Origin of the sequence: Silicimonas lutimaris, assembly GCF_047314965.1 — a bacterium.
Taxonomy (GTDB): domain Bacteria; phylum Pseudomonadota; class Alphaproteobacteria; order Rhodobacterales; family Rhodobacteraceae; genus JAVJUV01.
The window spans coordinates 1-48,889 of record NZ_JBLBVK010000033.1 but is presented as its reverse complement, the minus strand read 5'-3'; the positions used below and the strand labels follow the sequence as shown (position 1 = coordinate 48,889).

49 protein-coding genes are annotated in these 48,889 nt (G+C 60.4%); 13 read left to right on the top strand and 36 right to left on the bottom strand.

Going from position 1 to position 48,889, the window contains the following annotated elements:
* The 3 genes from ACKLNI_RS03025 to bchF form a co-directional block, all read right to left on the bottom strand.
* Nucleotides 1–666, bottom strand: a 666-nt coding sequence (locus ACKLNI_RS03025; RefSeq protein WP_413717528.1) for a nitrogenase component 1, incomplete at its 3' end; no start/stop codon positions are given.
* A complete protein-coding gene (locus tag ACKLNI_RS03020; protein ID WP_413717526.1) occupies nucleotides 663–1,964 on the bottom strand; it encodes a ferredoxin:protochlorophyllide reductase (ATP-dependent) subunit N in 1,302 nt (433 codons plus the stop codon). The genes ACKLNI_RS03020 and ACKLNI_RS03025, both read right to left, overlap by 4 nt.
* Entirely contained in the window at nucleotides 1,961–2,449 is a 489-nt protein-coding gene (gene bchF / locus ACKLNI_RS03015; protein WP_413717525.1) for a 2-vinyl bacteriochlorophyllide hydratase, read from the bottom strand. The genes ACKLNI_RS03020 and bchF overlap by 4 nt, the downstream gene beginning before the upstream one ends.
* Nucleotides 2,450–2,752: 303 nt before the next feature.
* On the opposite strand from bchF, the gene ACKLNI_RS03010 reads away from it, so the two are divergent.
* From ACKLNI_RS03010 to idi, 6 genes are all read left to right on the top strand, one after another.
* The gene (locus tag ACKLNI_RS03010; RefSeq protein ID WP_413717524.1) at nucleotides 2,753–3,550 is read left to right on the top strand and encodes a cobalamin B12-binding domain-containing protein; all 798 of its coding nucleotides are present in this window, start codon (nucleotides 2,753–2,755) and stop codon (nucleotides 3,548–3,550) included.
* Nucleotides 3,551–3,633: 83 nt separating this feature from the next.
* The gene (ppsR, locus tag ACKLNI_RS03005; protein ID WP_413717523.1) at nucleotides 3,634–4,998 is read left to right on the top strand and encodes a transcriptional regulator PpsR; all 1,365 of its coding nucleotides are present in this window, start codon (nucleotides 3,634–3,636) and stop codon (nucleotides 4,996–4,998) included.
* Nucleotides 4,999–5,063: 65 nt separating this feature from the next.
* A complete protein-coding gene (gene chlG, locus ACKLNI_RS03000; RefSeq protein ID WP_413717522.1) occupies nucleotides 5,064–5,987 on the top strand; it encodes a chlorophyll synthase ChlG in 924 nt (307 codons plus the stop codon).
* Complete coding sequence (locus tag ACKLNI_RS02995; protein WP_413717521.1) at nucleotides 5,984–7,267, top strand: BCD family MFS transporter; 1,284 nt, start codon at nucleotides 5,984–5,986, stop codon at nucleotides 7,265–7,267. Before chlG ends, ACKLNI_RS02995 begins: the two co-directional genes overlap by 4 nt.
* A 2-nt stretch (nucleotides 7,268–7,269) precedes the next feature.
* Entirely contained in the window at nucleotides 7,270–8,451 is a 1,182-nt protein-coding gene (locus tag ACKLNI_RS02990) for a geranylgeranyl diphosphate reductase (RefSeq protein ID WP_413717520.1), read from the top strand.
* Nucleotides 8,448–8,978, top strand: coding sequence for an isopentenyl-diphosphate delta-isomerase (gene idi / locus ACKLNI_RS02985; protein WP_413717519.1), 531 nt, complete (start codon nucleotides 8,448–8,450; stop codon nucleotides 8,976–8,978). The genes ACKLNI_RS02990 and idi overlap by 4 nt, the downstream gene beginning before the upstream one ends.
* 42 nt (nucleotides 8,979–9,020) lie before the next feature.
* Here idi and dxs read toward each other — a convergent pair whose 3' ends face one another.
* From dxs to ACKLNI_RS02915, 14 genes are all read right to left on the bottom strand, one after another.
* Entirely contained in the window at nucleotides 9,021–10,934 is a 1,914-nt protein-coding gene (gene dxs / locus ACKLNI_RS02980; RefSeq protein ID WP_413717518.1) for a 1-deoxy-D-xylulose-5-phosphate synthase, read from the bottom strand.
* Nucleotides 10,935–11,106: 172 nt separating this feature from the next.
* Complete coding sequence (gene pufX / locus ACKLNI_RS02975; protein WP_413717517.1) at nucleotides 11,107–11,325, bottom strand: RC-LH1 core complex protein PufX; 219 nt, start codon at nucleotides 11,323–11,325, stop codon at nucleotides 11,107–11,109.
* 6 nt (nucleotides 11,326–11,331) lie between these two features.
* Nucleotides 11,332–12,312 carry a photosynthetic reaction center subunit M gene (gene pufM, locus ACKLNI_RS02970; protein ID WP_413717516.1) on the bottom strand — a complete coding sequence of 327 codons (981 nt, stop codon included), beginning with the start codon at nucleotides 12,310–12,312 and terminating at the stop codon, nucleotides 11,332–11,334.
* Entirely contained in the window at nucleotides 12,305–13,153 is an 849-nt protein-coding gene (gene pufL / locus ACKLNI_RS02965; protein ID WP_413717515.1) for a photosynthetic reaction center subunit L, read from the bottom strand. The genes pufM and pufL overlap by 8 nt, the downstream gene beginning before the upstream one ends.
* A 68-nt stretch (nucleotides 13,154–13,221) precedes the next feature.
* Nucleotides 13,222–13,389: a light-harvesting antenna LH1, alpha subunit gene (gene pufA, locus ACKLNI_RS02960; RefSeq protein WP_413717514.1), complete on the bottom strand. Its 168-nt coding sequence runs from the start codon at nucleotides 13,387–13,389 to the stop codon at nucleotides 13,222–13,224.
* Nucleotides 13,390–13,401: 12 nt separating this feature from the next.
* Complete coding sequence (pufB, locus tag ACKLNI_RS02955) at nucleotides 13,402–13,560, bottom strand: light-harvesting antenna LH1, beta subunit (protein WP_413717513.1); 159 nt, start codon at nucleotides 13,558–13,560, stop codon at nucleotides 13,402–13,404.
* Nucleotides 13,561–13,674: 114 nt separating this feature from the next.
* A complete protein-coding gene (gene pufQ, locus ACKLNI_RS02950) occupies nucleotides 13,675–13,905 on the bottom strand; it encodes a cytochrome PufQ (protein WP_413717512.1) in 231 nt (76 codons plus the stop codon).
* A complete protein-coding gene (bchZ, locus tag ACKLNI_RS02945; RefSeq protein WP_413717511.1) occupies nucleotides 13,902–15,374 on the bottom strand; it encodes a chlorophyllide a reductase subunit Z in 1,473 nt (490 codons plus the stop codon). Before bchZ ends, pufQ begins: the two co-directional genes overlap by 4 nt.
* A 130-nt stretch (nucleotides 15,375–15,504) precedes the next feature.
* Nucleotides 15,505–17,064 (bottom strand): chlorophyllide a reductase subunit Y, encoded by a 1,560-nt coding sequence (gene bchY / locus ACKLNI_RS02940; RefSeq protein ID WP_413717510.1) that lies wholly within the window; start codon nucleotides 17,062–17,064, stop codon nucleotides 15,505–15,507.
* Nucleotides 17,061–17,213, bottom strand: coding sequence for a hypothetical protein (locus ACKLNI_RS02935; protein ID WP_413717509.1), 153 nt, complete (start codon nucleotides 17,211–17,213; stop codon nucleotides 17,061–17,063). Before ACKLNI_RS02935 ends, bchY begins: the two co-directional genes overlap by 4 nt.
* Entirely contained in the window at nucleotides 17,200–18,201 is a 1,002-nt protein-coding gene (locus ACKLNI_RS02930; RefSeq protein WP_413717508.1) for a chlorophyllide a reductase iron protein subunit X, read from the bottom strand. Before ACKLNI_RS02930 ends, ACKLNI_RS02935 begins: the two co-directional genes overlap by 14 nt.
* Complete coding sequence (gene bchC, locus ACKLNI_RS02925; protein WP_413717507.1) at nucleotides 18,198–19,139, bottom strand: chlorophyll synthesis pathway protein BchC; 942 nt, start codon at nucleotides 19,137–19,139, stop codon at nucleotides 18,198–18,200. Before bchC ends, ACKLNI_RS02930 begins: the two co-directional genes overlap by 4 nt.
* 111 nt (nucleotides 19,140–19,250) lie before the next feature.
* Complete coding sequence (locus ACKLNI_RS02920; protein WP_413717506.1) at nucleotides 19,251–20,387, bottom strand: methyltransferase; 1,137 nt, start codon at nucleotides 20,385–20,387, stop codon at nucleotides 19,251–19,253.
* Nucleotides 20,380–21,267, bottom strand: a complete 888-nt coding sequence (locus ACKLNI_RS02915; protein ID WP_413717505.1) for a polyprenyl synthetase family protein — start codon at nucleotides 21,265–21,267, stop codon at nucleotides 20,380–20,382. Before ACKLNI_RS02915 ends, ACKLNI_RS02920 begins: the two co-directional genes overlap by 8 nt.
* 101 nt (nucleotides 21,268–21,368) lie before the next feature.
* On the opposite strand from ACKLNI_RS02915, the gene crtD reads away from it, so the two are divergent.
* A complete protein-coding gene (crtD, locus tag ACKLNI_RS02910) occupies nucleotides 21,369–22,949 on the top strand; it encodes a 1-hydroxycarotenoid 3,4-desaturase CrtD (RefSeq protein ID WP_413717504.1) in 1,581 nt (526 codons plus the stop codon).
* Nucleotides 22,895–23,770, top strand: a complete 876-nt coding sequence (gene crtC, locus ACKLNI_RS02905; RefSeq protein WP_413717529.1) for a carotenoid 1,2-hydratase — start codon at nucleotides 22,895–22,897, stop codon at nucleotides 23,768–23,770. The genes crtD and crtC overlap by 55 nt, the downstream gene beginning before the upstream one ends.
* A gap of 3 nt (nucleotides 23,771–23,773) precedes the next feature.
* Here crtC and tspO read toward each other — a convergent pair whose 3' ends face one another.
* The 3 genes from tspO to ACKLNI_RS02890 are packed head-to-tail and all read right to left on the bottom strand — an operon-like array spanning nucleotide 23,774 to nucleotide 26,835.
* Entirely contained in the window at nucleotides 23,774–24,238 is a 465-nt protein-coding gene (gene tspO / locus ACKLNI_RS02900; protein ID WP_413717502.1) for a tryptophan-rich sensory protein TspO, read from the bottom strand.
* 15 nt (nucleotides 24,239–24,253) lie between these two features.
* Nucleotides 24,254–25,288 (bottom strand): 15-cis-phytoene synthase, encoded by a 1,035-nt coding sequence (gene crtB, locus ACKLNI_RS02895; RefSeq protein WP_413717501.1) that lies wholly within the window; start codon nucleotides 25,286–25,288, stop codon nucleotides 24,254–24,256.
* Nucleotides 25,285–26,835 carry a phytoene desaturase gene (locus tag ACKLNI_RS02890; protein WP_413717500.1) on the bottom strand — a complete coding sequence of 517 codons (1,551 nt, stop codon included), beginning with the start codon at nucleotides 26,833–26,835 and terminating at the stop codon, nucleotides 25,285–25,287. The genes crtB and ACKLNI_RS02890 overlap by 4 nt, the downstream gene beginning before the upstream one ends.
* Nucleotides 26,836–26,945: 110 nt before the next feature.
* Here ACKLNI_RS02890 and crtA point away from each other — a divergent pair, with 110 nt between their 5' ends.
* The 4 genes from crtA to bchO are packed head-to-tail and all read left to right on the top strand — an operon-like array spanning nucleotide 26,946 to nucleotide 31,210.
* Nucleotides 26,946–27,686 carry a spheroidene monooxygenase gene (crtA, locus tag ACKLNI_RS02885; protein ID WP_413717498.1) on the top strand — a complete coding sequence of 247 codons (741 nt, stop codon included), beginning with the start codon at nucleotides 26,946–26,948 and terminating at the stop codon, nucleotides 27,684–27,686.
* The gene (gene bchI, locus ACKLNI_RS02880) at nucleotides 27,683–28,708 is read left to right on the top strand and encodes a magnesium chelatase ATPase subunit I (RefSeq protein WP_413717497.1); all 1,026 of its coding nucleotides are present in this window, start codon (nucleotides 27,683–27,685) and stop codon (nucleotides 28,706–28,708) included. Before crtA ends, bchI begins: the two co-directional genes overlap by 4 nt.
* The gene (locus tag ACKLNI_RS02875) at nucleotides 28,705–30,348 is read left to right on the top strand and encodes a VWA domain-containing protein (protein WP_413717496.1); all 1,644 of its coding nucleotides are present in this window, start codon (nucleotides 28,705–28,707) and stop codon (nucleotides 30,346–30,348) included. The genes bchI and ACKLNI_RS02875 overlap by 4 nt, the downstream gene beginning before the upstream one ends.
* A 7-nt stretch (nucleotides 30,349–30,355) precedes the next feature.
* Nucleotides 30,356–31,210, top strand: a complete 855-nt coding sequence (gene bchO / locus ACKLNI_RS02870) for an alpha/beta fold hydrolase BchO (RefSeq protein ID WP_413717495.1) — start codon at nucleotides 30,356–30,358, stop codon at nucleotides 31,208–31,210.
* Here the strand turns inward: bchO and ACKLNI_RS02865 are convergent.
* On the bottom strand, nucleotides 31,192–32,271 hold the full coding sequence (locus ACKLNI_RS02865; RefSeq protein ID WP_413717494.1) for a ParB/RepB/Spo0J family partition protein: 1,080 nt from the start codon (nucleotides 32,269–32,271) through the stop codon (nucleotides 31,192–31,194). The two genes, bchO and ACKLNI_RS02865, sit on opposite strands and share 19 nt — an antisense overlap.
* On the bottom strand, nucleotides 32,268–33,572 hold the full coding sequence (locus tag ACKLNI_RS02860; RefSeq protein WP_413717493.1) for an AAA family ATPase: 1,305 nt from the start codon (nucleotides 33,570–33,572) through the stop codon (nucleotides 32,268–32,270). The genes ACKLNI_RS02865 and ACKLNI_RS02860 overlap by 4 nt, the downstream gene beginning before the upstream one ends.
* A gap of 440 nt (nucleotides 33,573–34,012) precedes the next feature.
* Here ACKLNI_RS02860 and ACKLNI_RS02855 point away from each other — a divergent pair, with 440 nt between their 5' ends.
* Complete coding sequence (locus tag ACKLNI_RS02855) at nucleotides 34,013–34,696, top strand: hypothetical protein (protein WP_413717492.1); 684 nt, start codon at nucleotides 34,013–34,015, stop codon at nucleotides 34,694–34,696.
* Nucleotides 34,697–34,753: 57 nt separating this feature from the next.
* Here ACKLNI_RS02855 and ACKLNI_RS02850 read toward each other — a convergent pair whose 3' ends face one another.
* From ACKLNI_RS02850 to ACKLNI_RS02785, 14 genes are all read right to left on the bottom strand, one after another.
* Nucleotides 34,754–35,239, bottom strand: a complete 486-nt coding sequence (locus ACKLNI_RS02850) for a pseudoazurin (protein ID WP_413717491.1) — start codon at nucleotides 35,237–35,239, stop codon at nucleotides 34,754–34,756.
* A 114-nt stretch (nucleotides 35,240–35,353) separates the two neighbouring features.
* Nucleotides 35,354–35,794 (bottom strand): c-type cytochrome, encoded by a 441-nt coding sequence (locus ACKLNI_RS02845; RefSeq protein ID WP_413717490.1) that lies wholly within the window; start codon nucleotides 35,792–35,794, stop codon nucleotides 35,354–35,356.
* Between the two features lie 76 nt (nucleotides 35,795–35,870).
* Nucleotides 35,871–37,085 carry a 5-aminolevulinate synthase gene (gene hemA / locus ACKLNI_RS02840; RefSeq protein WP_413717489.1) on the bottom strand — a complete coding sequence of 405 codons (1,215 nt, stop codon included), beginning with the start codon at nucleotides 37,083–37,085 and terminating at the stop codon, nucleotides 35,871–35,873.
* Nucleotides 37,075–37,866: a putative photosynthetic complex assembly protein PuhE gene (gene puhE / locus ACKLNI_RS02835; RefSeq protein WP_413717488.1), complete on the bottom strand. Its 792-nt coding sequence runs from the start codon at nucleotides 37,864–37,866 to the stop codon at nucleotides 37,075–37,077. Before puhE ends, hemA begins: the two co-directional genes overlap by 11 nt.
* Nucleotides 37,867–37,897: 31 nt before the next feature.
* Entirely contained in the window at nucleotides 37,898–39,025 is a 1,128-nt protein-coding gene (acsF, locus tag ACKLNI_RS02830; RefSeq protein ID WP_413717487.1) for a magnesium-protoporphyrin IX monomethyl ester (oxidative) cyclase, read from the bottom strand.
* Nucleotides 39,022–39,318, bottom strand: a complete 297-nt coding sequence (locus ACKLNI_RS02825) for a hypothetical protein (protein ID WP_413717485.1) — start codon at nucleotides 39,316–39,318, stop codon at nucleotides 39,022–39,024. The genes acsF and ACKLNI_RS02825 overlap by 4 nt, the downstream gene beginning before the upstream one ends.
* A 3-nt stretch (nucleotides 39,319–39,321) precedes the next feature.
* Nucleotides 39,322–39,822 carry a photosynthetic complex assembly protein PuhC gene (gene puhC, locus ACKLNI_RS02820; RefSeq protein WP_413717484.1) on the bottom strand — a complete coding sequence of 167 codons (501 nt, stop codon included), beginning with the start codon at nucleotides 39,820–39,822 and terminating at the stop codon, nucleotides 39,322–39,324.
* 11 nt (nucleotides 39,823–39,833) lie between these two features.
* Entirely contained in the window at nucleotides 39,834–40,496 is a 663-nt protein-coding gene (gene puhB / locus ACKLNI_RS02815) for a photosynthetic complex putative assembly protein PuhB (RefSeq protein ID WP_413717483.1), read from the bottom strand.
* Between the two features lie 47 nt (nucleotides 40,497–40,543).
* Nucleotides 40,544–41,296, bottom strand: coding sequence for a photosynthetic reaction center subunit H (gene puhA / locus ACKLNI_RS02810; protein ID WP_413717482.1), 753 nt, complete (start codon nucleotides 41,294–41,296; stop codon nucleotides 40,544–40,546).
* Nucleotides 41,297–41,314: 18 nt separating this feature from the next.
* Nucleotides 41,315–42,757, bottom strand: coding sequence for a PucC family protein (locus tag ACKLNI_RS02805; protein WP_413717481.1), 1,443 nt, complete (start codon nucleotides 42,755–42,757; stop codon nucleotides 41,315–41,317).
* Nucleotides 42,754–43,437 carry a magnesium protoporphyrin IX methyltransferase gene (gene bchM / locus ACKLNI_RS02800; protein WP_413717480.1) on the bottom strand — a complete coding sequence of 228 codons (684 nt, stop codon included), beginning with the start codon at nucleotides 43,435–43,437 and terminating at the stop codon, nucleotides 42,754–42,756. The genes ACKLNI_RS02805 and bchM overlap by 4 nt, the downstream gene beginning before the upstream one ends.
* Entirely contained in the window at nucleotides 43,437–44,339 is a 903-nt protein-coding gene (gene bchL / locus ACKLNI_RS02795) for a ferredoxin:protochlorophyllide reductase (ATP-dependent) iron-sulfur ATP-binding protein (RefSeq protein WP_413717478.1), read from the bottom strand. The genes bchM and bchL overlap by 1 nt, the downstream gene beginning before the upstream one ends.
* A gap of 16 nt (nucleotides 44,340–44,355) precedes the next feature.
* The gene (locus ACKLNI_RS02790) at nucleotides 44,356–47,901 is read right to left on the bottom strand and encodes a magnesium chelatase subunit H (protein WP_413717477.1); all 3,546 of its coding nucleotides are present in this window, start codon (nucleotides 47,899–47,901) and stop codon (nucleotides 44,356–44,358) included.
* On the bottom strand, nucleotides 47,891–48,889 hold a 999-nt coding region (locus ACKLNI_RS02785; protein ID WP_413717476.1), incomplete at its 5' end, for a nitrogenase component 1. The genes ACKLNI_RS02790 and ACKLNI_RS02785, both read right to left, overlap by 11 nt.

Sequence of the window (48,889 nt, the reverse complement as noted above, 5' to 3'; positions counted from 1 at the left end):
CCAGCGGGCAGCCGTTTCTCCGGTCTCGGGATAGAGGAGAACATTGAAGTGGGCTGCGGGGATGCGCTGGATGTCTTCGGGAGAGGCACCCATTGGTGCCACGACGTTCAAATCGACGCCCATGTCATTCAGGAGAGCAGTGACTTCGACGACATCGTCCCGGTGGCGGAAGCCAAGACCGGTCGGACCAAGTAGATTGGCTGTTATGGTCGGGGTTCGATGCTGTTCCCTGGCCAAGTGCCGTACGATTTGGAAGAAGGTTTCGTCCGCGCCGAAGTTTTCCTTGCGCTGATAGGACGGCAATTCGAGCGGAATGACAGGAACAGGCAAGCCCATTGCCTCCGCCAGACCGCCCGGATCGTCCTGGATCAATTCCGCCGTGCATGATGACCCGACGATCATGGCTTGCGGCTGGAACCTTTCGTAGGCTTCGCGGGCGGCTTTGGAGAACAGATTGGCCGTGTCGGAGCCCAGATCGCGGGCCTGGAACGTTGTGTAGGTGACCGGCGGACGGTGGTTCCGCCGTTCGATCATGGTGAAGAGCAAGTCGGCATAGGTGTCGCCTTGGGGTGCATGCAGCACGTAGTGCAGGCCCTTCATCCCGGTGGCGACGCGCATGGCGCCGACATGGGGTGGGCCTTCGTATGTCCAGACTGTCAATTTCATTCCGCGGCCACCAATCTGTTCGGGTGGCTTGCCTGCAGCAGAGCCTTTCGGCGGAGCGGTCGGGCGAAGAGTTCGGCAAGGTCGCCGGCCTGCTCGTAGAAATGAACTGGTGTGAAAACCAGTTCGATGGCCCATTTTGTGGTCAGGCCCTCGGCTTCCAAGGGATTTGCGAGACCAAGTCCGCAAACGGTGATGTCGGCACGAGCCTTGCGTGCGCGGTCCAGTTGTCTTTCGACGTCCTGGCCTTCGGAAATGGTGGTCCGCGGCAATAGATCGAGGTCCGGTCCGGTCAGAGTCTTGTGAAGGAAGGGCGTTCCGACTTCGACGGCTTCCATCCCGCATTCGCGGGTCAGGAAACGAGCCAGGGGGACTTCAAGCTGGCTGTCCGGAAAGAAGAAAATCCTTTTGCCTCGGAGCGTTTCGGCTTGGCGGGCAAGGGCGGCGCGGGCTCGGGCGCGGGGCGCCTCCGTTACTTGTGTCACGTGTTCGTGGGATATGCCGAAGGTTTCTCCGACAGCCTGCAGCCAGAGCGTCGTTCCTTCTTCGCCGAAGGGGAAAGGGGCGGCGATGTGTTTTGCACCTGTCCTGTCGAGTGCGGCGGCCGTGTCACCAAGAAAAGGCTGGCACATTGCATAATAAGTATTGGGGCCAACGGATGGCAGGTCCCCGGCCCGCCTTGACGGAAGGCAGGACACGGCCCGGATGCCCATATCCGCAAGAAGACGCAGCGCTTGATCTTCAACGACGTCGGGCAGGGCGCCAACGAGAAGGAGTTGCCTTTCGTCGGTTGCGGACATCTGAGGAACCAATGCCGCCAGGCAAGCATCCTCGCCTTGGGTAAACGTGGTCTCGATTCCCGAACCCGAGAAATTGAGAACGCGAACATTGGGACCATGAATAGAGTTCAGACGTTCGGCTGCGCGTGCGAGATCAAGCTTGATCACTTCCGATGGGCATGACCCGACCAGGAAGAGTTGTTTGATGTCCGGGCGGCGGGAAAGGAGGCGCTCGACTTCGCGATCAAGCTCCTCGTGCGCATCCGCCATGCCGGCGAGATCCTTCTCCTCGAGAATCGCTGTGCCGAATCGGGGCTCTGCGAAAATCATGACGCCCGCGGCCGATTGCAGGAGATGTGCGCAGGTGCGAGACCCGACGACGAGGAAAAAGGCATCCTGCATCTTGCGGTGGAGCCAGATGATTCCCGTCAATCCGCAGAAGACTTCGTGCTGGCCGCGTTCCTTAAGGACAGGAGCGTCCCGACAGCCACTGTCGGCCTGATATGCTCCGGTGGCCGTCATGCGGTAACGCCGGCTTCGCGCCGGGCGAGTCGGAGTTTTCGGAGAAACTGACCGGCGTTGATCACGTATGCGACATAGGCCGCCAAGGCGATGGTCATGAGTTGTTCTGGCGACCATGTGCCATCGAAAAGAGCCCATATATATAATGTATGAAACGCAATAACGACGAAGCTGAACACGTCCTCCCAGAAGAATGGACGTGCGAAGAGCCACTTTCCGAATACGACCTTTTCCCAGATCGATCCGGTAATCATGATGGCGTAGAGGACGCCGGTTTTGAGTACGATCGAAATCGTGGCGGCCTCATAGCCGCTGCCGGTTGTCAGGTATCTGAGGACCAAGGCAAGCGAAACGATGAACACGAGGAACTGCAAAGGGGCCAAGACTCCCTGAACGATGGTCCATGGTGTCGCGTCTCTGCGGGCTCTCTCCTCTGAAGTATAAATCCGCATTGCAGGCGCTGTCGCAGCTTCCGGACCAGCCATCCGTCGCCTCCCTCGGGCTTGTGTAAGGGAAAGGTACCCGTGAGTTCCCAAAAGTGTCAATCTAAACTTACACTCTATATGTACCGATGACGTGACATCCGAAAGCAGGCTGCAAGACGAAAATTTTCTTGAAATAATTGGCTGATCTACGTGACCTACATGATCGCCTAGGGGGCGATGCGTCTCAGTATGTCAATTCACTTTGACATTTTGTCTGAACGGCGCGACAGTTGAGATAGCGAGCTTTTGAGGAGTCGCGGCCATCATGGCAGCGCGTATCTTACAGCTTGCAAGGACAGGCCTATGACGGACGGCCCAGAATCGCAGCGCAACGTGTCGAGGCTTGTTTCCGACCAGTCGGTCGAGAGCCTTGCAAGCCAGGCGCTAAATCTTTTGGCAAAGAAGCGATTTGCCAGGCCCAGAGTGCTTTCCGGAGATTATTTGCGGCGTCTCAGGAGTGCTGCGATCGATCGCGACTTAGACTCACGGTTCAGTATCGTGAAAGAGATGCGGGCGGCCGGTATTTCTCTGGAGGATATTGCGGATCACTACATTCCCGAGGTTGCCCGTCAACTTGGCGAACAGTGGTGTGAGGACCAGCTGGGTTTCGCGGATGTCACGATTGGGACCGCCAGACTTCAGTCTCTGTTAAGAGACCTTTCTACCGAGTTCCACTACCCGACAGACATGAAGAACGAGTCCGGAATCGCGGTGGTGGTTCTTGCTGACGAATACCACACCTTGGGCGCCATGGTTCTGACGACCCAATTGCGGCGTTTGGGTATTTCCGTCCGCCTGTTGCTTGGCGTTTCCGAAGCGGACGCGTTGCGAGAGTTGCAGCAGGATCGATATGACGCAGTCATGATTTCGGCCTCACATATTGAAAGCCTTGATAAACTCGCAAAATTTGTTGAAAAAATAAGGAAACAGACGAGAAGGAACACGCCGATCGTCATTGGAGGTCCGGTTGTCGGACATTCTCAGGACGTCAAGGCGTTAACAGGTGCAGATGTCGCGACTTCGGACGTTCATGAGGCTATCAGGGCATGCCGGCTGAAAACTTTTCACGCCGGAGTACCCGCAAGTCCGAAGGGTATGTGAGCGATGTGCATCCAGATGTTCAACGGAGGGGATGGCCGGTGACTTCGCGCGGGACAAAATATTGGAGCAGTGGATCGATTCCATTGATCGCTCCTGATGTCCTTGGCGATATCATCTCCAAGGCGTCTGATATTTCTATCGTCATTTCCGAGACCGGGCGAATCCTCAGCGTTCTAGTCAATCCTGATCACCCGTCTTTTGGGTCCCTGGACAGTTGGGAAGGCCGCGATGTCCGCGAAGTACTGACGGTCGAGAGCATTCCCAAGCTTGAAGCTCAACTGGAACGCTTCATGGAAGAAGGGCCGGCGGATCAGGCGATTGAACTGAACCATGCCGGAGATGTCGATCTGGAATTCCCGATCCGATACTCGTTCCATGCCATCGGCCCAGATGGCGTGATCCTGATGCTTGGACGAGATCTGCGCCCGATTGCGGAGATGCAGCAGCATCTGGTCAAGGCGCAGATGGCGCTTGAGAACGATTATGAAGTCCAGCGTGAATATCACACCAGACTTCGGGTCGTCATGGAGGCCGCTCGCGATGCGTTTCTCTTCGTCAATCAGTCCACGGGACGGATCATCGATATAAACACATCTGCCGCCGGATATCTTGGAGCTTCAGTGGAAGATCTGCAGGGATCGATCCTTGCGCACGAGCTCGATGGGCGTCGCCGGGGAGACTTGCTGGCCAATTTCGCCGCGCAGGCTCTGGCCGAGTCCAGCCAGCCGGTTGAGGTCACCGCACGGCGTTCGAAGCGAGCGTTGCGCGTGATGTCCACTGCGTTTCGTGCTGCTGGTGAGCGGATGTTGCTTTGTCGTCTTGCGACCGAGGAGGATAGTGGTTCGGAGGACGAGTTGGCCGAAAACCTCTCGGCGTTCTACCAGGAGGGCGTCGAGGGCATCGTATTTGCCGATGAGAACGGTCTCATACAGACAGCGAACGAGAGTTTCTTGGGTTTTGTCGACGCCTCTCATCTTACACGGCTGAAAAGCCGGTCTTTCGGTGATTTTCTTGCGCGCGGTGCGGTTGATCTCAAGGTTCTGATCGAGAACGCGCGGCGTGTCGGTCAAATGAGGATCTACTCGACCAAGCTTGTTTCCGAGTATGGAAGCCAGCTGCCGGTGGAGGTGTCAGCAACTTGGTTGAATGACAGGGCGCATCCTTCTGTTGTTTTTGTCATTCGCGACGCAAGTCGCGCGGAAGCAATCCGCAAGCCAGGACCTGCGATGTCTGAGGAAGGCGTGGCGAGCGTCATGGAGCTTGTTGGATCGGCATCTCTGAAAGAGATCGTGTCGGACACGACTGACGTTGTCGAGAAGATGTGTATCGAAACCGCGGTTGAACTGACCCGGAATAACAGGGTTGCAGCTGCCGAGATGTTGGGTCTCAGCAGGCAAAGCCTTTATGTCAAACTGCGGAAGTACGGTCTTCTGAACAAAGAAGACTAGGGCAGTTCAACACACACGTCAGACTCTCCTTGCCAGACTCAATGTTGTAGTGTGTAATTTACACTATGACTGTCAGCGAAAATTTACACTCATCTCATATTGGAGGCCGTCGCTGGCCGGAAGCCAAGGGATTGGTACAGCTTTTAAAGCCAATCACATGGTTCCCGCCGATGTGGGCGTATCTGTGCGGGATCGTTTCCGCGGGTGTCTGGCCTGGGGAACGATGGGGTCTTGTCGCATTGGGTGTCATTCTCGCCGGACCGTTGGTTTGTGGAATGAGCCAGGCGGCGAATGACTGGTGCGACAGGCATGTAGACGCAATCAATGAGCCCAATCGACCGATCCCGTCAGGCCGCGTTCCGGCGCCATGGGCCTTGGCAGTTGCAATTGGAATGTCAGTGCTGGCGCTATTCGTGGGCCGCTTGCTTGGCCCGTGGGGTTTTGGGGCGACGGTGGTGGCTGTCTTTGCCGCTTGGGCTTACTCACTGCCGCCGATCCGCCTGAAGCGTTCGGGTTGGTGGGGACCGGGTCTCGTGGGATTGTCCTATGAGACCTTGCCATGGTTCACGGGAGCTGCGGTTTTGAGTCTTGGAGCACCGTCGTTTCCCGTGGTCGTTGTGGCAATCCTGTATGGCATTGGCGCGCATGGCATCATGACGCTGAACGATTTCAAGGCGCTCGAAGGTGACCGAGCAACGGGCGTGCGGTCCTTGCCGGTTGTTGTCGGTCCCGAGGTTGCCGCCAAGATTGCCTGCACGGTAATGGCCTTGCCACAGATGCTGGTCATTGTGCTGCTGTTTATCTGGGGTCGGCCGTTCTTTGCCTTGGCAGTAACGGCAGCACTTCTGCTTCAGTTCGGGGCTATGCGTGTTCTCTTCCGTGACCCGAAGGGCAAGGCGCCTTGGTACAATGCGACCGGTGTATCCCTTTATGTTACCGGCATGATGATCACCGCCTTTGCCATCCGAAATCTGGAGATCGTGCCATGAATTTGGGATGGCTTTCGATTTTCCGTCTTGGCCTTGTCCAAATGGGTCTTGGCGCGATTGTTGTTATGACGACATCCACACTGAATAGGCTGATGGTCGTCGAGCTGGCTTTGCCCGCAGTCCTTCCCGGACTGCTTGTAGCGTTACACTACGGTATCCAGATCACTCGGCCGAACTGGGGCTTCCTGTCGGACCAGGGCGGTCACAGGACAAGATGGATCATTGGCGGCATAGTCATATTGGCAGTGGGAGCCATGCTGGCGGCCGCGGCGATTCCGCTCTTCGAAAGCAGTTTCTGGTTGGGTTTAGCTCTCAGCATTCTGGCCTATGCCCTGATCGGCCTAGGAGCTGGAGCGTCGGGCACTTCGCTTTTGGCTTTGCTTGCAACCGCAACCGCACCGCATCGCCGGCCGGCTGCCGCAACGATCACTTGGCTAATGATGATTTTTGGCATCGCGGTCACGGCGGCGTCGGTCGGGGCATTTCTCGACCCGTACTCTCATGCGCTGCTTCTGCGCATCGTGGGTATTGTCACGAGTGGCGCGGTCCTGATGACAGTGCTTGCTGTTTGGGGAATAGAACGCGGCGTGAAAGCAGGACCGCCGCCGGAGCCAATGCCTTTCCGTGAAGGTCTGGCAGAGATCTGGAGCGAAACAAAGGCAAGGCACTTCACAATCTTCGTGTTCCTGAGCATGAGCGCGTATTTCATGCAGGAGCTTATCCTGGAGCCTTATGCCGGACTCGTCTTCGGCTTCACACCCGGAGAATCCACATCGCTTTCGGGGGCGCAGAACGGCGGCGTCTTCGTTGGCATGCTGATCGTCGGCATCGCAGCAACGGGTTTCCGCTTTGGGTCGCTTCGAAGCTGGGTCGTTGCTGGCTGTCTTGGTTCCGCAGGTGCACTTACCATAATTTCGCTTATCGGACAGCTTTCCATCGCCGGTCTTGTGCCCGCCGTCATGCTTCTTGGTCTATTCAACGGGATGTTCGCGGTGGCTGCCATCGGCTCGATGATGGCCCTTGCGGGCGAAGGCCGCGAGGCGCGTGAAGGTACGCGCATGGGACTTTGGGGTGCAGCCCAGGCGATTGCTGCCGGCTTCGGAGGTTTGTTGGGTGCTGCCGCCGTGGATCTGTTGCGCCAGACGATCGACACACCTCAGGCGTTTGCGTCGGTCTTCATACTTGAGGCGGCGTTGTTCGTGGCGGCAGCGGTGATGGCCTCCAAAATAATTTCAAATCGTGCGTACCAAACAGGTCGCGCAATCATGCCGGGAGAATGAACATGCGCTACGATGTCGTTGTCGTGGGAGGCGGGCCGGCAGGAACGGTTGCGGCGGAAGATCTTGCCAAGGCCGGGCGCAAGGTGGCCTTCATTGACCGGGCGGGACGCATAAAGCCCTGTGGCGGCGCGATTCCACCAAGGTTGATTGCCGATTTCAACATTCCTGACAGCCAGATTGTAGCCCGCATCCAAACGGCGCGGATGATTTCGCCAACGCAAAGGCGTGTCGATATTCCCATCGAAGACGGATTCGTTGGGATGGTCGACCGCGAGCATTTTGACGAATTCCTTCGGGAGCGGGCGAATAAGGCCGGCGCGGATCGCGTTACCGGGACTTTCCTTCGCATCGAGCGCAGTGAAGGCGGGCCGACCGTAGTGTATCGCGAGAAGGCAACTGGTCAGGAAGCTCGATTGGACACGCGTCTGATAATCGGGGCGGATGGCGCCCGGTCCGATGTCGCCCGTGCCGAGGTGCCGGGAGGCGACAAGATTCCTTACGTGATCGCATATCACGAGATTATCAAGGCACCGGACAAGGTTGGCGACTATGATCCGATGAGATGCGATGTCATCTACAACGGAGCAATTTCACCGGACTTCTACGGTTGGGTCTTCCCTCACGGCGCAAGCGCCAGTGTTGGTATGGGAACTGGCGTTGACGGAGTGGATTTGAAGAAGGCGACCTCTGACCTTCGGATCGCCAGTGGCCTTGCCGAGTGCGAGACGATACGGCGTGAAGGCGCACCGATTCCGCTGCAGCCTCTGGATCGCTGGGATAATGGCCACGATGTGGTGCTGGCCGGCGATGCAGCGGGTGTCGTTGCGCCCTCTTCTGGCGAGGGAATCTACTATGCGATGGCGGGTGGCCGTGTGGCCGCAACCGCGGCACAGGCCGCCTTGGCATCTGGCCGCGCTAAGGATCTGCAGCTCGCCCGCAAACTGTTCATGAAGGAGCACAAAACGGTCTTTCGTGCGCTGCGAGCCATGCAGGATGCCTATTACAAGTCGGATGAGCGCAGGGAACGCTTTGTTTCGCTGTGTCATGATGTCGACGTGCAAAGACTGACCTTCGAGGCCTATATGAACAAGAGGCTGGTCAAGAAACGTCCTTTGGCGCATCTCAAGATCGGCATCAAGAATATCGCGCACCTGGCAAGGTTGGTTCCGGAGACCTATGCATGACTGACATGATCCCCGCCTGGGTCGACGGTGTCCTGATACCGGTAGAAAAACTTGAGGCCCACAAGAAGGGCCTGCGGCACAAGGCGGTCAGTGTCTTCATCATCGATGGCTCAAGAACCCTGATCCAGAAAAGAGCAGCGACGAAGTATCATTCGCCGGGCCTTTGGGCGAATACGTGCTGCACGCACCCTCTTTGGGGAGAGGACTCGGCCTCATGCGCTTTGCGGCGACTGAATGAGGAGCTGGGGATTTCCGGTCTTTCGGTTACGCATCGCGATACCGTGGAATATCGTGCCGATGTCGGAAACGGTCTGATTGAGCATGAGCTGGTCGATATTTTTGTTGCGGACAAGACCCCTGATATGAAGATCGCGCTGAATCCCAGTGAGGTAGAAGCCGTCGAATGGGTCGATCTATATGAGTTGGCCGCACTGACAGCTCGCAAGCCAAACCGATATTCGGCTTGGCTGAAAATCTATTTGGCCGAGCACATGGACCGGATTTTTGCCGGTCTGATGAAGGCTTAGAACTCTCTGAAACGCCGGATCAGGCAGGGATGGAAGGCCATCTCAGGCCCTGATCTGTCCGAATTCCCCATGTATTGCGCCCAAGGCTTCCAGCGAGGTGGCCACGATGTCTTTTGCCGTGAGGCCAGCGTCTGCATACATGTCCGCCGGCGATGCCTGGTCAATGAATCGGTCCGGTAGTGTCATCGTGCGGATACGCAGACCACGATCGAACGCGCCCCTCGCAGCCAGATGGTGCAGGACATGCGCACCGAAGCCGCCCTGAGCCCCCTGCTCGACTGTGATCAGCGCTGCGTGGTTCTTGGCCAATTGCTCGATCAGATTCTTGTCCAAAGGTTTGGCAAACCGGGCATCGGCCACGGTTACGGAAATTCCGCGGGCCCGCAATTCCTCTGCTGCAGCCCGGCACTCGGCCAAATGCGCTCCGAATGAAAGAAACGCTACGGTATCTCCCTCTTCCAAGATCCGGCCCTTCCCTATTTCCAGAGTTTCGCGGCTTTCGGGCATCTCGACGCCGACGCCCTCTCCTCTGGGATAACGGAATGCAATCGGGCCTCCGTCATAGTCGGCAGCGGTGCATACCATGCGTACGAGGTCTGCCTCGTCCGCCGCGGCCATCACAACGAAATTCGGAAGGTTAGCCAGATAGGCGACATCGAAGGCGCCCGCATGTGTGGCGCCGTCGGCACCAACCAGTCCGGCGCGGTCAATTGCGAAACGGACCGGCAGATTTTGAAGCGCAACATCGTGCACCACCTGATCATAGCCACGCTGAAGGAAGGTCGAGTAGATCGCGCAAAATGGCTTTAGGCCACCCGCCGCCATGCCGGCGGCGAAGGTGACGCCATGCTGCTCGGCAATACCAACGTCGAAAACCCTTGCCGGAAACCGGTCGGCCATGATGTTCAGCCCGGTTCCGGACGGCATTGCGGCGGTGACTGCGACTATCGAGGAATCCCTTGCGGCCTCCTGGGTCAGTGTCTGGCCAAATACCTTGGTATAGGCGGGTGCATTGCTGATGCCCTTTTTTTGCTCGCCGCTGATGACATCGAATTTTGCGACTCCATGGTACTTGTCCGCGGATTTCTCCGCTGGAGCGTATCCCTTGCCTTTGACTGTACAACAGTGAATCAGGATCGGGCCATCGGCGCGGGTCCGCGCGGCCCGGAGGACCGGAAGGAGTTGCGACATGTCGTGCCCATCGATCGGGCCGATGTAGGTGAAGCCCAGTTCCTCGAACAATGTCCCCTGGCCACCCGGCAAACCGGTGACCAGTTGCCGCGCGCGCCGAGCTCCGTCGCGGAGCGGTCCGGGCAGCGCAGCTTCGAAACCTTCTGCCATCTTGTGGAAGGGTGTATTTGCATAAAGCCCGGACAGATAGGTCGACATTGCACCGACGGGCGGCGCAATGGACATCTCGTTGTCGTTCAGGATGACGAACAGTCGCCTTTTTTCGTGACCCGCATTGTTCATCGCCTCGTAGGCCATTCCAGCGCTGATCGAACCATCGCCGATGACAGCAATCGCATCTCCTGTGGACTGACCCATGTCCCGCGCCGTAGCAAATCCAAGGGCAGCCGAAATCGACGTCGACGAATGGGCGGCGCCGAACGGATCGAACTCACTCTCGGAGCGCTTCGTAAACCCGGAAAGCCCGTCCTTCTGACGCAGCGTACGAATCCGATCGCGGCGACCGGTGAGAACTTTGTGCGGGTAGCATTGATGGCCTACATCCCACACAAGTTTGTCATGTGGAGTATTGAACACGGCATGTATGGCTACAGCAAGTTCGACAACACCGAGCGAGGATCCGAGGTGTCCGCCAGTCTCGGACACCGCCGAAATCACCTCTGCCCTGACTTCATCAGCGAGCGATTTCAGTTCGGCATCGGACAACACCTTGAGGTCTGCCGATCCTGCTACGCGATCGAGAAAAGGTGTATTCGGGCGGCTCATGGCGTAACCTCGCAGTTCATGCTATAAAAAAGGCGTCGCGAGGGTGATGGCCCAAGCGACGCCAGTTCCCTGTAGCCAACAGGAAGGGAACCGGGGTGTGGAGGCCCCGAATATCGGACGTGGCTAAACGCCCGAATTCGTAGAAAAGGCGGCGCTTATGCACCGCCTTTTCCTATGTGAGCGCCGTTGCGATTGCCGTTCCGGTCTCCAAGGCCGCGAAGGGATCTTCCGGCAGGATGTTCGAGATGGCAATCAGGGCGAAGATGAAAAGGATGACCCCGAAGAAGACGAGCATGGCATAGATTGCCCCCATCGCCATCTGAGAGAAAATCCACATCCTGAGCGACGGTTTGCTGTCGTCCAGATACCAGTGAGGATCTTTGTCAGACATATCGCTTTACTCCTGTGGCGGAAGGTAGGGTGTGAAGTCTTCGCTGGTGAGCGCGGGAACATAGTTTGCCTCGGCGCCATAACCATGCTCTTGCGCCCAAACGAACCAGTTATCGACGACGGTGCCCGTCAGAAGAATTCCGATACCTCCCGTAAGGGTACAAAGAACGGCGAACCACCAGGCCCAACGGTGAATGCCCTCCATCGTGGCGTTGAACCCCATGGTCCAACGCCAGAACAGACCGGCTCTTTCCGACGCAGTGCCACGGTCATAGATCTGCTCCAGTTCGCGGTCACCGCCAAGGCGGGAAACCGCAAGAATGGTCGCTCCATGCATCGCGAAGAGCAGGGTCGAGCCATAAAGGAACGCGATCGAGAGCGCGTGGAACGGATTATAGAACAGGTTACCGTAGGTCAGCGAAAACAGGTTGGTCCAGTCGAGGTGCGGGAAGATGCCATATGGTACCGCCTCCGACCACGATCCCATCAGAATTGGGCGGATGAGACCCAGCACAAGGAACAGCCAGATCGCCGAAGCGAAGGCCCAGCATACGTGCTTTCCCATGCCCAACTGGTCGGCCAGGACATAGGACCGGATCCACCAGCTGATCACGCTGATAAGGAGAAAGAAGGAAGAGATCAGCCATAGGCCTCCTTCCCAGAGAGGTGCGAAGCCAAGGCCGTATTCGGGTCCGGGCGGTTCGAGCGCCATGTAAAACAGGTCGCGGAAAAAAACGCCCGGGCTGAAACCGGCCTGAACCCAGAAGCTGATGCCGACCATGAAGAACCAGAGACTTCCTGACAACAGGGACAAGACCCCCCATGGACCAAGATAGACCGGCCCCAGCTGCGCGTTTCCCAGCCACCCGAAGAGCGGGCTGAAACTTGTGCCATTGGTGCGATCGCCAAGGTCTACATCCTCGACCATACCCATCTCGGGAGGACCCTGGACCTGAACCTGACTGAAGATGTTGTAATACTCAGCCATTGACGCCTCCCTCAAGGTCAGCCCACCAGGGCAGTTCGATGTACCAATCCCACCAGACGATCCACTGGTCGAACCAGATGGTGCCAGAAATCACGATGCAGACCGCGCTCCAGAATCCTGCATTCAGGGCCAGGAGCAGACCGAGGCGGTGAATGCCGAGGGGTCCGATCGAGTAGCCGATGAAATCGCGGAAGAACGTGTCTTCATGCTCGGGCAGCCGCGCCGAGTGGCCCTTGGCAGGGTTTGCAGCCGACAAGATCAGCGAACCGTGCAAGGCGAGTGCGAGCGTTGTCGTGAAGAACAACGACACGGCCAGCATGTGCGCAGGGTTGTAGTGGAAGTTTCCGTAGAGATATCCGGTGTAACTGACCCAATCGAGATGCGACCAGATACCGTATGGGAATGCGTGTCCCCAGGCGCCCATGAGTACAGGGCGGATCACAACGAGGGTCGTATAGGCGAAGATGGCGAAACCGAAGGCAATCGGTATATGGAAACCGATGCCGAGTTTGCGGCATATTTCGACTTCGCGGAGCGCCCAGCTGATGAATGCCCCGTGTGCGCAGATTGTTATGACCTGCCAAAGGCCGCCTTCTGCCAGAGGAGCCGCGCCCAGCCCATAGCTGATGGGCGGCGGGTTCACCGAAATCAGCCAGGGGTTCCACGTGCCCTGAAGGGCCGCAGAATAGAAAATCAGGATTGTGCCAAGAGCGGCGAAGAAGACCGTCGTGACACCGAAGAAGCCGACAAAGAAAGGTCCGACCCAGAAATCGAACATCTCGCCGCCGACAAGCGTGCCTCCTGGCACGCGATACTTCCGTTCGAAACTGAGCAAAGCCATTTTGCTTCTCCGTATTCTTTGGATTGTCGCGGGCGACCGCGCCGCCCGCGACTTTTCTTACGCAACGATCAGCCGTCCGACGCTTCAGCCGCGAATGCGCGCTGAAACCAGTTGGTGTTCGGATTGCTGAGCAGGACGAGGTGAATCATCGCTGCCAGCAGAAACAGGAAGACACCCTGAGCCACGAACACGCGACGGGGATCGAAGATCAGCCAGATCTTGTAGAACTTTGACATCTCTTCTCTTCCTTAGTTCCAGTTGAACCAGGGCAGCCAAATGTACGTGAGGATGTGGGCCACCAGCGCAATGCCGACAAAGACCCACAGACCGCTCATGTACACAGAATGGAGCTCCTGCGCCTGATCGTCAGTGAGACCTGTGAAAGACAGGTCGGTTCTATCAGCCATTAAATCCTCCGGATCTCAGACTGACGCCGCGTCCCCCGCGGCCGGGTTCCGTTGGGGTTCACCCCCTCGGGTATCTGCCTGCCTTACGGCCGACAAATTCGGTCAAACCGCTGTTCAGGCGGCAAAAATCATGGGCGTTATGATCCGAGCCTGACTCCAGGCACGGGCCATCGGGCCCTTTTGTTTCAACGAGCCGGAGCGAACGACGCTCAAAGCCCAGGTCAGTGTCGCCAGCGGCAGGGTGGCCGCGAAAATGATGGCGAAATAGACCGCGAACTCAGTGGTCGGCTTCTTGGCCGGCCGCGCTTCGACGGACATCGGCAGGTCGATGGTGTGGTCGCTCATGTGCGTCCTCCCTCAGTGAAATTCAGACCGCTCAAAGCCTCGACCGTTTCGCGAACGACGCGCTCGGCGCCGGCTTCGAGCGCCGCTTTCTCGGCGGCGTCGCGAAGGGTCTTGGCTGCGGAAATTCGGGTCAGTACCGGATGCTCGGCCACGATCCGGTCGAGCGCCGCCTGGGCGTCTTCATCCCAGGGGAAATCGCGGCGGAGCCTGGTCGGCGTGGCCTTGGCGCTGTCCATTTCGGAGCCAAGCGGCAGGATGTGGAACAGCGCGTCGAAGAGACCATTGCAGATCTCCTGAACAAGGTAAGTCGCCCCGGCGTAGCCCATGAAGGGCGTGCCGGTAGCACGCCGGATCGCAGCGCCGGGAAAGCTGGCAGGAATGAAGGACGGGCGCGGACCATGACCTGCAATCCCCTCTGCCATATACATTTTTTCGTTGATAGACCCCAAGACGACCAAAGGACGCTTTTGCTGAATCAGCGCGCGTACTTCGTCATTGTTGGTCTTCTTGCCTGCGCAACGCGCGACTGCGAAGGCGCATGGAAAACCGAGATCGTCCTCCAGGAAGAGCCGTATGCCACGGGCATAAGTCTCGTTCGCAACGATGCCGAACGACGCGGTCGCGAAGAAATCCTGCGTGACCGAGCGCCAGAGATCCCAGACCGGCTTGATCGTCGAATGCTTTTCACGCTCGATGAACGGTTCCGGATCGAGACCCAGAAGCTCGCCCAGTTTGCGGAGGAACAGGGTTGTCGATCCAATTCCGATCGGCGCCTGAAGGTAGGGTTTGCCCAGAACTTCGCAAAGGCCCCGACCGAATTCACGGTACATGCAAATATTTACGTCCGAGTTAACCAGGTTCCGCATCTCGGCGAGATGCGCACCCAGCGGCATGACCATGTTCACTTCGGCGCCGATGCCTTCGACGAGACGGCGAATTTCGTGCAGGTCACTTGGCATGTTGAACACGCCGTACATCGGGCCAAGAATGTTGACCCTCGGCCGCGCGCCGTCTTCCCGCTTCTTCTCGGGCGGCATGCGGCCCTTGGTCATTCCGAACTCGGTGAAGATCCATGTCATCGCGCGATCGGCGGCTTCCCACTGATCCTCGTCGATGGTGCGCGGTAAAAAGCGTTGAATATTCGTGCCTTGGGGCGTGACACCCCCGCCGATCATCTCGGCGATCGAGCCGGTCACCACGACCGCTGGAAGCGCCGGGTCCAACGCGCCCCATGCCCGCTTCATCGCACCTTCGGTTCCGTCCCGGCCCAGCTCTTCTTCACCAAGGCCCGTGACCACGATCGGAAGTTCGTGAGGCGGCAGGGCGTCGGTGTAATGCAGGACGGAAGTGACCGGCAGGTTTTCGCATCCGACGGGACCGTCGATGACGACCTGCAGACCTTTCACGGCGGTAAATGCGTAGACCGCCCCCCAGTAGCCCCCTGCCCTGTCATGGTCCTGGATCAGCATGGAGAAATCTCCATCCGAAGCCCTGAAAACAAGGGGCGGCACTGCGTATGCAAAGCGTCGGCAGAGCGTATGGCAAAGTGTATGGCACTTCGACCGTGCGGTGAGTTTACCCGATATGAGCAAAACCGGGTCATATCATTTGCTCCGCCGCTGCAGCCCGTGCCTGCTTTTCGAGTTTCTTCTGGTGCTGTGCGCGGAAATCGGGACGCAGGTTGGGATCGCCTTCCCAGACGCCCGCCGTGTCCTCGGCTCCGACGCCCTCGAAGAAGGCCTTCATCCGGTCCATCCGACCCTTGTTCGAGATCGCGGCATTGATCACTTCGGCGAGCGAACCCGCGCCCGCCGGCCCCATGAGGGGACGCGCAGAGATGAGGTTGGTGAAATAGAGAGACGGTATCCCCAGTTCCTTGCCCTTCTGGACGACGGGAGTCGTGCCGATGGCAAGATCCGGTTTGACGCCCTCCATGGCGGCCAGATCGTCCTCGAGCGAGGCCCGATACTTGACCGTGCAGCCATGCGCTTCGAGCCACTCGCGGTCCCATGCCGATTGTGGTGTCCTGGGACAGGCAGTCCCGACATAAGGCACATGCGCACCGGATTCGATCAGGAGACGGGCCACCAGCAGCTCGGACCCCTCGTAGCCCGAAAGCGTGACGGTGCCCTTGATCGGGGTGGCGGCCAGAGCGCCCTTGGTTGCGCCGACGAAAATGTTCTGCGCGGCGGCAACCTTGTCGGCGGCAAGCCCGAAAGCGTCGCCGATGCCGGCCAGCCAGTTGGCCACGCCATCCGCGCCCACCGGGGCGGAACCGACGATCGGGCGGCCGGCAGCAGTGAACTCGCGCATGGCAGCAGTGTAGAACGGGTGGATCGCGGCGACCGCACCGCAGTCAAGCGCAGCATAGAGCTCGCGCCATTCGCGCGCCGGAATGACAGGACCGGCGGCGAGCCCCAGAGGCTCAAGCATCCGGCCAATCACCATCGGGTCTGCGGGGAACATCTCTCCCAGCATGGTGACCGTGGGGCGATCGGACTTGCCGCCTTCGGGCGCCTGAACCGGACCGGCCTCGGCTTCCTGCCGCGCGTAGTTCAGCATCGCGCCTGCAAGGACGTCCTTGGCCTCGGCATGGGTTGGGATACCGAAACCCGGCACGTCGATGCCGACGATCCGCACGCCGTTGATCTCGTCGGGCAGCAGCCGAAGGGGCACGCCGGAGGCAGTGGGAACGCAAAGGTTGGTAACGACAACCGCGTCGTAGCGTTCCGGGTCAGCCAGGTCGTGGACGGCTTCACGGATGTCCTCGAACAGTTTGCCGGTGACAAGGGTCTCGGAGTTGAACGGGACGTATCCGACGGAGCGGCGGGCACCGTAGAAGTGCGAGACGAAGGTCAGGCCGTAGACGCAGCAGGCCGAACCGGAGAGCACGGTTGCCACACGGCGCATGCGTAACCCGACCCGAAGCGAGCCGAAGGCTGGGCACATGGATTGCGGTTTGTCGTGCGGACCTTGCGGATAGTCAGCGGCGTACCGGTCGAGAATGTCGGACTTGCCGGCCAAGCGTGCCGCCGCTTCCATCTCGGCGGCGCCCGCGTGGCACCCCATGCCGTCTCCTTCCGCAGGATCGGGTACCCGGGTCTGACCCTGGATCACGTCGGCGGTGGCCGCGTCGTCATATGTGACTTCGTCGGTCAATGCAGAGTTTCCGTCATGTCCTTGTTGACGAGATGCGAAGTGCGGATGTCCCAGAGGAGATTGCGCAGACGATCAGGTTCGGTTCTGGACAACAACTCACGCACCTGCTGGAGCACTTCCTCGCGCGGCTTCTGCTCAGGCGTCGTCATAGATGACCTCCAGCGATTCCTTCGGCGCGGCGTTCTTTCCGCGCATGTCCAGGTCGGTTGCGGGTTCGAGAACGAAATCGGCTCCTGTCTGGGACGCTGAGAAGAGATCCAGCAATCCGTCCTGCGACAGGGGCGTGGGACGAAGGGGTGGCGCGGAGGCTACGTTTTCAGCGAGCGAAGCGAACATATCACCCCACTGCCCCGCCCTCGTTCCCACGATCTGGTAGTTCGCCGACTTTCGGCGCAGGTCCTCGTCCGCCGGGATGGAGGCGAGAACCGGAATGTCGACGGCTTTGGCAAAGGCGGCCGCCTCACCGGTGCCGTCGTCCTTGTTGATGACAATGCCGGCCACACCGACATTGCCGCCGAGCTTGCGGAAGTACTCCACTGCCGAACAGACGTTGTTCGCGACATAGAGCGACTGCAGGTCGTTCGAGCCAACGATGATCACCTTCTGAGCCATGTCGCGCGCGATGGGCAGACCGAACCCTCCGCAGACCACGTCGCCGAGGAAGTCCAGAAGGACGTAGTCGAAATCCCAGTCGTGGAAGCCAAGTTTCTCGAGAAGCTCGAAACCGTGGATGATGCCTCTGCCGCCGCAGCCGCGGCCGACCTCGGGCCCGCCGAGCTCCATCGCAAAGACGCCGCCGCGCTTGAAGCAGACGTCGCCGATCTTCACTTCCTCGCCCGCAAGCTTTTTCTTGGTCGATGTCTCGATGATCGTCGGGCAGGCCTTACCGCCGAAGAGAAGCGAGGTGGTGTCCGACTTGGGATCGCAGCCGATCAAAAGGACACGCTTGCCCATCTCGGCCATCATGTGGCTGAGGTTCGCCAGCGTGAACGACTTGCCGATGCCGCCCTTCCCGTAGATCGCGATGATCTGGGTCTTCTTGGTGGGCTCGGCAATCGGGATATCATCGAGCTCCTGCGCCGCCTCGTCACGGAGGCGCTGGTCGAATTCCTTGAGGTTCGGGACTTCGTCCTTCATGCGTGGCCTTTCCATTCGAGGATCATTTTCAGGCAGTCCGGGTCGCGGAACGCCGTCGGATAGGCCTGAGCCGCTTCGGCGGCGGGGCGTGTGTGCGTGATGAGCCCATCGAGCGAGAGCATCCCCGCCTCGACCAGCTGACGTGTGGCCACCAGATCGTCCGGCGTCCACTCGGCCGCGATGCGGAACCTGGCCTCTTTCATGAATGCCGGGGGAAAGGCGAAGCTGACATCGTCGGCATAGAAACCGGCCAGGACGATCTCGCCGCCGCGGGCGATCCTGCCCATCAGCATGTTGAGAACATCGGGTGCGCCCGAGGCGTCATATATGGTGCGATAGTCTCGGCGCGGGTCGTCATCGGGATGCAGTACCTGATAACCCTTTGCGCCCGACTGCCTGTCCTTGTCGATTTCCCAAACCATCGGAGGCGGCGCGCCGGCCGCGACAGAGATACGCGCGAGCAGACGACCAAGGACGCCGTGCCCGACGATCAGTTCAGGCATCGCCTTTCCGAGACCGGCCATCGCGTGACGCGCCGTAGCGGCCAATGCAAGGAGTGCACCTTCAGCACCAAAGCCCTTATCGATTCGCACGGCCCGGGAGGCGGGAGTGACGAGGCGGGCCGAGGCTGCGCCGAAGAGACCCCGTGCACCTTCGTAGCAATTTGCCCCCGGAACGAAGACGCGATCTCCTGGAACGAGGTTGGTTGCCCGACCTGCCTCGACGACTTCTCCCGCTGCTTCGTAGCCCGGGACAAGCGGATAGCCCATGCCGGGAAACGGCGGCATGTTCCCTTGCCAGAAGAGTTTTTCGGTTCCTGTCGAAATTCCGGAGTGCGTGATCTCTACAACGATGTCTTCGTCAGATGGCTCGTTCAGACCGAGCTGTCCGACGGCAATGCGCTCGGGCCCTGACAGTATTACGGCCGTTGTTTCCACGTTCACTCCCCAGCCGCGGATTGTTTGTCCAAGAGACTCGCTCGCGGCTTTACCGATAGTGTCAGTCTAAACTGACAACTCTAACTGTCAATTCTTTTAGACATTATTTCGTCAGGGCTTCTGCGCCAGTACGACGGAAGTGATGAAGGGTCTGTGCGTCGGACGATGCCTGACACCCACGAAACCGGCCTGCTCGAGCAACTGGATTATTTGAGAAGGACTGCGTGTCCGGCCGGTCTCCATCGCCATCGTGTAAATCGCGAAATATCCGTCTCCTGCCCGAGTTGGCTGACGCTCTCCCGCCATTGGTTCGGAGATCATAACGGTGCCGCCTTCCGGAAGTGCCCGGAAAACGCTTGCCAGAAGGGCTTTCACGGTATCGTCGGCGTGGTCGTAGAGCACACGGACAAGGGATATGACATCAGCGCCGATGGGCAGCGGATCGTCCCGGAACGAACCCTGACAGATTTTGGTGCGCTCTGTGAGCCCCGCTTTCCCGAATCTCTCGCGCGCCGGCGGCACGACCCCCGGCAGATCGAACAACGTCCCCTGAAGACCCGGCGTCGCCTGAAGCGCGGCTGCCAGAAATGCGCCGGTTCCGCCCCCCACATCCATGAGTTGGGAGTGTCCAGAAAAACTGACACTCGCCAGAGTCTCGTCAGCGACCAAGGTCTGGGTCTCGGCCATCAGTCTGGAATAGCGGGCGGCTGTATCGGGATCCCGGGCCGCACCCGCCCCGAACACGTAGGGCCAAAAGTGCGCGAGTTCGGGCTGGGTCTGGCCACGGAAGAACGCGATCGGATCGGAGAGATCCCGATAGAGCACCGAGTGATGTTCGATCATGTCGGCCAACCCGGGCACACCTGTCAGCGCCGCCCCGCGACGGGTGAGGCTGTAGGTATCGCCTGCTCTGGTCATCAGACCGAGAGCCGCACCGGCATTCAGCAGAACGCGCATACGTTCCTCGGGCACACCGGCAGCGTTTGCCAGGCGGCGAAGTGTCTGAGGGCAGGTCATAAGAAGATCAAGCGTTCCAAACCCGACGAGCGCCGCGAGGCACTGGGTATGGACGAAGCCCGCAACAAGATCGAACATCTCCTCGCCTTCACGGCGTGTAATGCCACGGGTCAGCGGAAAGCGTGCGGCCCATTTCTGGAATCCGGGCGACGCTGCGAGTCTCAGGAAACGCTGGCGAAGCCCGCTTGTTGACGGCGGGTCGATGGCTGATCCGAGATCGACGTTACTCACCTGGTATGGCGGAGCGTGCCTGCGCCGCCGTCGCCTTGGGGATGATCTGGTCGGCTGTCGCACGAACCATATGGGCCAGCGCCGCCTCACCCGGGCAGGAGGGGATCGAGGCGATCGCTCCCGCCAAAATATCGCGAAGTCTTTGGGTGGCGCCCTCGACGCCGAACGCGCTCACGGCGTTTGGTCGACCGTGCAGGTCATCCTGTCCAACGGGCTTTCCGAGCGTCTCCTGATCCATCAGCGCATCGCGCAGATCGTCCGCGACCTGGAAGGCTTCGCCGATCCGCGCGCCGAGTTCGACCCAGGGTTCACTGTCGTGGCCACCTGCTATCGCACCCATTTCGGTTGCGGCGACGAACAAGGCACCGGTCTTTGCGAGGTGGTAAGCCGAGAGATCGACCTTCTCCTCGCTTTCCCAGCCCTGCCCCGCGCAGATGCCGAACGGCATGCCGGTGCGCTTTGCCAGGGCTAGCACGAGTTCCAAAGCAAGTTCCGGTGGAGCACCCTTGGCGCGCGCGATGGTCTCGAACGCGAGGATGATCAGGCTGTCGCCAGTCAGAATGGCGAGGGGTTCCGAATAGGCGCGATGCAGGGATGGTTTGCCCCGGCGGATATCGGCGTCGTCGAAGCAGGGCAGGTCATCATGAACGAGACTGGCGCAGTGGATGATCTCAAGCGCAGCCGCAGCCGCGTCTGCCAGTTGCGGATTGCGGTCTCCACAGGCCATTGCGACCGAGAGAAGGATCGTGGGACGGATCCGTGCGCCTCCCGGCGTCACGGCGTAATGAAGTGCCGATGCCAGCCGGGTCGGTGACGGCTTTGCCTGTGCACCAGAGATGGCGGCGGTCAACGCGCTGTCGATGCGGCTCTTGAGTGGCATGCCGGAAACTCCGATCTGTTGTGCCGCATTGTCCATTCAGAATGACACTGCGTGTGTAAACAATACTGGACAGTTGCGCGGCGTGAGTCAACAATCGAACCATGGGAAGACCTGATAAATCAGTAGCCGCGCATGTCGCCATTATTGGCGCAGGGATGGGCGGATTGGCTTCGGCCATACGCCTGGCAAGCGCGGGATGCCGGGTAACTTTGCTGGACTCCGCCCCTGCTGCCGGTGGGAAGATGCGGACGGTGGACAGCCCCGCCGGACCCGTGGATGCCGGACCGACGGTCTTGACCATGCGGCATCAGTTCGATGCCCTGTTCGCACTGGCTGATGCGCGGATGGAGGATTTCGTCGAGCTTGTGGAAGAGCCCCTGCTGGCGCGGCATTGGTGGCTGGATGGGTCAAGCCTCGATCTGTTCGCCGACAGGGATCGCAGCGTGGAGGAGGTTCGCCGGTTTGCCGGAACGCGCGAAGCGGAAGCGTTCCGCTCTTTCTCGGAACGGGCCCAGCGTCTTTTCACCGGCTTCGAGGCGGCGATGATGGAAAGCGCGCGTCCGACCCTGCCTGCAATGACTGCAACCGTCTTGCGATCGCCCGCCTTGATCGGGGACATGGCGCCCCTTTCAAGCCTTGCGCGCAGCCTGGTGCGAACATTCCGTGACCCACGTCTGCGGCAGCTGTTCGGCCGGTATGCCACTTATGTCGGCGGAATGCCCGGATTGAGCCCGGGAGTCCTGCAGTTGATATGGCACGCCGAGGCGTCAGGCGTCTGGCGGGTTCATGGCGGGATGCACAAACTTGCGGAAGCGCTGGAAGACCTTGCTGGCAAAATGGGCGTCGACATGCGGATGGGCGCGCATGTGACGCGTGTCGAGATCCAGGATGGTCGCGTGAGTGCAGTTCACACTGAGACCGGTCCAAAGCTTCGTGTCGACGCTGCGATTTTCAACGGCGATCCCCGTGCGCTGAGGCAAGGGCTTTTGGGTGCGCCCCTCAGAGATGCCGTACCGGAGACCGCGGTCACACCCCGAAGCCTGTCGGCGCGGGTCTGGGCCTTTGCCGCAGAAACGGCGGGGCCGGAACTTGTTCATCACAACGTCTTTTTCGGGGAGGATCCCGAGGCGGAATTCGGCCCGATCCTGGACGGAAAGCCACCATCGGATCCGACGCTGTACATCTGCGCACAGGACCGGGGCGCAGGCACGGCTCCCCCTGCCCTCGAACGCTTCGAAATCATCGAGAACGCCGCCCCAACCGATCAGGAAACTCCAGAGGAGACAGATCAATGTCGGACACGAGTCTTCAACCGGCTGACGGAGTTTGGCCTGACCTTCACGCCGCGTCCCGACGCATCGAAGGTAACGACCCCAGCCGCATTCGACCGGATGTTTCCGGCAAGCCTCGGTTCCCTTTACGGCCGCAGCCCACACGGGATGATGGCGGCTTTCCGGCGACCGACCGCGAGAACAACGATTCCGGGTCTGTACCTGGCGGGCGGTGGAGCCCATCCGGGAGCGGGGATAGCGATGGCTGCGCTCTCCGGCCGGCACGCGGCCGAGGCGATCGCGAGGGACCTTGCTTTGCCCTTGCTGTCCCGCCCAACGGATATGCCTGGTGGTACATCGACGGCGTCTCGGACGATGGGACTCAGGCCGTCTCGGTCATCGCTTTTATAGGATCGGTCTTTTCACCCTGGTACAGATGGTCGGGACGGAGGAACCCGGAAAATCATGTCTGCATCAATGTTGCTACCTATGGAAAGGGCGGGCGATTTTCGATGACGGACAGGGGAGCGTCCGCGCTGCGGCAATCTCCGGACAATTTCACGGTCGGGCCATCCTCGCTGACCTGGGACGGGGAACGGCTGATCATCGACATCGACGAGATCTCTTCCTTGCCCTTGGTGTCACGGATGCAGGGGCAGATCGTGGTCACACCTTCCGCCCTGACCGATGTCGAACTGCCTTTGACACCCCGCGGCACGCATGTATGGCGGCCCTTCGCCCCCACATCGAAGATCGAGGTCGACCTGGGCAACGGATGGCGGTGGAGCGGGCACGGCTATTTCGACGCGAACTTCGGAACCCGGGCCCTGGAGCAGGATTTCGATTATTGGACATGGGGTCGTTACCCGGTGCCCGGAGGTTCGGTCTGCTTTTATGACGCCGTTCGCAGGGATGGATCCGAGCTGGCGGTCGGAGTGAAGTTCACCGACAGCGGCGAGACGGCAACCTTCGAGTTGCCACCCAAGGCACGAGTGGCACGATCACTTTGGGGCGTGCGGCGCGAGACCCGCGCCGACCGCGGCTTTCAGCCCCGGCAGGTCAAACCAATGCTGGACGCCCCCTTCTATGCCAGATCCTTGGTCGAGACGCGGATCGACGGGCATGTCACCCAAGGCGTGCATGAGGCACTTGATCTGAACAGGTTCAGGGGACCGTGGCTGATGCCCATGTTGGCCGTTCGCGTTCCACGGCGGGCGCGCTGGCGCTTCTGACCCCTAGTTTGTCGCCTCTTCGGGATTGAGCCGCCAGACGCTCCAGTTCAAAGCGCTGGCCGTCGTGACCCAGGCGACATAAGGCACGAACAGAATGCCCGCGAGTGTATCGAGCAGGAAGAATGCGACCATCGTTCCGAAGACCGCGACCCACAGGCAGAGAATAACTATCATCCCCGCCCGCATGCGGCGAAGCCCGAAGAAGATCGGGGTCCAGAGCGTGTTGAGCGCGAGTTGAAGCGCATAGAAGGCCATGGCATGGGCATTGTCGTCCAGTTGAGCCACACGCATCGCAGCGAAGGACATGAAGAGATAGAGCGTCGTCCACGCGACCGGGAACAGCCATTTGGGCGGTGTCCACGAAGGTTTGTTCAGCCCATCGTACCATTCTCCCGGCTGGAACAATGCGCCAGTCGTGGCAGCGGCCATGCAACCTGTCAGAAACAGGAAAAACAGAAACCAGTCCATGAACACCCTTGCTGTCTAAGCCGCGCCATTTCCAAGATGCGACTCGCGATCCCGCGCTTCCAGTTCGGCAAACACAGCCAGCAACCTGCCTGCCCTGCCCTCGCCCCAGCCTTCGATGGCTGGCTTTCTGGCAGCAGCATTCACCAGAAAGGCGCATTCGTCCAGCGGCCTTGCGTGCAGGACGGCCGAACGGGGCGTGATCGTCGTGAGGCCTGCCTGCATCAGAGAGAGGCCGAGCCAGCCCAGTTTCTGTGTCTTGTAAGTGCGGGCACGGTAACTGATCGTATCATGGCCGTTGCGCCGAATTGCGCCACCGATACCGGCGTAGACGTGCCGGGCCGCAAGAATTCCGGGGCGCGCCGAGATCGGAAGGGCCGCGACACCCGCTTCGGACCTTAGATAGAGCCTGTTTGCCTCGGCTAGCAGGCGCCGGACCAGATGGCGGATACGTTCATCGGGAACGGGATCGGCGAGAAACGCATCCGGCTCGATATCCGCTTCACGCAGCCACTGGAGCGGGAGGTAGATTCTGCCCGCACGCGCATCCTCACCCACGTCACGAGCGATATTGGTCAGCTGCATGGCGACGCCCAGGTCGCAAGCGCGCGCCAGCGCATCGGCGTTGCGCACGCCCATTAGGACCGACATCATCGCACCAACCGCCGCGGCCACCCGTGCCGAATAGTCGAAGACGCCGGAGAGCGTTTCGTATCTTTGTTCAAGCGCGTCCCAGGCGAGCCCTTCGAGCAGTGCGTCGGGAAGCGCCTTCGGCATATCGTGCATTTCGACCATGGCCGCGAAGGCGCGGTCGGCAGCGGCATCTCGGGGGCGGCCCTGATAGATCAGGTCAAGCCTGTCCCGGAGACGCAGGACGGCATCGACTTTTTCTTCATGCAGATCGACCGCGTCATCGGCCAGACGGCAAAACGCGTAGAGCGCCAGGGCCGGATCCCGCACTTTCGCTGGCAGGAGGCGGGAAGCCGTATAGAACGACAGGGAGCCATGACGAATTGCGTCCCGACATACGTGAAGATCGCGCGGGTTGATCATTCTGCGGCCACCTTCCATTCATCGGCCCGCGCGGCGTCGGGGACCAGTTTCGCCAGAACCTCTGCCGAGGAGACGACACCCGGCAGACCGGCGCCGGGATGCGTACCCGCTCCGACGAGATAAAGGCCCTTTGCTTCTTCGCTGACATTATGCGGACGAAACCAGGCAGATTGCAGAATGCGGGGTTCGATCGAAAAACCGCAGCCATGAGGTGACAGGTAGCGATCACGGAAGGTCTCGGGCGTGAAGACCTCGGATGCTGCGATGTGCTGGGACAGGCCAGGCAATAGTCTCTGTTCAAGGGTTTTTTGTACTTTCCGGCGATAGCGCTCGGCCATTGCCGTCCAGTCGACCGGGTTCGCGTGCCCCAGATGCGGGACCGGTGAGAGCGCGTAGAACACGTCGTCGCCAACAGGCGCGGCGGACGGATCGGTGACCGTCGGCCGATGGACATAAAGGCTCATGTCGTCCGCGAGGGTGCCCCTGGTGAATATGTCGTCCAGCAGCCCTTCATACCTCGGACCGGACAGGATGGTATGGTGCCCGACGTCCTGCCAGAGCCCGCGCGTTCCCCTGGTTCCGAAGTACCAGACGAACAGCCCCATGGACCAGCGGGTGCGGTCGAGTCGCGCTGGTGTCCAACGCTTCCGCGGCCGATCGCGCAGAAGATGATTGTACGTGTGGCCCGAGTCGGCATTTGAAACGACGATGTCGGCAGAGATCTCTTGCCCGCTGTCGAGACGTACGCCCGCAGCGCGTTCTTCGTGGAACAGGACCCTGTCGACCGTCTGGCCGAAGCGGACGGTTCCGCCCTGCCCTTCGATGACGCCGCGCATGGCGTCGGCGATGGCCGCGACCCCGCCGATGGCATAGTGGACGCCGAACTCTTTCTCGAGATGGCTGACGAGCGCGTACATCGAAGTGACGTGGCGGGGATCGCCGCCGATGAAGAGCGGGTGAAAGCTGAGCGCCATACGAAGCCGCGGGTCACGAACCCGGGCGCTGGCCATGCCGAGGATGGAACGGTCGGCGCGCAGGACGGCGAATTCGGGAATGACCTTTGCCGTGTCCCTGAACCGATGCATGGGCTTGGCGACCATGCCTTCGAAACCGACGACGTACCGGCGATGCGCGTCCTTGAGAAACCTGAGGTATCCATCGACATCGCCGGGCGACAACCGGCGAATCTCCTTCACCATCTCGTCGGTCGACCCTCGCGCAGTGAAGACCGATCCGTCGGGCCACCGGATCTCGTAGAACGGATCGAGTGCCTTGAGCGAAACATCCCTGTCGAAATCGCGACCGCAGCTTGCCCAGAGATCTCGAAAGACCTGCGGACATGTCACGATCGTTGGCCCCAGATCGAACCTGTACCCGTCACGATGAATGGCGGAGCCGCGCCCGCCAGCGGTATCAAGCCGGTCCAAAACGGTCACGGACCAGCCCTTGGCACCCAGACGCATGGCCGCCGCAAGACCACCGAGTCCGGCGCCAATGACGACGGCAGTCTGACCTTTGAAGGCCGGATGGTTTGACAGGGCGGTCATACCCAGAACGATAGAGTGTCTAGTTTAATTTACAATCCCCCTTATCGCTTTGACTGCGACGCCTGAAACACTTTCAATATCTGTAAAGACGTGTCACACTTGGTTGACACTTGCGAAGGAGAGCTGCCATTCAAACCGTCTCTCTCAGCCTGTTCCGGTTTCAATCCGCCTGGTCCCGCGCTTGGGTACTTGGGCAGATGGGCGCGGCCCGGCTGGATTTCAGCCGAATGCCCGAAGCACGGTTCTGGAAACTGTGCGGTTCGGGCACCGGAGAGGGATTCACCCCTGTTCCGAATACAAAGGTCTGGGCGATTCTGGCGGTTTGGGATGACGAGAAAACCGCGCGGCGTCTGACCCAAGAAGGCAATGTCTACAGACGCTGGAGCCGACGCGCCGACGAGTCCTGGACCGTTTTCCTGGGTCCCACATCAGCCCGCGGACAGTGGTCGGGGCAAAGCCCCTTTGCCGCGGAATGGGCCGCATCGGTTCCGGCACCGGGAACACCGTTGGCGGCACTGACACGAGCGACGATCAAACCCACGGCTCTACCCCGTTTCTGGGGGCGTGAACCGGATGTTTCAAAGGCGATCGGATCTGATCCCAATGTCATTTTCAAGATCGGGATAGGAGAGGTTCCCTGGTTCCAGCAGGTCACCTTCTCGATCTGGCCCGACACTGGATCGATGGCCAACTTTGCCCGCAAGGACGGAGCGCACGCACAGGCGATCCGAGCCGTGCGGGACGGAAAGTGGTTTCGAGAGGAACTTTACGCCCGCTTCCAGATCCTTGGGAGCGCAGGACGTTGGGAGGGGTGTGATCCCCTTGCAAAAACCGAAAGGCATGCCGCATGACTCAACCCTATCCATTTTCGGCCATCGTCGGCCAAGAGGACATGCGACTGGCCATGGTCCTGACCGCCATCGACCCGGGGATCGGCGGCGTTCTTGTTTTCGGTGACCGGGGCACGGGGAAATCGACCGCCGTCCGTGGCCTGGCCGCCCTGCTTCCGCCGATCGACGCGGTCGAGGGATGTCCGGTCAATTCGGCGCGGATCGAAGATGTGCCGGATTGGGCCGAAAACGTCTCTAACAAGGTAAAAAGGCGCCCAACGCCGGTTGTCGATCTACCTTTGGGCGCCACCGAGGATCGGGTTCTGGGCGCACTGGACATCGAACGGGCCCTTGCACTTGGTGAAAAAGCGTTTCAGCCCGGCCTTCTTGCGAAAGCGAACCGGGGATACCTGTATATCGACGAGGTGAACCTCCTCGAGGATCACATCGTCGACCTTCTTCTGGACGTGGCGCAAACCGGCGAGAACGTGATCGAGCGCGAGGGACTTTCGATCCGCCACGCCGCCCGCTTCGTTCTGGTGGGCTCGGGCAACCCTGAGGAGGGCGAACTGCGTCCCCAACTGCTTGACCGGTTCGGACTGTCGGTTGAGGTGACGACGCCCAGGAACATCGACGACCGGGTCGAAGTAGTGCGGCGCCGGCAAGCCTATGAATCCGATACGACCGCATTCCTGAAACGTTGGCGCGCGGCGGACACCCGGCTGAGGAAAAAGATTCTCGATGCGAGAGCGAGGCTCAAGTCGGTTGAGACGCCCGAGTCTACGCTGCGGGATGCCGCGATGCTTTGTTTGGCACTCGGATCCGATGGGCTTCGGGGCGAACTGGTGCTGCTGCGCGCCGCGCGTGCCCTTGCGGCCTTTGAAGGCGCCGAAGCCGTTGAACGGCCGCACCTGAGGCGTTTGGCGGCCCCTGCCCTGTCTCATCGCCTGCGGCGCGATCCGTTGGATGATGCCGGGTCCGCAACGCGCGTGGCGCGGACGGTGGCCGAGACCTTCGGAACCTTTCAGACGGCAGCGGAATGAACGGCCTGGAAGCCCTGGCGTCGCGGATCGCAGCCTTGCTGTCGGTCGATCCGAAGGGTTTGGGCGGCGTTTGGCTCCGGGCCAGGCACGGACCCTTCCGCGAGGCCATGATCGCCCAGTTGAAGGCCATTCCAGGTGCGCACGGGCGGGTAATGCCGGAAGCGGGGGGTATCGAGCTTTTTGGCGGAATTGACCTTACACAGAGCCTTTTTTCGGGACATGTCGTGGCACGAAAGGGTGTCCTGGACGCTTCCGATGTGCTTTGGCTGACCCGAGCCGAACGGATGCAGGTAGGCATGGCTGGGCGGGTGGCCACGGCCATGGATTCCGGCCTGTGCGGGACGATCATTCTTGCCGACGAAAGCTCTGAAGTCGATGAGATGCCACCGTCTGCTTTACGGGACCGACTGGCATTCTTTTTGTCTGACCAGATGGAATGCCCGGATGGTGCCGTGCGCGTACTTGGAAGGGACGAGATCGAAGCTGCGAGGCTGCGCATCGGGGGTCTTGTCCCACCCGACGACCTGCTGGAACTCGCAGTTCGGATCACGGAAGACCTTGGATGCCGCGAAACCCGCCCTGCCCTTTTCCTTGTACGGGCCGCGCGCGCCATTGCGGCGCTTGAAGACGCGGCAGAGGTGAATGAAGGCCATCTGGGTGAAGCAACCCGGCTTGTCATGCCGCATCGTGCGCGTCTATCGGCCGAGGTTGAGGAAACCGAACCACAACCTAGGGTTGACGAAAGTGAGGAAAAGAACGACGCAGGCGGAGAGACTCGGGAAGACGCACTGAGGGATATTCTGCTCGATGCAGCCAGCGTCAGCCTCCCGGGCGATCTCCTGGCCCATATGGTTGTTCGAGATCGGCGCGCGGCAGGCTCCGGCCATGGAGCCGAACGGACATCGCATACACGCGGACGTCCTCTGCCCTCGCGCCCCGGGAAACCGGACGGACGCGCCCGTCTTGACTTGCTGGCAACCCTTCAGGCCGCTGCACCGTGGCAAAAGCTACGGAATGCGCCCCCAGGACGGCTTGCGATACGCCGGGAAGACCTGCGAGTTCGCCGCTATCGGGAACGCTCGGAACGGGTGTTGATTTTCGTTGTCGATGCCTCCGGCTCCGCGGCGATGGCCCGGCTTGCCGAAGCCAAGGGCGCCGCCGAAGCTTTGCTCTCGGAAGCCTATCGCAGCAGGGACCACGTGAGCCTGATCACCTTTCGCGGGGATGATGCGGAATGTGTACTGGAGCCGACGCGGTCGCTCGTACGCGCGAAAAGGCTGCTTGGTGGACTTCCGGGAGGTGGAACAACGCCGCTGGCCGCTGCGCTGCGTCAGAGCGCCGAGCAGGCCGGGTTGGCCCGCACGAAGGGTTTGACCCCCCAAATCATCCTTATGACGGATGGACGGGCAAATAAGGCGCTGGACGGCTCCACCGCCCGAGAAACGGCGCGCGAAGATGCTATACGGATGGCCCGTTGGCTGCGTTTGGAAGATATCCCGGCCCTGGTGGTGGATTCGGGTTTGAGACCTTCGGCTGACCTGACAGAGATCGCCCGGATCCTTGGTGCCGAAACGATCCGTCTTCCCAAGGGGCACAAGGCATCCTCGTCAGAGGCTCTTTTGGCCGCGCTGGAACACTGATTTGACTGTGACGGACGATGAGATCGAGGAGCTGACGATTGCGGCTGGTCCTCACCGCTGGCGCGTCTTGAGAGCGGGAGCCGGTCCTGTTGCGCTCTGCCTTCATGGCGCGGGAGGCTCTGCCGACAGTTTTCGCCCCTTGATACCCTTTCTGTCGTCCGACGTGACGATAGTTGCGCCCGATCTGCCCGGACATGGCCGGACCCGCCTGGGAGGCACCGGAAGATCGGGCCTTGTGGCGATGACGGAGGACGTCGCTCTATTGGTGGCGGCCTTCGAGCTTGAGCCAGAGATCCTGATCGGGCACTCCGCCGGCGCGGCAATTGCGCTGAACCTGGATGATAGGTTGTCCCCGCGGGGACAGGTTCTGATCAACGCCGCACTCAGTGAATTCGATGGTCTTGCCGGGTGGGTTTTTCCAGCGCTCGCAAAGGGCCTTTCGATCACGCCGTTCGCCGCGGATTTTTTGTCGCGCAACCTTCGCAGGCAAGGAAAACTCGAAGGTCTCCTTGCGTCTACGGGCTCCGAGGTCACGCGAGACATACTGACCAGATACCGGCTACTGGCGGCCAGCAGGGAGCACGTGGACGGAACGCTGAAGATGATGGCTGCCTGGGACCTTAAGCCTTTGCTGAGGAAAATTCCCCAAGTCCAAACGCCAACATTGCTCATCGCCGGGGATCGAGACGGTACGGTGCCAGTTTCAGTCTCTAAAAAGGCGAAACAGAGCCTAAAGCACTCGAAACTGATCGTACACGAGGGAGGTCATCTCCTGCACGAAGAGGACCCGGAAATCGTCGCGCAAGATATCAGGGCGTTCATTAATTCGCTCGACAAAGACGCTCAATCGTCGTCGGACTGAATCGCATCGAGGAACGCCGCAACCGCACGTTCGAGGGTTGCCCGGTCGACGGAAGAAAAATCCGCTTCTCCCCGTAATTCGATGCGCCCGTCCGAAGCAGTGCATTTGACCAGACCTTCCGGGCGGGCGATGCGAAGCGTTGTCTTGGCACCGGCACGTGCCTTGCGCTTTTTCGCCGTGGCTTGCGTTCCGTCGGCCTGATCAAGAAATGCGCGCAGTACATTCAACTCCTCGTCGGCAGTGTTGGGGCATGCAGACGAAAGAACCGACGACAGAGTGCGAACGGAGTCGGGGCGACTGGAGAGACGCTTCTCAAGCTCAAGCCCCAGCGCCCTTGGAATGGCCTCTGGCCACCGCAAGGCATTGCCAAGCCTTTCCATCAACGAAGCGAAGTGGGTGATGTAGCTTCGCTTCTGGCGGCCTGCGGACCCATAGAGAGCCGCAACGGCCTCGGCGGCAGACGACGCATCGGTCGCAGGGTCCGCCGCGTAGCGGTTCGCGAGGATCGCCATTTCGGCGAAAGAGATATCCCGCCGCACGAGGTTTTCGTCGACCATGCGCCGGTAAAGGCGTTCCAAGGCGTCACCCTCGGCCACCAAGCCAGCGGGAATCTTACCGTAGGACGGATCCCCGGTTTCGGCAAAAAGCTCGCGAAATGCAGTAAGCCGGCGGAATCCCTGGATCAGTTCATAACCGTCATCGACAACCTGAACCCGGATCGGATTGGACAGACCGATCGACTTGATCGAGGTTTTCAACTCGTCGATTTCCTCGTCCCGTTCGGACTTCCGGTCGCGCTGCAGTTTTGAGGTGGCAATCTGCTCCAGGGGAATAAGGTCCGTGATCAGACCTTCGCGCTTCAGACGAACATGTTCATGCGCCAGCCGATCGTTCTCCTCCCGGATGCTGCGCTCGATTTCAGCACGCTGTTGGAGGGCTCCGGCATTCTCTGAAATCGCGGTGGCCATCGGCCCCCGGCGAGACACATCCGCAGAGGGCACAGACGCTTCCGGCGCAGCCTCATCGGGAAAGTCGATGTCGAAGACGCGCTTCTTGCTCATGACCGGTCCTCCAGCTGATCCCAAACACTCAAGACGTTGCCCCGAAACTCCTCGTAGGCCCTGTCGAAGGAAGTTCTGGCCCGGCGCCATGTCTCGCGGGTCATGTCCCGGTAGTCGATCTCGTAAATCGATGACAGGAAACGCCCGGATTGTTCGACGGCGCGCGTCATTTCGATCGGGTGCTCGCAGACACGATCGCTGAAAACCTTTTCGAATGCCGACTTCATTGCGCGGTGCAACTCGTTGTTGGCCTCGAACCGGGTCAGAAGAAAGCGGACATCGTGGAAGACCTTTGGCAATGAGAGTGTCCCCGCGGGGACAAGCCCTGAGAAACGGGACAGATCCTCGAGCGCTTCGGCGAGCTGCCCAATGAAACTGGTGGTCGAGTCGTATTCCCAGTACCCGGGCCCGGATGGAATATAGAGCATATCGGCGGCAAAGACCGCGTTCATGGACTGATAGCCGATGGCAGGAGGACAATCGAAGATGATCAGGTCATAGGCATCGTCGGGCAGGGCATCGAGGAACCGGGAGACCGCGGCAAAGAACGACCACTCGGGGTTAAGGTGACGATACTGCGCGGAAGCGAACTCGACGAACGCCGCATTGGCGCAGGACGGCACAAGATCGATCGTTGGCCAGGACGTTCGCTTTATGAAATCGGTCACCCGGAGATCTGCAAGGCCCATGTCCCGGATCGAAGAGGGCAGGGACCGGCGGGGCAGGGCGGTGCCGCTTTCCGCGCCAGCGGCAGCGTTGTTCATCCGGTCGGTTTCCCGCGCCAGATCGCGCGCCATTATCCCCCAGACGGTGAACTCTTCGGACACGTCGGACAGACCCATCGAGTGGCTGAGCGTCGCTTGCGGATCGAAGTCGACGGCGAGAACACGGTACCCGTCGAGCGCGGCCGCATGGGCGAAGTGCAGAGCCACTGTGGACTTGCCGGCGCCGCCTTTGAAATTGGCAATCGCGGCGCGCACCGCACGCTTGCCAATAGGGCGGACCGGCATGAGGCTTTTCCGGTTGACCCGAATTCGTCGGCGGATCTCGTTGATCTCTTCGAGCGTGTACCAGCGTTGCCTGCCATCTTCTTCGACGAGGCCCTGGGGCAGGGTGGGATCTACCGCCAGGCGGCCGCGGAGCGTGGACTGGTTCACGCGGAAGATCAGTTCTCCGAGTTCCCACGACGAAAAGCGGCGCAGCGTCTTTTCCATCTCGGGCGAGTAGGTTTGCTGCCTGATCCAGCTTTGCATCCGCAACGACTGGGTCTGAAGGCGAGACAGGTCTTCATGGGTAAACATGGATTTTCCGAACTGCTCAGCGTAGATTTTTTATACCTTGCGATTTACGCTGAATTTGCGTGTTTTGTAAAATGCTATATTCATATGTCCAAGGTTGCCTGGATAACGGGGCATCCATGTAGGAGCCGGATTTTCTGAAGCGTACCGATTCGGTGAGATACCACGAAATATAGGGGACACAGTTGTGGACACCCCACGCTATTGGGGGACATTTCTGGCAGAATAGGGGACAGTCTACATGTCCCTCTATACCTGTATACCTCGATTTCATCGGTGATTTTAGGGCCCCAAAACCCAACAGCTTGACAGAATCGATTAACCGGACGCAAATAGTCTTCAGATTGAGAAAAAGCGTTGAGAAAAGGCGCGATCTCTATCTCGCGTGGGTTCTAACCAACGTGTTGAGGCAGAGGCGGTTCCCGCCGGAAAGGCAACATACCATGCGGCACCTTCGTCCCGCAGGACGCGGCGCATCTGCGCTCAAGTACGATCTCCTGACAGCAATGGGCGCCTTTGCTCTTGCGGCTGCGCCAAGCGAACAGAAGCGCGTTCTGAGACTGATGACACTGATAACCGCCCGGTACAATTGGGCCAGCGACAGTCTTGCCGTGGGTCAGAGGGAAATCGCACAGCTCTGGTCGTGTACGGATCGCACGGTCAAGCGGGACATGTCAGTCTTGCGGGGCAGGGGCTGGCTGGTTCTGCGGCGTCAGGGAGCCCGTGGAAGGGTGTCGGAGTACGGTCTCGATCTGGATCGGATACTCGCCGATACCCGGGACGTCTGGGATGCTGTAGGGCCGGACTTCGCAGTGCGTCTCGGGGGAGGCCTGGAAGAGAGCACGAATATCGTTCCGTTGCAGGTCAAAGGCACGGCGCCGATGCCGGATGGCGATGATGCAAGCGAATGGGGTCTGGCGCGCCATGCATTGCGGGCGCAGGACGCCGGCACATATGCGGCGTGGATCCATGCGCTGAAGCGCGACGGGAGGGTAGGGGGGTGCCTTGTTCTGAAGGCGCCGAGCAGGTTCCATGCCTCTTACGTGCAAACTCATCTGGTCGGCCGCTTGCTTGCAGCCTGCCGTGATGTCGATCCTGCGGTGGATGCTATCGACCTGCGCGTCTGACGTTCGCCAAAAAAGGGCGCCCCGGAAGGCGCCCTCGCAAATCCGATCTCGCCAGACTCAGTTGGCTGCGATCATTTCCTCGGCCATTGCGAGATATTCCTCATAGCGAGCCTTCGACTTGCCGCGGTGGCGGACCTCCTTTGCGGCATTGATCTGGTCCTGAGTGACTTCGCCAACGAGGACCAGTCCGACCATGCCCGCGGACTGATGCGGCGTGCAATGGTAGCCATAGAGGCCAGGCGCATCGAAGGTGACTTCAATGTCCTCACCGATCTTGCCTTTCCAGACCTCGACGCCATCGGGGATCATGTCCTTGTTAGCTTCGGAGTTGTGGCCGCGATCGGTGGCCTTGAACATGACCGTGGTGCCCGGCTCGACCTGCAGCACCGGCGGGTGGAATACCTGACGCTCGTTGCTTTCAGGGGCCTTGTTCAGCATTTCGACCATCGCGCCACCATGTGCGCCCGCAATGGCCTGCAGAGGGCTTGCAGCAAGTGCCGTGGCGCCCATGAGTTTCAGGCTGTTTCTACGTGTCAGTTTCATGACTACTGCTCCTTCTTACTGTTCGGCGCCTCAACAACCGCGCCAAGAAAAAATTGCGCCCATCTCGATGGGCGCAATTGTGGTGCCGGGAATGAAGTTTCCCGAATTTTGGGATTAGCTGCCTTGGCCAAATGTGGCGAGGAACGCTGCCAGATCCGCGGCCTCTTCCTCGGAGCGAACCTTGAAGGCCATGCCGCTGCGGGCTCCGTTGTCGCCAAGCGTTTCCTTCAGGAATGCCGTCGGATCCTGAAGATAGGCAGCAATTGTTGCGGCATCCCAGACGAGTCCGCCTTCGCCTGCTTCGACGATCGATTTCTTGTAACGGAAGCCATCAACCGTTCCGGCCTGCCGTCCGACGACGCCGAAGAGGTTCGGTCCGGTCTTCGCATTTCGGCCGGCCAGGACTTCGCCGGCGTCGTTCTGAACGACATGGCAGGACTGGCATTTGCTGAATGCGGCTTCGCCGGCGGCCGGGTCACCTGACCCGAGATGTGCGTCCGCGAAGGCGGGCGAGGCGAGTGCCGCAAGCGCAGCGACGGCCAGGAAGTGTTTCATTTTGGTCTCCCTTGTTTGGTTTAACCGAGATCTAGAGCGTATGGCGCGGAAGAAAAGTGGTCTCTTTCCATCTACCTTACGCGACAGCCCGAGCAATCGCGCAGCGCTGCCAGAGTGAATTCAATGCTTCGACCAGATATGCAATATCATCGTCAGAGTGAAGCGGCCCGGGCGTGATGCGAAGCCTTTCCGTGCCTTTCGGAACCGTCGGATAATTGATGGGCTGCACGTAAATGCCCCAGTCCTCCATCAGCATGTCGGAGATCATCCGGCATTTTACCGGATCGCCGATCATGACGGGGATGATGTGAGACGGATTCGGCATGTGCGGGATGCCGCGCTCGTCGAGCATGCGGCGCAGGAGAGCGACCTGCCGCTTCTGGCGGGCGCGTTCAAGCTGGCTGTTTTTCAGGTGGCGGATCGACGCCGTGGCCGCGGCTGCGACGGCGGGAGGAATGGCCGTCGTGAAGATGAAACCGGAGGAGAACGATCGGATGAAATCGACCAGGGCAGACGAGCCGGTAATGTAACCGCCGAAAGTGCCGAAGGCTTTGCCGAGGGTACCTTCGATCAGGGTAATCCGATCCATCAGGCCCATCTCCTCGGCCACGCCGCCGCCGCGGGGCCCATACATGCCTACAGCGTGCACCTCGTCGATATAGGTCATGGCGCCGTGGGCATCGGCCACGTCGCAGATCTCGGCGATGGGGGCGATGTCGCCATCCATCGAGTAGACGGATTCGAATGCTACGATCTTGGGGCGATCCGGGCCGATTGCGGCGAGCTTGCGGTTCAGATCCTCGGGGTCGTTGTGTTTCCAGATGACCTTGTCAGCGCGACTGTGGCGGATGCCCTCGATCATCGAGGCGTGGTTGAGCGCATCTGACAGGATAACCGCGCCAGGTAGGCGTGCACCGAGAGTGGAAAGCGTGGCCCAGTTCGAGACATAGCCGGTTGAGAAGACGAGCGCGGCCTCCTTGTTGTGGAGGTCGGCAAGTTCACGCTCCAGCTCGATATGCTGATGCATCGTGCCCGATATGTTGCGCGTCCCGCCCGCCCCTGTGCCGCAGGCCTGAGCCGTCTTCGTCATGGCCGCGACGACGTCGGGATGATGGCCCATGCCAAGATAGTCGTTCGAGCACCAGACGGTGACTTCACGCTTGCCCTTTGGGCCATAGTTGTCGGCCTTGGGAAAAGAACCGCAGCGCCGTTCCATCTCCGCGAAAATGCGGTAGTTGCCCTCTTCCTTCAGCTTGTTCAGCTGATCGGTAAACAGCGCGTCAAAATCCATCTTCGATCCTCACTTGGTCTTCCTTGGGCGCGGGTAGCATCCAGCGCCATAGTTTTGCGTCAGGCAGTGGCAGAACCATCAGCCAGTGTTCGAGCAGTGCGAGCGCCGTGAAGGCCGCAAGCAGAGAGAACCCGATATCTCCGGTGGCGTAGAGACGCTCGAGCCAGCAGGCGACCGCCAGCGTCAGGAGCGTCACGGAAATCGGGAACATCCAGTTAAGTTTCCGGATCCGGAAGTAGCTGGGGATGTGGGCCAGCGGCCTTGGCAGAAACTCGGTATTGATCCTTGGCACGCCCAGAAACAGGTTCAGCTTGGCCGAGACGCGGGCAAAAAACAGCACGGCGAATGTCCAGAACGTCAGCTGGTTCTCGGCGCCGTAACTGATGCCCCAAATTGCCAACAGGGCAAACACCAAGAGGCCTTCGTGATACGCGATCGCCGAGACCGCCGCACGAAACCTTTCCCAGCCATCCGCCGCCGCAGGGCAGGGGCCACGGTTGGGCCCGGTGACAAGGCCAGACAGGAACGAGAGCTCGATCCAGCCCCAGATCGCAAGGGCTGCCAGGAAGCCGATGTAAGCTCCCGCGGTTCCGTTTTGATCAAGCGACATCTTCAGGCCGACGACACCCGCGAAGAGGATCGGCATCGACAGGAGCGAGGCCCAGACGTGACCGTCCGGGCCGTCTCCGTCAGCGCGTTTCACCACAAACAGGATCGCTCCGGTGCAGAACCACCAGAGAAAGAGGGCAGCAAGCGCGGCGACCCAAGGGGACGTCAGCACGTTGCACCTGTATTGTGGTTTTCACCTGTCATCAGTAGGCGGGCTCCAGCCGGACATTTTCAGGAACCTCGTTCTTCTTCGACGGGATCGTGTAGAGGCTGAAGAATGCGAGGGCGGCCCGGGCACCGGCCGTGAACCTTCCCATGCGACCCGAAAGACCGCCCCTGCGCTTTGCGCTGTCCATGTCCTCGAAGGCGGACTGGAGCCTGTTCAGAGCCGGTTTCCAGCGCGGATGGTCGATATCCAGTTCAAGTGGAAAGACCTGCCGTGCAATGGTGGACGTCTTGCGGAAGACCTCCTGGTCGTACCAGTCGATATCCACGCCCAAAGCGTCGTGGAAGGCGTGCCGCGCGTGGTCGCGGACCCACATGGTGCCGTAAACGGCAGTGAGGAAGAACTTGATCCAGAGCTTGTTCGTGAAGGAATGAGTCAGCTTCGGGTCGGTTCGCATGAGAAGTGCGAAGGCTTCGCCGTGACTGAACTCGTCGTTGCACCACTCCTTGAACCACTTGAAGATCGGGTGGAACCGATGCTCAGGGTTTGCCTCGAGATGGCGATAGATCGTGATGTAGCGTGCGTAGCCGATCTTCTCGGAAAGGTAAGTGGCGTAGTAGATGAACTTGGGGCGGAAGTACGTGTATTTCTTCTCGCGCGTGAGGAAGCCCAGGTTCACCGCGATGCCGGCTTCGCGCAGGGCGTCGTTGATGAAACCGGCATGGCGGGCTTCGTCGCGGGACATGTAGGCAAAGAGCTTCTTGATGTCCTCGTTCGTACCGCGCCGTTTCATCTCCTTGTAGAGCACGCAGCCGGAAAACTCTGCCGTGCAGGAAGAGACGAGGAAATCGATGAACTCCGCCTTCAGTTCGGGGTCCATGCCTTCCCAGTCGATCTGATCCCAATCCTCGTTCTTCTTGAAGTGGCCCCTGTTCGGGTCGCTTTCCATCTGTGCAAGAAGCTTGTCCCAGTCTTCACGCACCGGGGTCACGTCGATGGCGTCCAGTTCATCGAAATCGGTGGTGTAAAAGCGGGGAGTCAGCAGCGTGTTCTGCATCGCAAGCGCAGTGGCATCTTCGCTGGTAAACTGGGACTGAGCCTCGACCCGGGCCAGACCCTCTTCGACGGTTGTTGCGTCTGCACTGTGGCCAGTATGGATGTTCATAGCCGGATCTCCTCGGAGAAGGAAAATTCGCAAAGTTCCATGAATTCGATGTCGCCGGTCAGCCGCGTCCAGAACCGTTCAAGAGCGGACGCCCGAGTGATCGTCGCCTCGCGCGCCTCAGAGACGGTTTCACCGAAGGGCGCCATGACAGGTGCGCCGTGGACAAGTACGGTATCGCCCGGATGAATGACGGCGCCGTTGTCGAAGCGCACATGGGCGGAGAGTTCTTCGAACCTATGACTGATCTCGACGGTGCAGGGCACCCGTTCGGTTTCCTTGGTTAGCAATCCCATGATTCAGTTCCCTGTTTTTTGTTTTTGAAGAAGGTTCATCCAGACGCCGACGTTGCCGGGTCCGAAGGACGAGATCTCCGTGCTCCATCCAGTGGTCGGATCGAGGAGAGACAGACGGCTGTTTTCGTACAGCGTCAGGGTGACGGGTGGATTCCCGGAAATCCGGTTCACCAGTCGCGCGCGCTCCAGACCGTCATTGACAACCGAAATGAAGCCGCCGTTCCCAAGGTCCAACACGGTTTCACCACTGGCGGCATCGGTGACCCGGACCGCCGTTCCGCGGGCATCAATCACGAGGCTGCGCTCGGCGATGACAGGCGCCAGTTGCGGCTGACCTACGAGAGGCCGTTCTGTCATCACCGCAAAGGCCGTGAGCATGACCGAGGCAATAGCGAGCGAAAACATCGCGATTACGAGCCTTCGCGGGATGAGTTCCCTGTCACGCTTTTCCATCACGCGGGCTTCAGCGTCGAAATAAAGGCCGGTATCGGCTCTGTGTGCCATTTCCAGCCTCCTCATTCTGCTGCGACCGCGCGGCCGAGGGTTTCGGCGCGCTGGATCGTGGGTTGGGACACGCGGGTTTCGGCCGCTTCCGCCAGTATGGCTGCCACCCTGGCCGCATCGGGAATACAGCGCAGCGCCGGCTGCGTCTGCTTCATGTACCACGGGCGAATGTGCGGCCAGAGGATCATGTAGGACAGTTTTACTGGTCCCATCGTCCTGAGAGCGATCGTGCCCGCCCCCGATTTCCGCAGGTCCAGATCGGCCGCGGCGATCTTGGGAAATGGCAGGTTAAGGGTAAGTGTCAGCGCTGCCCCGATCCGCATCGCGACGCGTTCGCTGGTGATCGTGTAGACGGTTGCGCGCGCCTGTAACCATGCGATCGCCAAGATGATGGCGGCGGCGAGCGCGGCGAGCACCAGGAAGGGCAGGGCGGTCAGCAGGGCTGGGCCGAGCGGCATCATCGTCGTCGAGACGCCGACGCGCCATACGATCAGGATCGCGAAATAGGCCAGCACCCAGTTGAGCGAGAGCGCTTCGCGCGCGAGTGGCAGGACGAGCGGGCGGCCTTGCCACAAGATTTCTTCGCCCGGCGGAAGTGTCTCGGGAAGACCCTTTACCGGCTCCACGGTTACGTCGTCATCATGTGGCATGGCAGCGCCTTTCTTCGTTCCCATTTTTTCTTTGGCGCGCCGGTCGAGCGGCGCGCCAATGTTGTCGTGGCTTACGAGTAGAGAGTGCCGCCAGTGTACCAGGCGGAAACCTTCTCTTCCTCGAGCTTGGTGATCTGGCCAGCGGTGCGGACCTGGGGCACGCCGTCGAAGCGGCTGGAGTGCAGCGAGGCGACCATGATCCAGCGGGGCTGGACCCGTACAAGCGTCATCGGGACAAGACGCTTGCCGGATCCGTGCTCGGGTTCGAGTTCGATCTCGAGATACCGAACCTCTTGCTCGGCTTCGTCGATCCACATGTCGGTGCAGTGAGCCACGACCTGATCGTCCTTGGAAAGAACCGGCATGCCGCGCGGATCGCGTCCGGCGGAGATGAAGAAGTCATCCTTGCCGGCCATCGGGCCGATCTTGGGATGACCGTGTGCGTTCATTTCCGGGACGTCCTGTCGTGGCGTCCAGGAAGCCGGACCAACACCATCGACCATCGGATCGCCGGTCGGTACCTGAGGGAAGCCCTCACCGACGGCGACTTTTTCAAGCGCAAGATTGTCACGGCGGTGGGCAGCCTCGTTCTCGGCCGAGGGGACAGTCACTTCACGACCATCCGGCGTCTTGAACGTTTTTGGCTTGGGAAGCGGGAACGGGCCCTGGTTGGGCGATTCCGACCCGTCTTCCATTTCGAGCGGATAGCCTTCACGCATATTCTCGGTCTGGAGATAGTAGACCAGCGCGGCGAAGAAGAGCCAGAAGCCCCATATGGCGAGGCTCGCCAGATCGAAGTTTCCGAAAAATGTGACACCGACCATGTGCGTGTCCTCCGTGGGTTAGGTCGGAAAGTCGGCAAGTCCGATCCTGCCGGTTCCCTGGTTGGTCTTTTGCGGTTTCAGAAATGCGAGACGCACGAGCGGACCCAGAACGACAAGGGTTGCAAAGAGAAGCGCGATCTCGGTGTGATAGACGACGGAATACCCTGTGCCGGGTGTATTGAGCGTCTCGCCGAATGCTCCGGATGCGGCCAGCGCACCGACTCCATCCCGGATCGTGCCGCCAAGCGCTATGGCGAGGCCAGCGGCGGTGGCTTGCGCTGCCCCCCAGGCGCCAAGGGCAAGGCCTTGTCCTGCTTTTTCGCCCATTGGCAAGGTCATGGCGGCGGTCAGCGTTGCGACGGCGAACAATCCACCACCAAGCCCGATGCCGAAGGCACCGGCGTAAAACAGGGGCGGCGAGTTCATGGGGTCGGCGAAGATAACGGCCGAAAAGGCCGCGAGGCCGATGAGAATGCCTCGAACGCACATCCGGTAGGGGCTGAAGTCCTGTTTCAGCCAGCGGGCGGCGAGGGCAAAGCCAATCAGGGCACCCGATGCCCAAAGCGCGGTCAGAAGTGTCGTCGCGGACACGGACAGGCCCAGGATTTCCCCGCCGTAGGGTTCAAGCAGGACATCCTGCATATTGAACGCCATGGTTCCGAGGAAAACCACGACCAGAAGCCGCCCCGCATCGCCGCCCTCGGTAAAGTCCGCCCAGGCATCCGCAAACTTGGGTCTTGGCGCTGTGCGCTCCTCGCGCGACATCGGACGGACGCTTTCCTGTTTCCAGAGCGCAACCAGGTTCAGCAGGAGGGTCACCACGGCGGTACCCTGCACCACCTGGATCAACCGAAGATGCGAGAAGTCGCGCAGGAGCCAGCCCACGATGACCGCGGAGATACCCATGCCAATCAGGAACATGACGTAGAGAAGAGCGACGACTCTTGGTCGGGTTTCCTCGGTCGCGCGATCGGAGGCAAGAGCAAGTCCGGCAGTCTGAGTCATGTGAAGGCCGAGGCCGGTCAGCAGGAAGGCCAGGCCTGCTCCCAACTCGCCTGCCCATCCGGGCCCGAGCGTCTGGGTTCCACCGAGGATGATCAGTGCGAACGGCATGATGGCGAGCCCACCGAACTGCCAGAGCGAACCGAACCAGAGGTACGGCACGCGCTTCCACCCGATGGCGCTTTTGTGGGTGTCCGACCGGAACCCGAGAAGTGCCCGGAACGGGGCGACGAGAACCGGGAGGGCGATCATCGTGGCGACGATCATTGCAGGGACGTCAAGTTCCACGATCATGACACGGTTGAGCGTGCCAAGCAGCATCACTGTCGCCATACCAACGGAAATCTGGAAGAGCGACAGCCGCAGGAGTTGGCCCAGCGGCAGGTTCTCGGATGCCGCATCTGCGAATGGCAGGAAGCGGGTACCCAGACGCTTGATGATGGACCGCGTCGCGATCATCCGCGCGCCTCCAGAGCCTGAGAGATGTAAAAGCCACGGGACACGCGGGCATGTTCCGTCAGTTCCGTTTTGAAGCCTTTGTTTTTCAGGGATTTTTGTATCGTTTTGGCGCGATGAGGCTGGATTGCGGGTGAGCGGTCCCCCCGAGGGAAGGCCTTGCCCGCCCACCACATCGCAACCAGCAGGGAGGTTCTGGGAGCAACGGTGAAGGCAAGCGGACCGCTCGATAGGCGCGCAGTCAGGCCCCCCACGGCGCGGGCGATGTCGGCCGCGTCGTAGTGAATGAGGCTGTCCATGGCGACAGCCGCGTCGAATGTTCCGAATGTGGGATCCAGCATGTCGCCGGCGCGGTATTCGATGCGATCGAGCAGGTGTTCGGGCGTTCTGCGGCGCGCAACATCGAGAAGCGAGGGCGAGATGTCGATAGCGACGACATTCGCACCGCGTTCCGCAAGCTCGATCGCCATCTGTCCAGCACCGCATCCAGCATCGAGCACCCGGGCATCGGTCAGATCGCTTGGCAGGATGGAGAGGAGTTCCGCGCGCATGGTATCGCGGCCTTCCCGAACCGTCTGGCGAATGCGCGAGACAGGAGCATCGGACGTAAGAGCCTCCCAGGTCCGGGAGGCGGTTTTGTCGAAATAGGTCTCCAACCTTTCGCGTGTGGCTTCGTAGGTCATCAGTCGAACCCCAGGAGTTCAAAGATCTCGCGATCGGGGAGAGGGGAGGGAAGAACGGGATCCTCCGACACCGAGTTCCAGAGCTTTTCGGCAAGGGCGACATATTCCGCGCGGGCCAACAGGATGTCGTCCTCGTCAGGCATCTCGAAGAGTGTCTTTTTCTTAAGGCGCGACCTACGAATGGCGTCGTAGTCGGGCATGTGTGCGAGACGCTTGAAGCCGACAGTATCGCAATAGCGGTCGACCTCGTCGGTCGCTTTCGAACGGTTGGCTATACAGCCAGCGAGGCGAACTCCGTAGTTTTTCGACTTGGCCTCAACGGCCGCTATGATGCGGTTCATGGCGTAGATGGAGTCGAAATCGTTCGCGGTGACGATAACCGCGCGATCTGCGTGCTGGAGGGGAGCGGCGAAGCCGCCGCAGACCACGTCGCCGAGAACGTCGAAGATGACGACATCGGTGTCTTCCAGCATGTGATGCTGTTTCAGGAGTTTGACTGTCTGCCCGACGACATAGCCGCCGCAGCCGGTACCGGCCGGAGGTCCGCCGGCCTCGACGCACATGACCCCGCCCCAGCCTTCGAACATAAAGTCTTCAGGCCGCAACTCTTCGGCATGGAAATCCACCTCCTTCAGGATGTCGATGACCGTCGGTACCAGCGAACCGGTCAGGGTGAAGGTCGAGTCATGCTTGGGATCACACCCGATTTGCAGGACGCGCTTCCCCAGTGTGGAGAAAGCGGCCGAGAGGTTCGACGATGTCGTCGATTTGCCAATCCCACCCTTGCCGTAAACCGAGAACACCTTGGCGCCTTCGATCTTCAATGTCGGGTCCTGGTGAACCTGGACGGAGCCTTCGCCGTCCTCGCCTCTCAGTGTCGGTATCTCGTCTCTTGGGCTCATTCTTCCTCCACGCCGCCTATTCGGCGGCAATCCCTTCCATCCGGTCTTCCAGGTCATCCGCCGCGTTCTGAAGCGCGGCCAGAGTTGCCTCGTCCGGTTGCCAATAGTTTCTGTCGCTTGCTTCCAGCAGGCGGTTGGCCATGCGAACGCTGGCCTGGGGGTTCAACGCCGCGAGGCGTTTGCGCATTTCGTCGTCGAGTACGAAAGTTTCGCTGATCCGCTGATAGACCCACGGGTCCACCTGGCCGGTGGTGGCCGACCAGCCCATCGTGTTGGTCACGTGGGCTTCAATCTGGCGGACGCCCTCGTGGCCGTGTTCCAGCAGGCTTTCGTAGAACTTCGGGTTGAGGCTGCGCGTTCTGGTTTCGAGTGCGATTTGGTCCTTGAGGGTCCGGATCTTGCCGGCGCCGCGCGTCTGGTCCGAGATATAGACAGGGGCCTCGGTTCCGCGGGCGCGTTTCACCGCGCGTGAGATGCCGCCAAGGGTATCAAAGTAATGGTCGACCGATGTGACGCCCAACTCGACCGACTCGAGGTTCTGGTAAGCGAGTTCGACGTCCTTCAGGGTTTGTTGCAGGAGTTCCGCATTCTTTGCCGCCTTGCCGTGGCGGGAATAGGCGAAGGACTTCCTGGCTTCATAGGCGTCGGCCAACTCGTCTTCGTCACCGAAGGCCGAGCTGTCGACCAGTTGATTCACGTTGGAGCCGTAGGCGCCCTCGGCATTCGAGAAAACGCGAAGTGCGGCGGTTTCCATGTCGCATCCCATCCTCTCCGCATAGGCAAGAGCGTGGGCGCGGATGAAGTTCATTTCGATCGGTTCGTCCGCGGTTGCCGCTTTCCACGCGGCCTCGGCCAGCATCTTGGTCTGGAGCGGAAGGAGATCGCGGAAGATACCGGACAGCGTCATGACGACGTCGATGCGGGGTCGGCCGAGTTCTTCAAGAGAGATTAGGTCGGCACCGGCCAAGCGACCAAAGCTGTCAAACCGCGGCTTTGCGCCCATCAAGGCCAGCGCCTGACCGATCGGGCCGCCGTCCGATTTGATATTGTCCGATCCCCAGAGAACCAGTGCCACCGAGCGCGGAAGCGTGGCGTGGGTTTCCAGGAGGCGGCCGGCCTGTGCCTTCCCGTCAGCAAGGGCAAAGGCGGTTGGCATCCTGAAAGGGTCGAAGGCGTGGATGTTCCGGCCAGTTGGCAGTATCTCGCGCGAACGGATCAGATCGCCGCCGGGAACCGGGGCGATGAACCGTGCGTCCAGTGCGCGCAGGATCGCCGGGATCTCAGTTTGTTGCCGCAGTTGAGCATCGAGCGTCTTGCGTGCCTCTGCGTCGAGTTCCGGGATCGTGTCGATGAGCGCTGCTCGGCGTGAATCGGACATGGGACGACCGACGACATGGAGACCATCGGGGATCAGCGCGGCCTCGGTTTCGAGAAGCGTCAGCCAAAGCCGGTCGGGATCGGTTCCATCGAGATCGACGGCCTCGGACTGAGTGCTGATCAGCGTGGCGAGTTCTCCGCGCTCGGGCGCATCGGGGGAGAGGGCGCGCCAACGGGTGACACTGTCCTTTAGTTCAAGAAGTCCTTTGTAGAGACCGGCCGAAGCCAGTGGCGGTGTAAGGTGCGTCACCGTCACCGCATTTGACCGGCGTTTGGCGAGTGTCGCCTCGGATGGGTTGTTGGCGGCATAGAGGTAGATGTTCGGGACTTCCCCGATCAAGCGGTCAGGCCAGTCGCGCGCGCCGAGACCGGCTTGCTTGCCGGGCATGAATTCGAGCGCGCCGTGCATCCCGAAGTGCAGAATTGCGTCGGCATGAAATGTATTCCGCAGCCAAAGGTAGAATTGGACGAAGGCATGGGTCGGAGCGAAACCCTTTTCGAACAGCAGGCGCATCGGGTCGCCCTCGTAGCCGAAAGTAGGCTGGACGCCGACGAACACCTTCCCGAACTGGTGCCCGAGGATGAAGACGCCGCGGCCGTCGGACTGGTGCCGGCCCGGCGCCGGTCCCCACACTTCTTCGATCGCCTTCAGAGGCGGTGTGTTTCGGACAATGGTGTCTGAATCCACGTGGGCTGCCACATTTGCGTCCTGCCCGTGCTGTGACGAGTTCCCCGACAGGATGGCGTGGCGCAGATCGTCGACTGTCGCTGGCGGCTCAACATCGTAGCCTTCCGCTTTCATCGCGTGGAGCGTGTTGAAAAGACTTTCAAAAACAGATAGATAGGCCGCAGTTCCGACAGCTCCTGCGTTTGGCGGGAAGCCGAACAGTACAATTGCGACGTTCCGTTCTGCTGCGGTCTTGCGGCGCAACCGGGCAAGTCGGATGACCTTCTCGGTCAGGGATGCGATCCGCTCGTTACACGGGGCCATTGCACGCGCTTCGACGCCACCTACACACTGCAAGTGGCAGCCCGTGCAGGTGGTTTCCCCATGGCGTCCCGCAAAGACCGTCGGGTTTGTGGCGCCGTCGATTTCAGGGAGGGCGACCAGCATCGTCGTTTCTACCGGACCCAGGCCGTTCGAAGCGTTGGCCCATTGGCCGAGTGTCAGGAATTCAAGCGGGTGGGCGGCCACATAGGGCACATCCAGCGCAGAAAGGGTTTCGACCGCAGCGTTGCTGTCGTTGTAGGCGGGACCGCCAACGAGGCTGAATCCGGTGAGCGATACGAGTACGTCTATCTTGCCTTTGAAGTAAGTGTCGATCGCCGGTCTTCCGTCAAGCCCGCCTGCAAATGCAGGCAGGCACTTGATACCTGCATTCTCGAGGCTGCGGATGACGGCGTCGTAATGTGCGGTGTCGGATGCCAATACGTAGGACCGCATCATGAGAAGTCCGACCGTGGCTATCGGCTTTTTCGGACCGGGCAGTTCGGATGGGTTAGTCGTGATCCGGTTTTTCAGATCGGGATGATAGAGTCCGACATCCGGGTACTCGACCGGGGCCTTCGCCTTCATTCCTCGCCAATCGTCGCGGCTGGCGTAGCGAGAAAGCAGGAAACGGATCATCTCTTCGACGTTATCGTCAGAACCACCAAGCCAGTATTGCATGGTCAGAAACCATGCGCGCAGATCCTGCGCCTTGCCGGGGATGAACCGAAGGATGCGCGGCAGGCGGCGCAGAAGCTTCATCTGCTTTTCGCCCGAAGCGCTGGACGGTTTGCTGGAGCCTCGAAGCTTTTTCAGAAGCTGGACTGCTGCGGAGGATGGCTTGGACATGTCCAGATCGCCCATCCTTGTCAGCTTAACGATCTGACCATCGGCAACCATTCCGACAAAGGCGTCGGCGGTTTCATGAGCACGCTCTAGTTCTGGCAGGATCGCCTTGATGTGCTCCTCGAGGAAAAGCAGGTTGCAGATTACGATATCGGCGGCGAGCACGGCCTCGCGCGCGGAGATCAGTGCGCATTCCTTTTCGGCCCATTCCGCGGCGGCGTGTACGGACACCGTCAGTCCGGGAAATTCCTTTGCCAGGCGTGCTTCGACCCGGGCGCAGGGGCCGGCAGCATGGGCGTCCAGCGTGACGATGGCTACACGATAGCCGGATATCAGGCTGTCATCGCGCATAGTGGGCTTTTGCCTCGTAAAGGGTTTCGACGCTGATCTCGTGGACGCCGCGTTCAGCCGCGAAGGCTTCGGTGTTGCGCCGGGCTTTGCCACGCACGAAGAAAGGCACTTTTTTGAGCTCGGTCTCTGCTTCGCTCAGCCATACGATCTCGGCGTTGGTGTTCGCAGGCTCGGCAGGCTCCGAAGCTGGCTCCTGTCTTGGGGCAGCGCCGCCATGATGGCTGGGACCGGCTGAATCGTGGAACTCGAAGTCGTCGCGGAACATGGTCAGCAAATGCTCTTCCAGGCCCATGACAAGCGGATGGACCCAGGTGTCGAAGATGACGTTGGCGCCTTCCCAGCCCATCTGCGGAGAGTAGCGAGCGGGAAAATCCTGGACGTGGACTGGCGCCGAAATGACGGCACACGGAATGCCCAGGCGCTTGCCGATATGGCGCTCCATCTGAGTTCCGAGGATCAATTCCGGCGCCGCCTCGGCAATGGCGCGTTCGACTTCGAGATAATCGTCCGTGATCAGAGCATCGACGCCATAGTCCTTCGCAAGGCTGCGGATCTGGCGTGCAAACTCGCGGTTATAGCACCCGAGGCCCACTACCTCGAAACCCATTTCTTCGCGGGCGATCCGCGCGGCCGCGGCGGCATGCGTTGCATCGCCGAAGATGAACACGCGCTTGCCAGTCAAGTATGTCGAATCTACAGAAGCAGCGTACCACGGCTGGCGCAGGCGGCTTTCGTCGGCGCGAGGAGGCAAGCCGGCGATCCTGGCAACCTCCTCAATAAACTCGCGTGTTGCTCCCGTCCCGATCGGAACGGTTTTCGTGAAGGGCTGGCCGAAGGTTCTCTCGAGCCAGCGGGCAGCCGTTTCTCCGGTCTCGGGATAGAGGAGAACATTGAAGTGGGCTGCGGGGATGCGCTGGATGTCTTCGGGAGAGGCACCCATTGGTGCCACGACGTTCAAATCGACGCCCATGTCATTCAGGAGAGCAGT

Excerpts from the sequence above, each read along its gene's own strand:
- puhB (WP_413717483.1), bottom strand. The coding sequence starts at position 40,496 with ATGGGAACGAAGAAAGGCGCTGCCATGCCACATGATGACGACGTAACC.
- pufL (WP_413717515.1), bottom strand. The coding sequence starts at position 13,153 with ATGGCTTTGCTCAGTTTCGAACGGAAGTATCGCGTGCCAGGAGGCACG.
- bchZ (WP_413717511.1), bottom strand. The coding sequence starts at position 15,374 with ATGCTGATCCAGGACCATGACAGGGCAGGGGGCTACTGGGGGGCGGTC.
- ACKLNI_RS02805 (WP_413717481.1), bottom strand. The coding sequence starts at position 42,757 with ATGATCGCGACGCGGTCCATCATCAAGCGTCTGGGTACCCGCTTCCTG.
- bchF (WP_413717525.1), bottom strand. The coding sequence starts at position 2,449 with ATGGCTGGTCCGGAAGCTGCGACAGCGCCTGCAATGCGGATTTATACT.
- hemA (WP_413717489.1), bottom strand. The coding sequence starts at position 37,085 with ATGGATTTTGACGCGCTGTTTACCGATCAGCTGAACAAGCTGAAGGAA.
- ACKLNI_RS02890 (WP_413717500.1), bottom strand. The coding sequence starts at position 26,835 with ATGACCGCCCTGTCAAACCATCCGGCCTTCAAAGGTCAGACTGCCGTC.
- idi (WP_413717519.1), top strand. The coding sequence starts at position 8,448 with ATGACTGACATGATCCCCGCCTGGGTCGACGGTGTCCTGATACCGGTA.
- pufB (WP_413717513.1), bottom strand. The coding sequence starts at position 13,560 with ATGGCTGATAGAACCGACCTGTCTTTCACAGGTCTCACTGACGATCAG.
- ACKLNI_RS02990 (WP_413717520.1), top strand. The coding sequence starts at position 7,270 with ATGCGCTACGATGTCGTTGTCGTGGGAGGCGGGCCGGCAGGAACGGTT.
- ACKLNI_RS02865 (WP_413717494.1), bottom strand. The coding sequence starts at position 32,271 with ATGAGCAAGAAGCGCGTCTTCGACATCGACTTTCCCGATGAGGCTGCG.
- bchL (WP_413717478.1), bottom strand. The coding sequence starts at position 44,339 with ATGAGCCCAAGAGACGAGATACCGACACTGAGAGGCGAGGACGGCGAA.
- crtD (WP_413717504.1), top strand. The coding sequence starts at position 21,369 with ATGGGAAGACCTGATAAATCAGTAGCCGCGCATGTCGCCATTATTGGC.
- ACKLNI_RS02915 (WP_413717505.1), bottom strand. The coding sequence starts at position 21,267 with ATGCCACTCAAGAGCCGCATCGACAGCGCGTTGACCGCCGCCATCTCT.
- ACKLNI_RS02790 (WP_413717477.1), bottom strand. The coding sequence starts at position 47,901 with ATGCGCGATGACAGCCTGATATCCGGCTATCGTGTAGCCATCGTCACG.
- bchI (WP_413717497.1), top strand. The coding sequence starts at position 27,683 with ATGACTCAACCCTATCCATTTTCGGCCATCGTCGGCCAAGAGGACATG.
- ACKLNI_RS02930 (WP_413717508.1), bottom strand. The coding sequence starts at position 18,201 with ATGAAGGACGAAGTCCCGAACCTCAAGGAATTCGACCAGCGCCTCCGT.
- bchM (WP_413717480.1), bottom strand. The coding sequence starts at position 43,437 with ATGACCTACGAAGCCACACGCGAAAGGTTGGAGACCTATTTCGACAAA.
- dxs (WP_413717518.1), bottom strand. The coding sequence starts at position 10,934 with ATGAGCCGCCCGAATACACCTTTTCTCGATCGCGTAGCAGGATCGGCA.
- acsF (WP_413717487.1), bottom strand. The coding sequence starts at position 39,025 with ATGAACATCCATACTGGCCACAGTGCAGACGCAACAACCGTCGAAGAG.
- tspO (WP_413717502.1), bottom strand. The coding sequence starts at position 24,238 with ATGGACTGGTTTCTGTTTTTCCTGTTTCTGACAGGTTGCATGGCCGCT.
- ACKLNI_RS02935 (WP_413717509.1), bottom strand. The coding sequence starts at position 17,213 with ATGACGACGCCTGAGCAGAAGCCGCGCGAGGAAGTGCTCCAGCAGGTG.
- ACKLNI_RS03020 (WP_413717526.1), bottom strand. The coding sequence starts at position 1,964 with ATGACGGCCACCGGAGCATATCAGGCCGACAGTGGCTGTCGGGACGCT.
- pufX (WP_413717517.1), bottom strand. The coding sequence starts at position 11,325 with ATGTCTGACAAAGATCCTCACTGGTATCTGGACGACAGCAAACCGTCG.
- chlG (WP_413717522.1), top strand. The coding sequence starts at position 5,064 with ATGACTGTCAGCGAAAATTTACACTCATCTCATATTGGAGGCCGTCGC.
- ACKLNI_RS02850 (WP_413717491.1), bottom strand. The coding sequence starts at position 35,239 with ATGAAACTGACACGTAGAAACAGCCTGAAACTCATGGGCGCCACGGCA.
- puhA (WP_413717482.1), bottom strand. The coding sequence starts at position 41,296 with ATGGTCGGTGTCACATTTTTCGGAAACTTCGATCTGGCGAGCCTCGCC.
- puhC (WP_413717484.1), bottom strand. The coding sequence starts at position 39,822 with ATGGCACACAGAGCCGATACCGGCCTTTATTTCGACGCTGAAGCCCGC.
- crtB (WP_413717501.1), bottom strand. The coding sequence starts at position 25,288 with ATGATCAACCCGCGCGATCTTCACGTATGTCGGGACGCAATTCGTCAT.
- ACKLNI_RS02855 (WP_413717492.1), top strand. The coding sequence starts at position 34,013 with ATGCGGCACCTTCGTCCCGCAGGACGCGGCGCATCTGCGCTCAAGTAC.
- ACKLNI_RS02995 (WP_413717521.1), top strand. The coding sequence starts at position 5,984 with ATGAATTTGGGATGGCTTTCGATTTTCCGTCTTGGCCTTGTCCAAATG.
- ACKLNI_RS02825 (WP_413717485.1), bottom strand. The coding sequence starts at position 39,318 with ATGGGATTGCTAACCAAGGAAACCGAACGGGTGCCCTGCACCGTCGAG.
- pufQ (WP_413717512.1), bottom strand. The coding sequence starts at position 13,905 with ATGAGCGACCACACCATCGACCTGCCGATGTCCGTCGAAGCGCGGCCG.
- pufM (WP_413717516.1), bottom strand. The coding sequence starts at position 12,312 with ATGGCTGAGTATTACAACATCTTCAGTCAGGTTCAGGTCCAGGGTCCT.
- ACKLNI_RS02860 (WP_413717493.1), bottom strand. The coding sequence starts at position 33,572 with ATGTTTACCCATGAAGACCTGTCTCGCCTTCAGACCCAGTCGTTGCGG.
- pufA (WP_413717514.1), bottom strand. The coding sequence starts at position 13,389 with ATGTCAAAGTTCTACAAGATCTGGCTGATCTTCGATCCCCGTCGCGTG.
- ACKLNI_RS02875 (WP_413717496.1), top strand. The coding sequence starts at position 28,705 with ATGAACGGCCTGGAAGCCCTGGCGTCGCGGATCGCAGCCTTGCTGTCG.
- ACKLNI_RS03010 (WP_413717524.1), top strand. The coding sequence starts at position 2,753 with ATGACGGACGGCCCAGAATCGCAGCGCAACGTGTCGAGGCTTGTTTCC.
- ACKLNI_RS02845 (WP_413717490.1), bottom strand. The coding sequence starts at position 35,794 with ATGAAACACTTCCTGGCCGTCGCTGCGCTTGCGGCACTCGCCTCGCCC.